Annotated in this window: 65 protein-coding genes and 1 pseudogene (1 of these 66 running past the window's edge); 17 read left to right on the top strand and 49 right to left on the bottom strand. The window is 59.1% G+C overall.

The window, feature by feature from the left end; all coding sequences use genetic code 11:
- The 8 genes from D8V06_RS28355 to nrdR form a co-directional block, all read right to left on the bottom strand.
- Window positions 1-400: the 5' portion of a phosphatidylglycerophosphatase A gene (locus D8V06_RS28355; protein WP_130906177.1), read on the bottom strand. It extends 104 nt beyond the left edge of the window; only the first 400 of its 504 coding nucleotides appear in the window; its start codon is at window positions 398-400; the stop codon falls past the left edge of the window.
- Window positions 397-1,362, bottom strand: a complete 966-nt coding sequence (gene thiL, locus D8V06_RS28350; RefSeq protein WP_130932268.1) for a thiamine-phosphate kinase — start codon at window positions 1,360-1,362, stop codon at window positions 397-399. The genes D8V06_RS28355 and thiL overlap by 4 nt, the downstream gene beginning before the upstream one ends.
- A 27-nt stretch (window positions 1,363-1,389) precedes the next feature.
- The gene (nusB, locus tag D8V06_RS28345; RefSeq protein ID WP_008053839.1) at window positions 1,390-1,890 is read right to left on the bottom strand and encodes a transcription antitermination factor NusB; all 501 of its coding nucleotides are present in this window, start codon (window positions 1,888-1,890) and stop codon (window positions 1,390-1,392) included.
- On the bottom strand, window positions 1,887-2,363 hold the full coding sequence (ribE, locus tag D8V06_RS28340; RefSeq protein ID WP_003228649.1) for a 6,7-dimethyl-8-ribityllumazine synthase: 477 nt from the start codon (window positions 2,361-2,363) through the stop codon (window positions 1,887-1,889). The genes nusB and ribE overlap by 4 nt, the downstream gene beginning before the upstream one ends.
- A 248-nt stretch (window positions 2,364-2,611) precedes the next feature.
- On the bottom strand, window positions 2,612-3,703 hold the full coding sequence (gene ribBA / locus D8V06_RS28335) for a bifunctional 3,4-dihydroxy-2-butanone-4-phosphate synthase/GTP cyclohydrolase II (protein ID WP_056855846.1): 1,092 nt from the start codon (window positions 3,701-3,703) through the stop codon (window positions 2,612-2,614).
- A 30-nt stretch (window positions 3,704-3,733) separates the two neighbouring features.
- On the bottom strand, window positions 3,734-4,396 hold the full coding sequence (locus D8V06_RS28330; RefSeq protein ID WP_056855847.1) for a riboflavin synthase: 663 nt from the start codon (window positions 4,394-4,396) through the stop codon (window positions 3,734-3,736).
- Between the two features lie 47 nt (window positions 4,397-4,443).
- Complete coding sequence (gene ribD / locus D8V06_RS28325; protein ID WP_130932267.1) at window positions 4,444-5,577, bottom strand: bifunctional diaminohydroxyphosphoribosylaminopyrimidine deaminase/5-amino-6-(5-phosphoribosylamino)uracil reductase RibD; 1,134 nt, start codon at window positions 5,575-5,577, stop codon at window positions 4,444-4,446.
- A complete protein-coding gene (gene nrdR, locus D8V06_RS28320; protein ID WP_003228656.1) occupies window positions 5,574-6,038 on the bottom strand; it encodes a transcriptional regulator NrdR in 465 nt (154 codons plus the stop codon). Before nrdR ends, ribD begins: the two co-directional genes overlap by 4 nt.
- A gap of 127 nt (window positions 6,039-6,165) precedes the next feature.
- Between nrdR and D8V06_RS28315 the strand changes: the two genes are divergently transcribed.
- The 3 genes from D8V06_RS28315 to trxA all read left to right on the top strand — a co-directional run bounded on the left by D8V06_RS28315 (window position 6,166) and on the right by trxA (window position 8,332).
- Window positions 6,166-6,630, top strand: coding sequence for a YbaY family lipoprotein (locus D8V06_RS28315; protein ID WP_056855905.1), 465 nt, complete (start codon window positions 6,166-6,168; stop codon window positions 6,628-6,630).
- Window positions 6,627-7,283 carry a 50S ribosomal protein L11 methyltransferase gene (locus tag D8V06_RS28310; protein WP_130932266.1) on the top strand — a complete coding sequence of 219 codons (657 nt, stop codon included), beginning with the start codon at window positions 6,627-6,629 and terminating at the stop codon, window positions 7,281-7,283. Before D8V06_RS28315 ends, D8V06_RS28310 begins: the two co-directional genes overlap by 4 nt.
- A 176-nt stretch (window positions 7,284-7,459) precedes the next feature.
- Window positions 7,460-8,332: a thioredoxin gene (gene trxA / locus D8V06_RS28305; RefSeq protein ID WP_056855850.1), complete on the top strand. Its 873-nt coding sequence runs from the start codon at window positions 7,460-7,462 to the stop codon at window positions 8,330-8,332.
- Between the two features lie 91 nt (window positions 8,333-8,423).
- Here trxA and D8V06_RS28300 read toward each other — a convergent pair whose 3' ends face one another.
- Complete coding sequence (locus tag D8V06_RS28300; protein WP_130932265.1) at window positions 8,424-8,762, bottom strand: hypothetical protein; 339 nt, start codon at window positions 8,760-8,762, stop codon at window positions 8,424-8,426.
- Between the two features lie 135 nt (window positions 8,763-8,897).
- Between D8V06_RS28300 and D8V06_RS28295 the strand changes: the two genes are divergently transcribed.
- From D8V06_RS28295 to D8V06_RS28275, 5 genes are all read left to right on the top strand, one after another.
- Window positions 8,898-9,488: a DUF2796 domain-containing protein gene (locus D8V06_RS28295; protein ID WP_130932264.1), complete on the top strand. Its 591-nt coding sequence runs from the start codon at window positions 8,898-8,900 to the stop codon at window positions 9,486-9,488.
- A gap of 132 nt (window positions 9,489-9,620) precedes the next feature.
- Window positions 9,621-10,331 (top strand): ABC transporter ATP-binding protein, encoded by a 711-nt coding sequence (locus tag D8V06_RS28290; protein WP_130932263.1) that lies wholly within the window; start codon window positions 9,621-9,623, stop codon window positions 10,329-10,331.
- 1 nt (window position 10,332) lies between these two features.
- Window positions 10,333-11,598, top strand: coding sequence for an ABC transporter permease (locus D8V06_RS28285; protein ID WP_056855854.1), 1,266 nt, complete (start codon window positions 10,333-10,335; stop codon window positions 11,596-11,598).
- A gap of 11 nt (window positions 11,599-11,609) precedes the next feature.
- Window positions 11,610-12,128, top strand: coding sequence for a DUF3299 domain-containing protein (locus D8V06_RS28280; protein ID WP_056855855.1), 519 nt, complete (start codon window positions 11,610-11,612; stop codon window positions 12,126-12,128).
- A gap of 283 nt (window positions 12,129-12,411) precedes the next feature.
- A complete protein-coding gene (locus D8V06_RS28275; RefSeq protein WP_056855856.1) occupies window positions 12,412-13,110 on the top strand; it encodes an OmpW family outer membrane protein in 699 nt (232 codons plus the stop codon).
- 156 nt (window positions 13,111-13,266) lie between these two features.
- On the opposite strand, the gene D8V06_RS28265 is transcribed toward D8V06_RS28275, so the two are convergent.
- Window positions 13,267-14,196: an NAD-dependent epimerase/dehydratase family protein gene (locus D8V06_RS28265; protein WP_130932262.1), complete on the bottom strand. Its 930-nt coding sequence runs from the start codon at window positions 14,194-14,196 to the stop codon at window positions 13,267-13,269.
- Window positions 14,189-15,073 (bottom strand): sugar nucleotide-binding protein, encoded by an 885-nt coding sequence (locus D8V06_RS28260; RefSeq protein ID WP_130932261.1) that lies wholly within the window; start codon window positions 15,071-15,073, stop codon window positions 14,189-14,191. Before D8V06_RS28260 ends, D8V06_RS28265 begins: the two co-directional genes overlap by 8 nt.
- A 317-nt stretch (window positions 15,074-15,390) precedes the next feature.
- Between D8V06_RS28260 and D8V06_RS28255 the strand changes: the two genes are divergently transcribed.
- Window positions 15,391-19,695, top strand: a complete 4,305-nt coding sequence (locus tag D8V06_RS28255) for a DEAD/DEAH box helicase (protein ID WP_130932260.1) — start codon at window positions 15,391-15,393, stop codon at window positions 19,693-19,695.
- A 169-nt stretch (window positions 19,696-19,864) separates the two neighbouring features.
- On the opposite strand, the gene D8V06_RS28250 is transcribed toward D8V06_RS28255, so the two are convergent.
- Window positions 19,865-21,958, bottom strand: coding sequence for a mechanosensitive ion channel domain-containing protein (locus D8V06_RS28250; RefSeq protein ID WP_130904013.1), 2,094 nt, complete (start codon window positions 21,956-21,958; stop codon window positions 19,865-19,867).
- A gap of 189 nt (window positions 21,959-22,147) precedes the next feature.
- Between D8V06_RS28250 and D8V06_RS28245 the strand changes: the two genes are divergently transcribed.
- From D8V06_RS28245 to D8V06_RS28225, 5 genes are all read left to right on the top strand, one after another.
- Window positions 22,148-23,350, top strand: a complete 1,203-nt coding sequence (locus D8V06_RS28245; protein WP_130906951.1) for an MFS transporter — start codon at window positions 22,148-22,150, stop codon at window positions 23,348-23,350.
- Window positions 23,351-23,548: 198 nt separating this feature from the next.
- Complete coding sequence (locus D8V06_RS28240; RefSeq protein WP_130906950.1) at window positions 23,549-24,475, top strand: DUF72 domain-containing protein; 927 nt, start codon at window positions 23,549-23,551, stop codon at window positions 24,473-24,475.
- Window positions 24,472-25,269 (top strand): endonuclease/exonuclease/phosphatase family protein, encoded by a 798-nt coding sequence (locus D8V06_RS28235; RefSeq protein WP_130906949.1) that lies wholly within the window; start codon window positions 24,472-24,474, stop codon window positions 25,267-25,269. The genes D8V06_RS28240 and D8V06_RS28235 overlap by 4 nt, the downstream gene beginning before the upstream one ends.
- Window positions 25,266-26,558 (top strand): cardiolipin synthase ClsB, encoded by a 1,293-nt coding sequence (clsB, locus tag D8V06_RS28230; RefSeq protein WP_130932259.1) that lies wholly within the window; start codon window positions 25,266-25,268, stop codon window positions 26,556-26,558. The genes D8V06_RS28235 and clsB overlap by 4 nt, the downstream gene beginning before the upstream one ends.
- Window positions 26,545-27,531 carry a lysylphosphatidylglycerol synthase domain-containing protein gene (locus D8V06_RS28225; RefSeq protein ID WP_130932258.1) on the top strand — a complete coding sequence of 329 codons (987 nt, stop codon included), beginning with the start codon at window positions 26,545-26,547 and terminating at the stop codon, window positions 27,529-27,531. The genes clsB and D8V06_RS28225 overlap by 14 nt, the downstream gene beginning before the upstream one ends.
- Before the next feature lie 78 nt (window positions 27,532-27,609).
- Here D8V06_RS28225 and D8V06_RS28220 read toward each other — a convergent pair whose 3' ends face one another.
- From D8V06_RS28220 to D8V06_RS28210, 3 genes are all read right to left on the bottom strand, one after another.
- Window positions 27,610-28,368, bottom strand: coding sequence for an alpha/beta fold hydrolase (locus tag D8V06_RS28220; RefSeq protein WP_130904017.1), 759 nt, complete (start codon window positions 28,366-28,368; stop codon window positions 27,610-27,612).
- Window positions 28,358-29,467, bottom strand: coding sequence for a DUF3182 family protein (locus D8V06_RS28215; protein WP_130932257.1), 1,110 nt, complete (start codon window positions 29,465-29,467; stop codon window positions 28,358-28,360). The genes D8V06_RS28220 and D8V06_RS28215 overlap by 11 nt, the downstream gene beginning before the upstream one ends.
- A gap of 203 nt (window positions 29,468-29,670) precedes the next feature.
- Window positions 29,671-30,663 (bottom strand): GlxA family transcriptional regulator, encoded by a 993-nt coding sequence (locus D8V06_RS28210; RefSeq protein WP_130932256.1) that lies wholly within the window; start codon window positions 30,661-30,663, stop codon window positions 29,671-29,673.
- Between the two features lie 101 nt (window positions 30,664-30,764).
- On the opposite strand from D8V06_RS28210, the gene D8V06_RS28205 reads away from it, so the two are divergent.
- Together D8V06_RS28205 and D8V06_RS28200 are read left to right on the top strand one after the other, a co-directional pair.
- Window positions 30,765-31,313, top strand: coding sequence for a cysteine hydrolase family protein (locus D8V06_RS28205; protein ID WP_130932255.1), 549 nt, complete (start codon window positions 30,765-30,767; stop codon window positions 31,311-31,313).
- 243 nt (window positions 31,314-31,556) lie between these two features.
- Window positions 31,557-32,057: a DUF417 family protein gene (locus D8V06_RS28200; protein WP_056855870.1), complete on the top strand. Its 501-nt coding sequence runs from the start codon at window positions 31,557-31,559 to the stop codon at window positions 32,055-32,057.
- Window positions 32,058-32,092: 35 nt separating this feature from the next.
- On the opposite strand, the gene D8V06_RS28195 is transcribed toward D8V06_RS28200, so the two are convergent.
- The 3 genes from D8V06_RS28195 to D8V06_RS28185 all read right to left on the bottom strand — a co-directional run bounded on the left by D8V06_RS28195 (window position 32,093) and on the right by D8V06_RS28185 (window position 35,031).
- Window positions 32,093-32,959 (bottom strand): AraC family transcriptional regulator, encoded by an 867-nt coding sequence (locus D8V06_RS28195; protein WP_130932254.1) that lies wholly within the window; start codon window positions 32,957-32,959, stop codon window positions 32,093-32,095.
- Between the two features lie 152 nt (window positions 32,960-33,111).
- Complete coding sequence (locus tag D8V06_RS28190) at window positions 33,112-33,624, bottom strand: single-stranded DNA-binding protein (protein ID WP_056855879.1); 513 nt, start codon at window positions 33,622-33,624, stop codon at window positions 33,112-33,114.
- A 9-nt stretch (window positions 33,625-33,633) separates the two neighbouring features.
- Window positions 33,634-35,031, bottom strand: a complete 1,398-nt coding sequence (locus D8V06_RS28185; RefSeq protein WP_056855880.1) for an MFS transporter — start codon at window positions 35,029-35,031, stop codon at window positions 33,634-33,636.
- Window positions 35,032-35,222: 191 nt separating this feature from the next.
- On the opposite strand from D8V06_RS28185, the gene uvrA reads away from it, so the two are divergent.
- Entirely contained in the window at window positions 35,223-38,057 is a 2,835-nt protein-coding gene (gene uvrA, locus D8V06_RS28180) for an excinuclease ABC subunit UvrA (protein WP_130932253.1), read from the top strand.
- A gap of 65 nt (window positions 38,058-38,122) precedes the next feature.
- On the opposite strand, the gene bfr is transcribed toward uvrA, so the two are convergent.
- From bfr to D8V06_RS28025, 31 genes and pseudogenes are all read right to left on the bottom strand, one after another.
- Complete coding sequence (gene bfr, locus D8V06_RS28175) at window positions 38,123-38,587, bottom strand: bacterioferritin (RefSeq protein ID WP_056855882.1); 465 nt, start codon at window positions 38,585-38,587, stop codon at window positions 38,123-38,125.
- A gap of 149 nt (window positions 38,588-38,736) precedes the next feature.
- Window positions 38,737-40,191, bottom strand: a complete 1,455-nt coding sequence (locus tag D8V06_RS28170; protein WP_130932273.1) for a catalase — start codon at window positions 40,189-40,191, stop codon at window positions 38,737-38,739.
- Window positions 40,192-40,399: 208 nt separating this feature from the next.
- Window positions 40,400-40,786, bottom strand: a complete 387-nt coding sequence (rplQ, locus tag D8V06_RS28165; protein ID WP_007970429.1) for a 50S ribosomal protein L17 — start codon at window positions 40,784-40,786, stop codon at window positions 40,400-40,402.
- A 42-nt stretch (window positions 40,787-40,828) separates the two neighbouring features.
- On the bottom strand, window positions 40,829-41,830 hold the full coding sequence (gene rpoA, locus D8V06_RS28160) for a DNA-directed RNA polymerase subunit alpha (protein WP_003186012.1): 1,002 nt from the start codon (window positions 41,828-41,830) through the stop codon (window positions 40,829-40,831).
- A gap of 22 nt (window positions 41,831-41,852) precedes the next feature.
- Window positions 41,853-42,473 (bottom strand): 30S ribosomal protein S4, encoded by a 621-nt coding sequence (gene rpsD / locus D8V06_RS28155; protein ID WP_003176404.1) that lies wholly within the window; start codon window positions 42,471-42,473, stop codon window positions 41,853-41,855.
- A gap of 18 nt (window positions 42,474-42,491) precedes the next feature.
- Window positions 42,492-42,881 carry a 30S ribosomal protein S11 gene (gene rpsK, locus D8V06_RS28150; protein WP_002555466.1) on the bottom strand — a complete coding sequence of 130 codons (390 nt, stop codon included), beginning with the start codon at window positions 42,879-42,881 and terminating at the stop codon, window positions 42,492-42,494.
- Between the two features lie 30 nt (window positions 42,882-42,911).
- Window positions 42,912-43,268 (bottom strand): 30S ribosomal protein S13, encoded by a 357-nt coding sequence (gene rpsM, locus D8V06_RS28145; RefSeq protein WP_009045849.1) that lies wholly within the window; start codon window positions 43,266-43,268, stop codon window positions 42,912-42,914.
- Window positions 43,269-43,398: 130 nt separating this feature from the next.
- The gene (rpmJ, locus tag D8V06_RS28140) at window positions 43,399-43,515 is read right to left on the bottom strand and encodes a 50S ribosomal protein L36 (protein WP_002555468.1); all 117 of its coding nucleotides are present in this window, start codon (window positions 43,513-43,515) and stop codon (window positions 43,399-43,401) included.
- Between the two features lie 24 nt (window positions 43,516-43,539).
- A complete protein-coding gene (secY, locus tag D8V06_RS28135; protein ID WP_130932252.1) occupies window positions 43,540-44,868 on the bottom strand; it encodes a preprotein translocase subunit SecY in 1,329 nt (442 codons plus the stop codon).
- The gene (gene rplO, locus D8V06_RS28130) at window positions 44,869-45,306 is read right to left on the bottom strand and encodes a 50S ribosomal protein L15 (protein ID WP_003228720.1); all 438 of its coding nucleotides are present in this window, start codon (window positions 45,304-45,306) and stop codon (window positions 44,869-44,871) included.
- 3 nt (window positions 45,307-45,309) lie between these two features.
- Complete coding sequence (rpmD, locus tag D8V06_RS28125) at window positions 45,310-45,486, bottom strand: 50S ribosomal protein L30 (RefSeq protein WP_003176408.1); 177 nt, start codon at window positions 45,484-45,486, stop codon at window positions 45,310-45,312.
- A gap of 2 nt (window positions 45,487-45,488) precedes the next feature.
- A complete protein-coding gene (gene rpsE / locus D8V06_RS28120) occupies window positions 45,489-45,989 on the bottom strand; it encodes a 30S ribosomal protein S5 (RefSeq protein WP_003186035.1) in 501 nt (166 codons plus the stop codon).
- A 3-nt stretch (window positions 45,990-45,992) separates the two neighbouring features.
- Complete coding sequence (gene rplR / locus D8V06_RS28115) at window positions 45,993-46,343, bottom strand: 50S ribosomal protein L18 (protein ID WP_003186037.1); 351 nt, start codon at window positions 46,341-46,343, stop codon at window positions 45,993-45,995.
- 10 nt (window positions 46,344-46,353) lie between these two features.
- A complete protein-coding gene (gene rplF / locus D8V06_RS28110) occupies window positions 46,354-46,887 on the bottom strand; it encodes a 50S ribosomal protein L6 (RefSeq protein WP_003176412.1) in 534 nt (177 codons plus the stop codon).
- Window positions 46,888-46,899: 12 nt separating this feature from the next.
- Window positions 46,900-47,292: a 30S ribosomal protein S8 gene (gene rpsH / locus D8V06_RS28105; protein WP_003228724.1), complete on the bottom strand. Its 393-nt coding sequence runs from the start codon at window positions 47,290-47,292 to the stop codon at window positions 46,900-46,902.
- Between the two features lie 209 nt (window positions 47,293-47,501).
- Window positions 47,502-47,807: a 30S ribosomal protein S14 gene (gene rpsN, locus D8V06_RS28100; protein ID WP_003176414.1), complete on the bottom strand. Its 306-nt coding sequence runs from the start codon at window positions 47,805-47,807 to the stop codon at window positions 47,502-47,504.
- Window positions 47,808-47,820: 13 nt separating this feature from the next.
- The gene (gene rplE, locus D8V06_RS28095) at window positions 47,821-48,360 is read right to left on the bottom strand and encodes a 50S ribosomal protein L5 (protein WP_003210069.1); all 540 of its coding nucleotides are present in this window, start codon (window positions 48,358-48,360) and stop codon (window positions 47,821-47,823) included.
- Window positions 48,361-48,380: 20 nt separating this feature from the next.
- Window positions 48,381-48,695 (bottom strand): 50S ribosomal protein L24, encoded by a 315-nt coding sequence (rplX, locus tag D8V06_RS28090; RefSeq protein WP_003186046.1) that lies wholly within the window; start codon window positions 48,693-48,695, stop codon window positions 48,381-48,383.
- Window positions 48,696-48,706: 11 nt separating this feature from the next.
- A complete protein-coding gene (gene rplN / locus D8V06_RS28085) occupies window positions 48,707-49,075 on the bottom strand; it encodes a 50S ribosomal protein L14 (protein ID WP_002555479.1) in 369 nt (122 codons plus the stop codon).
- A 23-nt stretch (window positions 49,076-49,098) separates the two neighbouring features.
- A complete protein-coding gene (gene rpsQ, locus D8V06_RS28080) occupies window positions 49,099-49,365 on the bottom strand; it encodes a 30S ribosomal protein S17 (RefSeq protein ID WP_003176419.1) in 267 nt (88 codons plus the stop codon).
- A 2-nt stretch (window positions 49,366-49,367) separates the two neighbouring features.
- Window positions 49,368-49,559 carry a 50S ribosomal protein L29 gene (gene rpmC / locus D8V06_RS28075; RefSeq protein ID WP_002555481.1) on the bottom strand — a complete coding sequence of 64 codons (192 nt, stop codon included), beginning with the start codon at window positions 49,557-49,559 and terminating at the stop codon, window positions 49,368-49,370.
- Window positions 49,559-49,972 carry a 50S ribosomal protein L16 gene (rplP, locus tag D8V06_RS28070; protein ID WP_003228729.1) on the bottom strand — a complete coding sequence of 138 codons (414 nt, stop codon included), beginning with the start codon at window positions 49,970-49,972 and terminating at the stop codon, window positions 49,559-49,561. The genes rpmC and rplP overlap by 1 nt, the downstream gene beginning before the upstream one ends.
- Before the next feature lie 12 nt (window positions 49,973-49,984).
- Window positions 49,985-50,671: a 30S ribosomal protein S3 gene (rpsC, locus tag D8V06_RS28065; RefSeq protein ID WP_003176422.1), complete on the bottom strand. Its 687-nt coding sequence runs from the start codon at window positions 50,669-50,671 to the stop codon at window positions 49,985-49,987.
- Between the two features lie 13 nt (window positions 50,672-50,684).
- Window positions 50,685-51,017, bottom strand: coding sequence for a 50S ribosomal protein L22 (gene rplV / locus D8V06_RS28060; protein WP_003103908.1), 333 nt, complete (start codon window positions 51,015-51,017; stop codon window positions 50,685-50,687).
- Between the two features lie 11 nt (window positions 51,018-51,028).
- Window positions 51,029-51,304, bottom strand: coding sequence for a 30S ribosomal protein S19 (rpsS, locus tag D8V06_RS28055; protein WP_002555486.1), 276 nt, complete (start codon window positions 51,302-51,304; stop codon window positions 51,029-51,031).
- 16 nt (window positions 51,305-51,320) lie between these two features.
- The gene (rplB, locus tag D8V06_RS28050) at window positions 51,321-52,145 is read right to left on the bottom strand and encodes a 50S ribosomal protein L2 (protein ID WP_003186055.1); all 825 of its coding nucleotides are present in this window, start codon (window positions 52,143-52,145) and stop codon (window positions 51,321-51,323) included.
- 14 nt (window positions 52,146-52,159) lie between these two features.
- A complete protein-coding gene (gene rplW, locus D8V06_RS28045; protein WP_002555488.1) occupies window positions 52,160-52,459 on the bottom strand; it encodes a 50S ribosomal protein L23 in 300 nt (99 codons plus the stop codon).
- The gene (rplD, locus tag D8V06_RS28040; RefSeq protein ID WP_003228735.1) at window positions 52,456-53,058 is read right to left on the bottom strand and encodes a 50S ribosomal protein L4; all 603 of its coding nucleotides are present in this window, start codon (window positions 53,056-53,058) and stop codon (window positions 52,456-52,458) included. The genes rplW and rplD overlap by 4 nt, the downstream gene beginning before the upstream one ends.
- A gap of 12 nt (window positions 53,059-53,070) precedes the next feature.
- Window positions 53,071-53,706: a 50S ribosomal protein L3 gene (gene rplC / locus D8V06_RS28035; protein ID WP_003186059.1), complete on the bottom strand. Its 636-nt coding sequence runs from the start codon at window positions 53,704-53,706 to the stop codon at window positions 53,071-53,073.
- 80 nt (window positions 53,707-53,786) lie between these two features.
- Window positions 53,787-54,098, bottom strand: a complete 312-nt coding sequence (gene rpsJ / locus D8V06_RS28030) for a 30S ribosomal protein S10 (protein ID WP_003186070.1) — start codon at window positions 54,096-54,098, stop codon at window positions 53,787-53,789.
- A 157-nt stretch (window positions 54,099-54,255) separates the two neighbouring features.
- Window positions 54,256-54,392: pseudogene (locus D8V06_RS28025) on the bottom strand (elongation factor Tu); the annotation flags it as partial.

Below are 54,392 nucleotides of genomic sequence, written 5' to 3'. Positions count from 1 at the left end.
TCCAGTGAATCGGCCAAGGTTTGAGAATATCGAAGAGGCGGAACATCAAGAACCCTGCCAACAGCCACTGCCATCCTTCGGGCACCAGCCACAAGGTAATCCACATTCCGACCATTTCGTCCCAGACGATGCCTTCATGGTCGTGTACGCGCAAATCATCGGCCACTTTGCCGCACAGCCAGAACCCGAACAGCATGGTGATGCCGAGCATCAACCAGTAGCCCCAGTCGGGCAGCATCTGCCACAGCGGAACAAAGGGTAGCGCAACTAACGACCCCCAAGTCCCCGGAGCCTTTGGCAAGGTGCCCGAGCCGAAGCCGAACGCCAAAAAATGCCACGGATTACGCCAGACCGACGACGGCACGAATTCCGCCGGGACCTGCTTGGGGTGATCTGTCACGGTGACTCCCGAAAATGTTGGTAACCCCGGGTTTGCGGGGTGATGTCCTGTCCGTCGGCATCCAGCAGCGTCACGCCCTGCCCTCTCACCACGCGGCCGATCACATGAATCGGCCAACCGTTGGCCAGCAACGTCGGCAACTCGACGGACGGTAAAGTGAACGCCAGTACGTAGTCATCGCCACCGCTCAGGGCTGCGCTTTGCGCATCGGGCTGGCCCAGGAAGGCCACCAGCGCCTGCGACAGTGGCAAACGGTCACGCTCGACTTGCAGGCCGACCTTCGACGCGAGAGCGATATGCCCGCAATCCGCGAGCAGGCCATCGGAAATGTCCAGCGCCGAAGTAGCCTTGCCGCGCAAAGCCTGGCCCAGCCCGAGTTGTGGTCGCGGTGACCAGTAGTGCGCCAGCAACGGCTCGGCGATGGCAGCATCTGCCGTGCGCTGACCGAGCACCAGCGGCAACGCGCCGGCGGCATTGCCCAACTCACCGCCGACACACAACAGATCGCCCGCTTGTGCGCCGCTGCGGGTCAACGCCTTGCCGGACGGCACGCGGCCAAACACGGTCATGGTCAGGCTCAACGGCCCCCGAGTCGTATCGCCACCGACCAACGCCACGCCGCAACTTTGCGCCATCTGGTTCAAACCACGGGCATAGGCTTGCAACCAATCGGTGGTTACCGTCGGCAAGGTCAGGGCAAGGGTAAAGGCGACCGGAGTGGCGCCCATGGCGGCGAGGTCGCTGACGGCCACGGCCAGCGAGCGCTGGCCGAGCAGAAAAGGATCGCAGGGGTCGGCGAAATGCACACCAGCCACCAGCGTATCGGTAGATATGGCCAACTGTTCCCCGGGAGGAACAGCCAGCAAGGCGCAGTCGTCGCCGATCCCGAGGGCAACGCCTTCGCCGCCCTGCGCACAAGGCGCGGCGGCAAAGTAATTGCGGATCAGCTCAAACTCGCCCATGGCGCAGTCAAGAGGTTCAAGCGCGGATCAGCGCTTGAACGCCTTCACTTCAGCTTCACGCAGACGCGGAGCCAGCTTGTCGAGCACACCATTGACGAACTTGTGGCCGTCGGTGGAACCGAAAACCTTGGCCAGTTCGATACCTTCGTTGATCACAACGCGGTACGGCACGTCGACGCGCTTGAGCAGTTCCCAGGTGGACAGACGCAAAACCGCCAGCTCAACCGGGTCCAGTTCTTCGATGGTCAGGTCGAGGCACGGCGTGAGTGCAGTGTCGATTTCGGTCTTGAACTGCGGAACCCCGTGCAGGATTTCGCGGAAATAGGCGCCATCGACATCGGTGAAATCGTTATCGACCCGGAACTGCGCTTCGATCTCGTTCAGCGACTGCTTGGCCATGTGCCATTGGTACAGCGCCTGGGTCGCGAGCTGACGGGCTTCGCGGCGCTTGACGCTTTTCGATGGCTTGCCGGCATCCGCAGGCTTTGGATCGCGCGGGTTGAAACGATCGCTTTCGTCGCTAATCACTTGGCCTCCAACTGCGCCAGCAGGCTGACCATTTCCAGAGCGGACAGGGCAGCTTCAGCACCTTTGTTGCCGGCCTTGGTGCCGGAACGTTCGATGGCTTGCTCGATGGAATCAACGGTCAGGACGCCGAAAGCGACCGGTACGCCGAATTCCATGGACACCTGGGCCAGGCCCTTGGTGCACTCGCCAGCCACGTATTCGAAGTGCGGAGTACCGCCACGAATGACCGCGCCCAGGGCGATGATTGCTGCGAACTCGCCTTTCTGAGCGACTTTCTGCGCAACCAGCGGAATTTCGAAGGCGCCAGGCGCGCGGATGATGGTGATGTCGCTTTCGCTCACGCCGTGGCGAACCAGGGCATCAACTGCACCGCTGACCAGGCTTTCAACGACGAAGCTGTTGAAACGGCCCACTACCAAAGCGTAGCGGCCTTTAGGGGCGATGAAGGTACCTTCGATGGTCTTCAGGGTCATTCGTTAGATCTCTTAAAGAGCCGGGACACGTCTCGTACGCATCCCTCAGTGATATTTGAACCGCGAATACAGCGCCGGAAATCGCACATCGGTGTTCACTTGCATATCTATGTGGCGAGGGAGCTTGCTCCCGCTGGGCTGCGAAGCGGCCCCTATTGTGGGTGCTGCGCACCCAGGCGGGAGCAAGCTCCCTCGCCACAATAAATCAAATATGCCTTGAGCGAACAACGAGGCCAAAACCCGGCGTCTTATTCGGAGGGCACGTATTCTACAACTTCCAGATCGAAACCGGATATCGCATTAAATTTCATCGGTGCGCTCATCAAGCGCATTTTGCGCACGCCCAGGTCTCGCAGAATCTGCGAACCGGCACCGACAATGCTGTAGGTGGTCGGTTTTTTCGGGGTGGCGTGGTCGGCGGTTTCGCGGATATGCGCCAGCAACACGTCGCCATCGAGCGGGTGACCGAGCAACAACACCACGCCACTGCCGGCCTCGGCAACCGCAGCCATGGCGGCGCGCAGGCTCCAGCGCCCTGGTTGCTTGACCATCAACAGGTCGCGCAGCGGGTCCATGTTGTGCACCCGAACCAGGGTCGGCTCTTCTGCGCAAACGTTGCCCAGAGTGAGCGCCATGTGCACGTCGCCTTCCACCGAATCACGATAGGTCACCAGGTTGAATTGGCCCAGTTCGCTGTCCAGCGGCTGCTCGGCAATCCGCTGAACGGTACGTTCGTGGATCATCCGATAGTGAATCAGGTCGGCAATGGTGCCGATCTTGATGTCGTGTTCGGCGGCAAACGCTTCCAGTTCGGCGCGACGGGACATGGTGCCATCGTCGTTCATCACTTCGCAGATCACGCCGCTTGGCTCGAAACCGGCCATGCGCGCCAGGTCGCACGCCGCTTCGGTGTGGCCGGCACGAGCCAGCGTACCGCCGGCCTGGGCCATCAGCGGGAAAATATGGCCCGGGCTGACGATGTCTTCGGCCTTGGCATCACGGGCCGCAGCCGCTTGCACGGTGCGCGCACGGTCGGCGGCGGAGATGCCGGTGGTGACACCGGTGGCCGCTTCGATCGATACAGTGAACTTGGTGCCGAAACCGGAACCGTTGCGCGGCGCCATCAATGGCAGCTTGAGCAATTCACAGCGCTCGCGGCTCATCGGCATGCAGATCAGTCCACGGGCGTGCTTGGCCATGAAGTTGATGTGTTCGGGCTTGCAGCACTCGGCGGCCATGATCAGGTCGCCTTCGTTCTCACGGTCTTCGTCATCCATGAGGATGACCATCTTGCCTTGGCGGATATCTTCAACCAGCTCTTCGATGCTATTGAGCGCCACAAGGCACCCCCTTCTTTTGAAATTTGAGCTTCAGGATTTGAGGTAGCCGTTGGCGGCCAGAAAGCTTTCGGTGATGTTGCCGGAGGCTGGTTCTGCAGCCTTGTCGCCCAACAGCAGACGTTCCAGATAACGGGCCAGCAAGTCCACTTCCAGGTTCACCCGGCGACCTGGCTGGTAGGACGCCATGATGGTTTCACTCAGGGTGTGCGGAATGATGGTCAGCAGGAATTCCGCGCCATCGACCGCGTTCACGGTCAGGCTGGTGCCGTCGACAGTAATCGAGCCTTTATGCGCGATGTACTTGGCCAGGTCTTTTGGCGCGCGGATACGGAATTCCACGGCGCGGGCGTTCTCGGTGCGGGCAACCACTTCGCCCACACCATCGACGTGACCGCTGACCAGATGCCCGCCGAGGCGCGTGGTCGGGGTCAGGGCTTTTTCCAGATTGACCGGGCTGCCGCTTTTCAGGTCGTTCATGGCGGTGCAGTCGAGGGTTTCACGGCTGACATCCGCCGCAAAGCCATTGCCCGGCAATTCAACGGCAGTCAGGCACACGCCATTGACCGCGATGCTGTCGCCCAGTTTGACGTCGCTCAGGTCGAGCTTGCCGGTTTCGACGTGAACCCGCACATCACCGCCCTTTGGGGTCAATGCACGAATACTGCCGATGGATTCGATGATGCCGGTAAACATGAGGTTCTCCTCGAGAACAAAGCCAGCGCCTACGCGATGGCCGGGAATTATACGCTGGCGGCTGGCGAAGGAATGGCAGTGACCCGCCAGTCATCGCCAACCGCGCGAATTTCGGTGATTTTCAGCTCGGGCGCATCCTTCATGTGCGCGAGCGGCCAATCCAGCAACGGCCGCGCCGAAGAGCCCATGAACTTGCCGGCGATGAAAATCTGGAACTCGTCCACCAGACCGAGTTGGGCGAAGGCACCCGCCAGCCGTGGGCCGGCCTCGACCAATACTTCATTGACGTCACGCCTGGCGAGCTCGACCAGCAACTGACGAAGATCGACCTGCCCATCGTAGCCCGGCACGATCAGGCATTCCGGGCCATTGGCATATTGTTCTTCCACCGCCACGCACGTCGCCACCAACGCTGGGCCAGCCTTGAAGAACGGCGCATCCAGCGGCACCCGCAGACGCCCGTCGACCAGCACCCGCAAGGGTGGCCGGCTCATGGCCAGTGCGGTTTGCTCCCCGTCCAGGCCCAGCTCATCGGCGCGTACGGTCAAACGAGCATTGTCCGCCAGCACCGTGTCCGCGCCAGTCAATACCACGCTGGCCTGGGCTCGCAGGCGTTGCACCGCCGAACGCGCCGCCGGGCCGGTGATCCATTGGCTCTCGCCGTTTTCCATCGCCGTGCGACCGTCAAGGCTCATGGCCAGTTTGACCCGCACGAACGGCAGGCCGTGTTCCATGCGTTTCAGGAAACCTTGATTGAGCTTGCGCGCTTCGCTTTCCAGCACACCGCTTTCGGTGGCGATGCCCGCCTGCTCCAGACGTTGCAGGCCACGGCCGGCAACATCCGGGTTCGGGTCCTGCATGGCCGCGACGACCCGCGCCACACCGGCATTCACCAGCGCATCGGCGCAGGGCGGTGTGCGGCCGTGGTGGCTGCAAGGCTCGAGGGTGACGTAAGCGGTCGCGCCCCGGGCCAGTTCACCGGCAGCGCGCAAGGCATGGACTTCGGCGTGGGGTTCACCGGCGCGCTCATGCCAGCCTTCGCCGACAATTTGCCCGGCCTGGACGATCACGCAGCCAACCCGTGGATTGGGATGCGTCGTGTAGTGCCCCTTGCGCGCCAGCTCGAGGGCGCGCGCCATGTAATGCGCGTCGAGGATGGCCTGTTCGGCGGACGTGGTCATTCTTTCACCGGCTCACGGGCCAGGCGATCGATCTCTTCGCGGAACTCGTTGAGGTCCTGGAAGCGGCGATACACCGAAGCGAAACGGATATAGGCGACTTCGTCGAGCTTTTGCAGCTCGGCCATCACCAGTTCACCGACCACCAGGGACTTGACCTCGCGTTCGCCGGTGGCGCGCAGTTTGTGTTTGATGTGCACCAGCGACGATTCGAGGCGTTCGACACTCACCGGGCGCTTTTCCAGCGCCCGCTGCATGCCGGCACGGAGTTTTTCTTCGTCGAACGGCTGGCGACTGCCGTCGGTTTTGATCAGGCGCGGCAACACCAGTTCGGCGGTCTCGAACGTCGTGAAACGTTCGCCGCAGGCCAGGCATTCACGCCGGCGGCGCACCTGTTCGCCCTCGGCGACCAGACGCGAGTCGATGACCTTGGTGTCGTTGGCACCGCAGAAGGGACAGTGCATGGTGGCAGGCAACAAAAAAAGGGAGGGCCATGGTAGCGCATCCCGGTGGCAAGACAAGCCATAGGGTTTGCGGTATACAGACGGGATGATCAATTGATCCATGGATTTCATCTTTCCGGAGCTGCCAATGTCGTTACGTCCGCTCGTTTTGCTCAGCCTTTTCAGCCTGTTGGTGGCCTGCAGCAGCGATGCACCCCAGCCCCAGCCGCCTACGCCAGGCCCCGCGCCGCAACAAGCGCAGAAAAAAGCCAAAGAGGCCGCCAAACTCGGCCCATTGCCCGCCCATCAACGGGAATTGAGCGGCACTCTGCAAGGCGTGCCGACCGGTGCCGAAGTCGAACTGGCCTTGCTGGTGATCGATGACAAGGACCGCCCGCAACAATTGCTCGCCAGTTCCAGCCTGATCGGCAACAACCAGATTTTGCCGTTCCACCTGCGTTTCAATCCAGAATCCTTCCCCGCCGGTGCCCGTGTCGAACTGCGAGGCCGCGCCAGCCAGTCCGGCCAGTTGATCCTGCATCTGCCGTCGCAAGTGATTACCCAGCCGACGACCCAGGCGCTGGGCCAGCTGCAATTCGTCAAAGCCCCATGAGTGCACCGCTCGACCTGCAACAGGCGTTGGGTGAACTGCTCGGTGATGCGCGCTTGGTCGCCTGTGAGCTACCGCTGACCGATCTGAAGTTGTGGCTGATCGACGGCGACAACATGGACCGTGCCTTCAGCCCAGAAGAAACCCGGCGCATCCTGCACGAGCCGCCTTACTGGAGTTTCTGCTGGGCCAGCGGGTTGGCCGTGGCCCGTTATCTGGCCAACAACCGGCATTGGGTCGAAGGCAAACGTGTGCTGGATTTTGGCGCAGGGTCCGGTGTGGCGGGCATTGCCGCGGTGAAGGCCGGCGCACTGGAAGTAGTGGCCTGTGACCTTGATCCGCTGGCGATTGCCGCCTGTCGGGCGAATGCCGAACTCAATGGCGTACAACTCGACTACTCGACGGATTTTTTTGCCGAGGCCGATCGCTTCGATCTGATTCTGGTGGCGGACGTGCTGTACGACCGGGCCAACCTGCCATTGCTCGATGAGTTCTTGAGTCGTGGCCGGGAGGCGCTGGTGGCGGATTCGCGGGTACGGGATTTTCGCCATCCGCTGTACCGGCGTATCGAAATGCTCGAAGCCATGACCTTGCCGGATCTGGCCGAGCCGGAAGAGTTTCGGCATGTGAGCCTGTATCACGCCGCCCGGACATGATCGTTCCCACGCTCCGCGTGGGAATGCAGCCCAAGACGCTCCGCGTCTCAAAAGCAGACGCAGAGCGTCCCTTGAGGCGTTCCAACGCAGAGCGTGGGAACGATCAATGTTCCGACTTCCGGCCGCCCCCCACCAGGCCGTATAGTGGCCCCATTCACGCTTTTACGAGATTGCCCATGAGTCAGCAAACGCCGTACATCTTCGACGCCACGACTGCCGATTTTGACCAGTCGGTGATCGAGAACTCTTTCCACAAACCGGTGCTGGTGGATTTCTGGGCCGAATGGTGTGCGCCGTGCAAAGTGTTGATGCCGATGCTGCAGACCATCGCCGAGAGCTATCAGGGCGAATTGCTGCTGGCCAAGGTCAACTGCGACATCGAACAAGACATCGTCGCCCGCTTCGGTATTCGCAGCCTGCCGACCGTGGTGCTGTTCAAGGACGGTCAACCGGTGGACGGGTTTGCCGGTGCGCAGCCGGAATCCGCTGTGCGCGCCTTGCTTGAACCTCATGTGCAGATGCCGCCACCTGCCGCGGCCGATCCGTTCGAACAGGCCCAAGCCTTGTTCGACGACAGCCGATTCGCCGATGCCGAAGCGCTGCTCAAAGTCATCCTGGGCGAAGACAACACCAACGCCAAGGCCCTGATTCTCTACGCACGCTGCCTCACTGAGCGCGGTGAGCTGGGCGAGGCGCAAGTTGTGCTCGATGCGGTCAAGAGCGACGAACACAAGGCTGCCCTCGCCGGTGCCAAGGCGCAGATCAAGTTTCTCGGCCTGGCCCGGGATCTGCCGGATGCCGCTGACCTGAAGGCGCGACTGGCGAAAGACCCCCAGGACGACGAAGCGGTCTATCAACTGGCGATTCAGCAATTGGCCCGCCAGCAATACGACGCCGCGCTGGATGCCCTGCTCAAGTTGTTCATCCGCAATCGCAGCTACAACGAAGGCCTGCCGCACAAGACCTTGCTGCAAGTGTTCGAGCTGCTGGGCAATGACCACCCGCTGGTGAGCACCTACCGTCGCAAGTTGTTTGCCGCACTGTACTGATCACGCCCCGTAGGAGCCGGCTTGCTGGCAATGCACGATGACGCGGTTCACCTGCTGAAACGCAGCGTCCGCATCGCCAGCAAGCCGGCTCCTACAGCCAGCGATAAATCGGCGTATCGCCGCCGCTTTCCACCTTCACATCCGGGCTGTGGCGCAGGCGCACCAACAAGCGCTTGCCCGCTGCGGCGCTGCCGGTCAGAGCTTCAAGTTGATCGAGCAGGTCCGGCCCGCTCAACTGTCCGGCCTTGCGCAGCAAATCCCTGGCGACCTGCCACAGCGAATCATCCTGGCTCATCGGTTTCGCCGCTGGCGCGCTGACGTCGACTTTATCGACCTGCAACTGCGCGCCCAGCCTGGCCCAGTCGGCGTCATCCATTTCCAGCGTCAAATCCACCGGCCATTCGCCGATGCTTCCGCGAATTCGCAACATAAGTCTGCTCCTGCACATTTCTGACTTGCATGCTCCCATGGGACTTGTGCAACGCCAAGCAGCCAGTCAAACTCTCCGCACTTACGTTATAAGATTACATAACAGATTGTTCACTTTACTTTCCGGAGACTCGCCATGCGTCGTCTGTTGCTCGCTTTGCCGTTTGCCTTGTTGCCCCTGGCTGTCGCCCACGCGGCTGACGAGCATGACCATGATCACGATCATGAACACGGCAGCCTGGGTGCCCATGAGCACGGTGTCGGCCGGCTCAACGCGGCGCTGGACGGCCAGACCCTCGAGCTGGAGCTGGAAAGCCCGGCGATGAACCTGGTGGGCTTCGAACATGCCGCGACCACCGACGCCGACAAAGCCAAAGTCGCAGCGGTTCGTACTCAGCTGCAGAAACCACTGACGCTGTTCAACCTGGCGAAAGCTGCAGGCTGCGTGGTGCAAAACCAGACCCTGGAAAGCCCGCTGTTTGGCGATAAACCAGACGTAGATGATGACCACGATGGCGACGCCAAGGACGAGCATCATCACGACCACAGCGAAATCCACGCCCACTACCAGTTCACCTGCGCCACACCGGCGGCGCTGAAGACCCTGGATCTGGCGAACATTTTCAACACTTTCCCGGCGACCCGGACCATTCAGGTACAACTGATCGGCCCGAGCGGCCAGCAAGGGGTTGAAGTGACGGCCCAGGCCGCGGCCCTGAAATTCTGAATCTATCCGGATCCTGTAGGAGCAAGGCTTGCCCGCGATGAACGATAGCGCGGAGCTCCTGTTAAACCGCGGTGTAGCCATCGCGAGCAAGCTTTGCTCCTACGGATCATCAACATTCTTGAAATCGGCGCCATGACCCAAGCACTCATCGAACTGTCCGACCTGGGCTTCAGCTGGCCCGGTCATCCGCCGCTGCTGGACATCCCGGCGTTTCGCCTTTCACCTGGTGAAACCCTGTTCCTCAAAGGCCCCAGCGGCAGCGGCAAGACCACCCTGCTCGGCTTGCTGGGCGGCGTGCAGAAGCCTGATCGCGGCAGCATTCGCCTGCTCGGCCAGGAGCTCACCGAACTGTCGGCCGGTGCCCGCGATCACTTTCGCGTCGATCACACCGGCTACATCTTCCAGCAGTTCAACCTGCTGCCGTTTCTGTCGGTGCGAGAAAACGTCGAACTGCCCTGCCACTTCTCCAAACTGCGCGCCGAACGGGCCAGGCAGCGTCACGGCAGCGTCGATAAAGCCGCCGCCACCCTGCTCGCCCACCTGGGTTTAAAGGATGAAAACATCCTCGGTCGGCGTGCCGATTCGCTGTCCATCGGCCAACAGCAACGAGTGGCCGCCGCACGCGCGTTGATCGGTCAGCCGGAGTTGGTGATCGCCGACGAACCGACTTCGGCGCTCGATTACGACGCCCGGGAAAACTTCATTCGCCTGCTGTTCGCCGAATGCCGCGAAGCCGGGTCGAGTCTGTTGTTCGTCAGCCATGACCAGAGCCTGGCGCCGCTGTTCGATCGCAACCTGTCGCTGGCCGAGCTCAATCGCGCCGCCAGCCCGTCCGAGGTCTGAGATGTATTTGTTTCGTCTAGCCATGGCCAGCCTGGCTAACCGTCGCTTCACCGCGATCCTCACCGCGTTCGCCATCGCCCTGTCGGTCTGCCTGCTGCTGGCGGTGGAGCGGGTGCGCACCGAGGCCAAGGCCAGTTTCGCCAGCACCATCAGCGGCACCGACCTGATCGTCGGCGCGCGCTCCGGCTCGGTGAATCTGTTGCTGTACTCGGTGTTCCGCATCGGCAACGCCACCAACAACATCCGCTGGGACAGCTTCGAACACTTCGCCAACAACCCGAAAGTGAAATGGGCGATCCCGATGTCCCTCGGCGATTCCCATCGCGGCTATCGGGTAATGGGCACCACCGAGGCCTACTTCGAGCATTACCAGTACGGCCGTCAACAACACCTGGAACTGGCCGCTGGCCGCGCCTTCGCCACTGATCCGTTTGAAGTGGTGCTCGGCGCCGAAGTGGCCGATGCGCTGCAATACAAGCTCGGCGAAAAACTGGTGCTGGCCCACGGCGTGGCGGCGATCAGTCTGGTCAAGCACGATGACAAACCGTTCACTGTGGTCGGCATTCTCAAGCGCACCGGCACACCGGTGGACCGAACGCTGCACATCAGCCTCGGCGGTATGGAAGCGATTCACATCGACTGGCACAACGGTGTGCCGGCCCGGGGCAACGGGCGAATCAGCGCCGATCAGGCACGCAACATGGACCTGAAGCCGCAAGCGATCACCGCGTTCATGCTCGGCCTCAACAGCAAGATTTCGACCTTCGCCGTGCAACGCGAGATCAACGAATTCCGTGGTGAACCGATGCTGGCGATCCTCCCGGGGGTGGCGCTGCAGGAGCTGTGGAGCTTGATGAGCACCGCCGAAAAAGCCTTGTTCGTGGTGTCCTTGTTCGTGGTGCTGACCGGGTTGATCGGCATGCTCACAGCGATTCTCACCAGCCTCAACGAACGCCGCCGCGAGATGGCGATTCTGCGTTCGGTGGGCGCACGGCCGTGGCATGTTGCGACCTTGCTGGTGCTTGAGGCTTTTGCCCTGGCGCTGTCCGGCGTAGTGGCGGGCGTGGCACTGCTGTACGTGTGCATCGCCGCGGCCCAAGGTTACGTGCAAGCCAATTACGGGCTGTTTTTGCCATTGGCCTGGCCCAGCGAATATGAATGGACGCTGCTCGGTGGCATCCTGATCGCCGCGCTGCTGATGGGCAGCGTGCCGGCCTGGCGTGCTTATCGCCAATCCCTGGCTGATGGCCTGTCGATCCGTTTATGAGGACTTTGAAAATGCCCCGCGCTGTCTTTGCGCTGTTGATGCTGGTCGCCCTGCCGCTATGGGCGGCCGAGCCGAAAGAGCTGACCTGGTCGGAAATGATCCCGCCGGATGCCGCACCGGAAGTGCCGAACATGACGCCGCTGCACGACCTGTCGAAGATGAGCGATGCATTGTCTGCCGAGTCAGCGCCAGCAGCGAAGCAGGACATGCCCAATGCGCCGGTGGTCAAAGCGCTCGACGGGCAGAACATTCGCCTGCCGGGCTACATCGTGCCGCTGGAAGTGAGTGAAGACGGACGCACCACGGACTTTCTGCTGGTGCCGTATTTCGGCGCCTGCATTCACGTGCCGCCACCGCCGTCGAATCAGATCGTGCATGTCAAAAGCGAAGTCGGGGTGAAGCTCGATGAGCTGTATCAGCCGTACTGGATCGAAGGGCCGATGCAGGTCAAGCCCTCCACCAGCGAATTGGCGGATGCCGGGTATCAGATGGAAGCGCAGAAAATTTATCTGTATGAATTGCCCGAATGAGTCCGGAGTTGTTTTGTTGATTCAGAAGATGCTTTCGCGGGCAAGCCTCGCTCCTGCAGCACGCGGGGTGCGGCGACCGCGTTCTGTGGTTCATGAGCACTGCATTACAAGCGCTTCGGGCGCAACGCTGAACCTGTAGGAGCGAGGCTTGCCCGCGAAGAGGTCCTCAGACATTCCACAAAAGCCAGACCTTCCACTGTTTCATTGAGCTGCATCAAAAGACCGAATCGTTAGGCAACTTACCATTGGACATCGAACATTTTTAACGTCCTTTGGAGCCCCCATGAACAAGTCTTTGCTCGGCGCATCGCTGGTCGCCCTCGCGCTCGCAGCCCCGCTCGCCCACGCCCATCAGGCGGGTGACATCATCCTTCGCGCCGGCGCGATCACCGTCAACCCGGAAGCCGACAGCTCCACCGTGAAGGTCGATCAAGGCCCGCTTAGCGGCGCCGACCTGGGCGGCAAGGCGACCATGAGCAGCGACACGCAATTGGGCCTCAACGTTGCCTACATGCTGACCAGCAACTGGGGTATCGAACTGCTCGCGGCCACACCGTTCGAGCATGACGTGAAACTCAAGAACACCGCGCTGAGCGCCGCCAACGGCAAACTCGGTACGCTCAAACACCTGCCGCCGACGCTGAGCGTGGTGTATTACCCACTGGACGGGAAGTCCGCTTTCCAGCCGTATGTGGGCGCCGGCATCAACTACACCTGGATCTACGACGAGCACGTTGGCAGCCAGGCCAGTGCCGCCGGTTTCAGCAACTTCAAGGCGAGCAATTCCTGGGGCATGGCCTGGCAGGTTGGTGCCGACTACATGCTGACCGACAACGTGATGATCAACGCCCAGGTGCGCTACATCGACATCGACACCCGCGCGACCGTGGAGAACAACGCCGTTGCACCGGGCACCCGGGCACGGGTGAACGTGGATGTCGATCCGTTCATCTACATGGTCGGTCTGGGTTATAAATTCTAAGGATTCACGTGGTGGTGAAGATCGTTCCCACGCTCCGCTTGGGAATGCGGCCAGGGATGCTCCGCGTCCCAAGAGCAGACGCAGAGCGTCCATTGAGGCATTCCCACGCAGAGCGTGGGAACGATACGCAAAAGGCGCTTTGACAGGCGCCTTTTTCTATTGCCCCAGCAGCCGCGCCAGGCCAACGCTCAACGGCGTTTGCGCGGGGGCTTTGAAACGTTCCAGCAATTGCCGATTGTTCGCCCGTGAATGGCGGATGTCACCGGAACGTGCCGGGGCGTAACTCACGGCAGGCAACTCGCCGACCACGCTTTCAAGTGCGGTCAGCAATTGCTTGAGACTGGTCGCCTGATTCCAGCCAACGTTGACCGCGCCGAGCTCAACCTGAGGCTTTTCGATGGCTTGCACCAGCAACTTCACCAGGTCCTCGACGTAGAGAAAATCCCGGGTCTGCTCGCCGTCGCCAAACACGGTGATCGGCAGGCCTTTCTGCGCGCGCTCGCTGAAAATGCTGATCACACCGGAGTACGGCGAGGACGGATCCTGACGCGGACCGAAGATGTTGAAGAAGCGAAAGATCACAGGTTCAAGACCATGCTCGCGCCGGTAGAAATCGAAGTAGTGCTCGCTCGCCAGTTTGTCTGACGCGTAGGGCGTCAACGGTGATTTTGCTGTGTCTTCATCGATCGACTCACCTTCGCCGTTGTTGCCGTACACCGCCGCACTGGAGGCAAACACAATCCGTTTGACCGCGGACTGGCGCATGGCTTCGCAGACATTCAGCGAACCGATGAAATTGCTTTGGTGGGTCTTCACCGGATCGTCCACCGAAGCCTGCACCGATGCCACTGCCGCCAGGTGCGCCACGGCGCTGCAACCGGCCATGGTCCGTGCCACCAGCGCGGCATCGGCGACGTCGCCGACAATCAGTTCGACCTTCGGATTATCCAATGGCAGATTGCTGCGCTTGCCCGTCGACAAGTCATCGAGGATGCGCACCGAATAGCCCTTGGCGAGCAAGGCATCGGTCAGGTGCGAGCCAATGAAACCGGCGCCGCCGGTGATTAAAACGGGGCCGTCAGCCATGGCGATAGAACCTGTCCAGTAGTCCGGGAAGTGCCGCACGCCAGGCGCGTGGCTTGATGCCGAAGGTGTGCAGAATTTTCTTGCAGGCCAGCACCGCATGTTGCGGTTCTTCGGCGGCATCCGGCCGCGCGGCATGGGCCTGGGCGGTCGGTGCTTCGAGCGCCAGCGGATGCAACGCCCGCGCTTCGGTGAGGATCGCCTGCCCCAGCGCCAGCGGCGTGGTCGCCTCATGCCCGGCGTAGTGGTAAGTCCCCCACAACGGCGCTGCGCAGTCGAGTTGCTTGAGCACCGAAATGATCACCCGGGCGGCGTCGTCCACCGGCGTCGGATTACCCCGACGGTCGTCGGCCAGCAGCAATTCATCCGGCTGCTCGGCCCGCTCGAGGAAACGGCCGAGGCTGCCGTCAGGGCTGTCATCGAGCAGCCAGCCGAAGCGCAGCAGCACGTGCTGCGGGCAGGTAGCGCGAACGCTCTGCTCGATTCGCCACAACGCCTGACCACGCAGGCCCAGCGGCACCGGTTCGTCTTTTTCGCTGTAGGCGGTGGCGCGGGAGCCATCGAACACGCGATAGCTTGAAGGCTGCAGCAGCACGATGTTGTGGTGCTGGCACAGTTCGGCCAGGCGTTCGACTGCGCGCTCTTGCCCGGCCAGACGTTGTTCGCTGACCGCCTCCGCCTGGAACCAGTCGAAGTAATAGGCGAGGTTGATCAACGCGTCCGGACGGGTGTCGTCGAGCAGTTGCGTCAGGCTCGCGGCATCCCAGCCGTTTTCGGGCGGGCGGGGGGCGAGGAAACCGATGTCTTCTTCCGCACCGAGGCGAATCAGCGCCTGCCCAAGGGCATTTCCGCCGCCCAGTAACATAAGGCGCATTCGCATAAAGTCAGCAGGCCCAGTCTGGTAAAAACAATGGCTGAATGGACAACGCCCGCGGGCGATGCCATTGATGGTTGCCGGAATCGTTGCATTTTGCGGGTTTAGTGCGCAACCGTCATCCGTAAAGTGTAGATGTCCGGGACTTCAACTCGCCCCCCCCCTGTGGCGAGGGAGCTTGCTCCCGCTGGGCTGCGAAGCGGCCCCAGATTGCTGGCGACTGCTTCGCGGTCGAACGGGAGCAAGCTCCCTCGCCACAGGGGAGGAATTGATAAACCGAGCGGTACTTGCATCTTCCCTGCCCCGCCCGCATAAATCAGCACATGAACCTGCCCATCCCCGCAGACAGTGCCCTGGACGGCTTCCACCCCGCCGTCAGCGCCTGGTTCAGTCACACCTTTGCTGCGGTCACCGCCGCTCAGGCCCGGGCGTGGCCGTTGATTCGCCAGCGCCGCTCGACGTTGATCGCGGCGCCCACGGGCTCGGGCAAAACCCTCACCGCATTCCTCGCGGTCATCGACGACCTGGTGCACCGGGGCCTGGACAATCCTGAAGGCCTGCCGGATCAAACCCTGGTGGTCTACGTCTCACCGCTCAAGGCGCTGTCGAACGACATTCGCATCAACCTGCAAAACCCGCTCGCCGGCATCACCGAACAGTTGCGCCTGATGGGCCTGCCGGAACTTTCGATCAGCACCGCCGTACGCACCGGCGATACTCCGCAAAAAGACCGCTCGGCGATGCGCAAAACCGCGCCGCATATCCTGGTGACCACGCCGGAATCGCTCTATGTGTTGCTCGGCTCCGATTCCGGCCGGCAAATGCTCGGCACCACGCGCACGGTGATCGTCGACGAAATCCACGCCATCGCCGCCAGCAAACGCGGCAGTCACCTGGCCTTGAGCCTCGAACGCTTGCAGGCGCTGTGCGTCGAACCGCTGGTGCGCATCGGCCTGTCAGCCACGCAGAAACCCATCGACGCGGTTTCGCGCTTTCTGGTGGGCCGCGACCGCCCTTGCGAAATCATCGACATCGGCCACGCCCGCCCACGGGACCTGGATATCGAAGTGCCGCCCGTGCCGTTGTCGGCGGTGATGGCCAATGATGTCTGGGAGCTGGTCTACGACCGTCTCGCCGCCCTCGCCCGGGATCACCGCACCACGCTGATTTTCGTCAATACCCGGCGCCTGGCCGAACGCCTGAGCCGGCACTTGAGCGAACGTTTGGGCAAAGAAGCCGTGGCCGCCCACCACGGCAGTCTGGCCAAGGAATTCCGTCTCGACGCCGAGCAGCGGCTCAAGCGCGGCGACCTGCAAGTGCTGATCGCCACGGCATCGCTGGAACTGGGCATCGACATCGGCGATGTCGACCTGGTGTGCCAGATCGCCTCGCCACGGTCGATCTCCGGCTTTCTGCAAAGGGTTGGCCGTTCCGGACACCAGGTTGGCGGCACGCCCAAGGGCCGTTTGTTCGCCACCACCCGCGACGACTTGATCGAGTGCGCCGCGCTGCTCGACTGCGTTCGCCGGGGCGAGCTCGATACCTTGCTGATCCCCGTGGCACCGCTGGACGTTCTGGCGCAGCAGATCATTGCCGAAGTCAGTTGCCAGGAATGGCAGGAACAAGCGTTGCTGGACCTGCTGCGGCGCGCCTCACCCTATGCCGATCTCGACGAAAAACACTATCAGGCGCTGCTGCGGATGCTTGCCGAAGGCTACAACGGACGCCAGGGCATTCGCAGCGCTTACCTGCACCGCGACGCTGTGTCCCACAGCCTGCGCGGGCGCCGGGGGGCGAAACTGACGGCGGTGACCAGCGGCGGGACCATTCCGGACAATGCCGACTACAGCGTGTTGCTCGAACCTCAAGGGCTGAACATCGGCAGCGTCAACGAAGACTTTGCAGTGGAAAGCATCGCCGGGGATGTCTTCCAGTTGGGCAATACGTCTTATCGAATCCTGCGCGTGGAAACCGGCAAGGTGCGGGTCGAAGATGCCCAGGGCCAGCCGCCGACCATTCCGTTCTGGCTCGGCGAAGCGCCAGCACGCAGCACCGAATTATCGATGGCGGTGGCTCGTTTGCAGGCGCACCTCGATGGGTTGCTGGGCGCTACGCCGGGCCAGTTGCAACCCGCGATCGAGTGGCTGACGAACACCCTCGGTCTGAACCTGGCCAGCGCCGAACAACTGGTGGAATACCTGGCCCGGGCGCGCCAGACCCTCGGCGCCTTGCCGTCGCAGGACACGCTGTTGATGGAGCGTTTTTTCGACGAGTCCGGCGGCACGCAACTGATCATCCACAGCCCATTCGGCAGTCGCATCAACCGCGCCTGGGGCCTGGCCCTGCGCAAGCGTTTCTGTCGCACCTTCAACTTCGAATTGCAGGCCGCCGCCAGCGAAGACGCCATCGTATTGTCGCTGTCCACCAGCCACAGCTTTGAACTGGACGACGTCTGGCGTTACCTGCACAGCAACAGCGCCGAGCACATCCTGATTCAAGCGGTGCTCGACGCGCCGCTGTTCGGCGTGCGCTGGCGCTGGAATGCCGGGGTTGCCCTGGGCCTGCCGCGCTTCAGCGGCGGGCGTAAAGTCGCGCCACAGATTCAGCGGATGAAAAGCGAAGACTTGATCGCCAGCGTGTTTCCCGACCAGATCGCCTGCGTGGAAAACCTCGCTGGCGAGCGGGACATTCCCGACCATCCGCTGGTGGAACAAACCCTCGACGACTGCCTGCACGAAGCCATGGACAGTGAAGGCTGGCTGGCCTTGCTGCGGCGCATGGAGCACGGCGACGTTCGCCTGATCAGCCGCGACTTGCCGGCACCCTCGCCGCTGGCCGCAGAAATCCTCAGCGCCCGCCCCTACACCTTTCTCGACGATGCACCGCTGGAGGAACGACGCACGCAAGCGGTGCTCAACCGCCGCTGGAGCGATCCGCAATCCACCGACGACCTCGGCGCACTGGACGTCGAGGCGATTGCCGCTGTGGGCGATGAAGCCTGGCCAGCCCCCGGGAACGTCGATGAAATGCACGAGGCATTGATGAGCCTGGCGTGCATCACCGACGCCGAGGCCCGGGCCAATCCGAATTGGCTCGACTGGCTGAGAACCCTGGCCGACAGCGGCCGCGCCTGCCGAATCAATCAGGTCCTGTGGCTGGCGCGGGAACGCCTGACCTGCCTGCGGGCCATTTATCCACAGGCCCAATGGTCGCCGGAAGTCGAAGCGCTGCCAGGTTTTGATGAGCCCTGGAAAGCGGATGCCGCCCTGCTGGAAGTGCTTCGTGCGCGGCTCAGCGCTTTTGGCCCGGTGCCGCTGGAGGCGATTGCCGAACCGCTCGGTTTACCGCCTGATCGAGTCACGCAGGCCTTGGCGCAACTGGAGCGCGAAGGCTACGTACTGCGTGGTCGTTTTACCCCGGGCGGCGCCGAAGACGAATGGTGCGAACGGCATCTGCTCGCGAGGATTCACCGCTACACGGTCAAGCGTCTGCGCCGGGAAATCGAACCGGTGGCGTTGCAGGACTTCATGCGGTTTCTGTTCGACTGGCAGCATCTGTCCAGCGCTACCCAAGGTCAGGGCAATGCGGTATTGCCGGCAATCGCCGCGCAATTCGAAGGCTACCCCGCCGCCGCTTCAGCCTGGGACAGCGACCTCCTCCCGGCGCGCATCAAGGACTATTCGCCGACCTGGCTCGATGAACTGTGCCGCAGCGGCAAACTGGTGTGGACTCGTCTCACCACGCACAACAAAAACGCCAGCGCCGCCCTGCGTAGCACACCGATTGTGTTATTGCCACGCAACCGGGTCGGGCTCTGGAGCGAATTGGCCGAACAAACACCGATTGACGAACTGTCGCCGAAAACGCAAAAGGTTCACGCCGCCCTCAGCCAGCACGGCGCACTGTTTTTTGATGAGCTGACTCATGAAGCGCACTTGCTGCGCGCGGAACTGGAAATTGCCTTGCAGGAATTGGTCGGCGCCGGACTGGTAAACGCCGACAGCTTTGCCGGTCTGCGCGCATTGATCACCCCGGCCAGCAAGCGGCAGAGCCGCAGCAGCCGACGCGGCCGCGGGGCCTTCGTCGGGGGCATGGACGACGCCGGGCGCTGGGCGCTGCTCAGGCGTGGTGCCGGCGCCGCGGTTGTGGATAACCTGCGCCCGGCGCCAACACCCGCCGACACGCTGGAACACATCGCCATGACCTTGTTGCGCCGCTACGGCGTAGTGTTCTGGCGGTTGCTCGAACGGGAAGCGGATTGGTTGCCGAGCTGGCGGGAATTGTTACGCACTTTCCATCGCCTGGAAGCACGCGGTGAGATTCGCGGCGGACGCTTTGTCAGTGGCCTGGCGGGCGAGCAATTTGCGCTGCCCGAGGCGATCCCGCTGTTGCGCGAAGTCCGCCGCCGGCCGCATGACGGCAGCTTGATCGCGGTGTGCGGGGTCGATCCGCTGAACCTCGCCGGCACGCTGTTGCCAGGGGCGAAAGTGCCGGCGCTGGCAAGTAATCGGCTGGTGTATCGGGATGGATTGCCGGTGGCTGCGGAGATTGCCGGCAAGCAGGTTTTTTGGCGGGAGCTGGATCAGCAGGCGGGTGCAGAGGTTCGCAATAAACTGATAAGACGCTGATCGTTCCCATGCTCCGCGTGGGAACCCAGCCAAGGACGCTCTGCGTCCCGGAAGCGGACGCGGAGCGTCCGGTGAGGCATTCCCACGCGGAGCGTGGGAACGATCATTGACTGCTGCGCAGCCCAGCGGGAGCAAGCTCCCTCGCCACAAAAGATTTGTTGGGGCGCAGTTATGGAATCCGAACCTGATCCGATATCTCCTCATCCTCCTGCCGGCGCTTGGGCAACAAAACCTGCTGTGGATAAGTCTGCGCGAAGTGCACCCACGGGCTGTTATCCACAAGCTTTTTCAAACGCTGGTTGAACGCGCGGCTCACCGCGTACTGACCGCCCGACACGGTACGGAACTGCGCCGTCAGCACCACGCCGTTGAGGTCCATTTTGTCGACGCCGAATACGTCCAGTGGACCTTGCAAGTTGTACCGGAGGAACGGGTCATCGCTGATGGAATGCCCGGCCTCGCGAATCAGCTCAATGGCCTTGTCGACATCGGTGTCGTAGGTGAACTGCACCGAGAAGAACGCGTAGGCAAATTGCCGCGATTGGTTGGTCACTGCCTTGATCTGGCCGAACGGCACTGAGTGCACGAACCCCTTGCCATCGCGCAAGCGCAAGGTGCGGATGGTCAAACCTTCCACCGTGCCGGCGTGGCCGGAATCGAGTACCACCCAGTCGCCGATGGACAGTGTGTCTTCAATGATGATGAACAATCCGGTGATCACATCCTGCACCAGTTGCTGGGAACCGAAACCGATGGCCAGGCCGATCACCCCGGCACCGGCCAGGAATGGCGCGACGTTGATCCCCAGGTTGGCCATGGTGGTGATCGCGCAGATCACCACCAGAATGATTTTGATCGCATTGCGCAGCAGCGGCAGGATGGTTTTCACCCGTGTACTGGGCTGGCGTGCCGAGCGTTTATTGGCCGGTGGTTTCAGCGCTTCCTGGATCGCCGTGTCGAGCACCACCCACACCATCCAGGTGATCAGGAAGATCAGGCCGATATGGCTCAGCGAATCACTGATCGCCCGACCGACCGCATTGCTCACCGCAAAATCAAACAGCGATACGCCCCAGATGCGCCCGAGAATATCGATGAAGACAATGGCCATGGCGATGCGCAGCAAGGCGTGGGAAAGGCTCAGAAAACGCTGTTTGTAGGCACTGCTGCGGCGCACGTCCGTTTCACTGCGCGACTTGAAAAGGTGATGCAGCGTGGTACTCAGGAACACCGTGGCAATCAGCAGTATCGTAGTGAACAGCGCACTGCGCAGGACCTGCTGATTGTCTGCACTGACGCTGATCAGGTTGATGATCGAAACCAGCACCATCAACAGAATCGGCCAATACCAGAGCCCGGAAAAAATCCGCAGGGTTTCACGTAACGCCGGCTGTTTGCGGCGTTGGGCCAGCGGCAGGATGCGAATCAGCTGAGCGACCGGTCGACGCATGCGGACCACTAGCAGACCAAAGGAAATCGAAGCCGCCAGACCGGTAAACACTGCGATGCTGCTGGTGAGATTATTGCCCAACTGATGAGCGATCTGCGGACTGGTCAGCGCGTCACTCAGTGCGACGAGAAAACCGATCCCGAACAGCGGACGCGGACTGTGCTGGCGAATGATCTGTACTGCGCGACGTTTGTGACCGGTGTTGAACAGCACCACCAGTGACATCACCAACGACGCGGCGAACACGCCGCTACTGGTGGCATAGGCAAAGCACAACGCCAGCGCCCGCCCCGCCGACACCGGTAGAAACTGACTGGCATAAATGGTCAGCGGCAGGCTCACCAGGGCGGCGATGCCGTAGGGCAGCACGTAGCCCAGCAACGCTTGTCCACGTTCACGACTGAGCAGTAACCGATGTTCACACAGGCGTTGCGCCGACCATTTGCCGAGCAACCAGAATGAGCCAAAAACTGCGGCCCAGACCAAGGTCAGCAACAGGAAATCCCCAGTCACGCTCCAGCTCGAACGAGCGGATGGATGATTGACCAGCTGATCGACCTCGTCCGCGGCGCGATCGGCGCGCAGACGCCAGGCGTCGACCAGGTTTTCATTGAGGTCGAGCCTGGTCTGCACCTCGTCGATGCTGGAACTGATGGCGCCCAGCAAGCCGCCCTGAACCAGCGGTTGAGGGTGGGCCGGCGGTGTCGCTGCAGTGGCACTTGCGGGCAGACCCGCAACGGCCGCCGCCTCCAGTTCCTCGCTGCCCACAAACAGCAACGCCCCCAGTAACATCGCGGTCTTGAGCTTGATCAAGGCATCCGCTCCTTTGGATAAGACTGTAAGGAACTGATCGACAAATGACGGACTAGTTCGGCGCTGGCCCCCATCGGCTCGGCGATCTTTGCGTTGAAGACAAATATCAAATGCTCATCCCTGTATTTTTCCGCACAACCCAAACCCCGACACTGCGCTCCATCAAATCAACCCACCGGAGTTGCAGTCATGCCTATTGCCTTGCTCGCGCTGACCCTCAGCGCCTTCGCCATCGGGACGACCGAGTTCGTCATCGTTGGCCTGCTACCTACCATCGGCGCCGACCTCGGCGTCAGCCTGCCGTCGGCCGGCCTGCTGGTCAGCCTGTATGCGCTGGGTGTCGCCGTGGGCGCCCCGGTGCTGACTGCCCTGACCGGCAAAGTCCCGCGCAAATTGTTGCTGTTGTCGCTGATGGTGCTGTTTACCCTTGGCAATTTGCTGGCTTGGAAAGCGCCGGGTTACGAGTCGCTGATACTGGCACGGATCGTAACCGGTCTGGCGCACGGGGTGTTTTTCTCGATCGGTTCGACCATCGCGACCAGTCTAGTGCCCAAGGAAAAAGCCGCCAGCGCCATTGCCATCATGTTCACCGGCCTGACCGTGGCCCTGGTCACCGGCGTGCCGCTGGGTACGTTCATCGGCCAACATTTCGGCTGGCGTGAAACCTTTCTCGCCGTCTCGGCCCTGGGCGTGATCGCGTTCATTGGCAGCCTGCTCTATGTGCCGAAAAACATTGCCCACAGCAAACCGGCTTCATTGTTGCAGCAATTGCAGGTGCTCAAGCAACCGCGCCTGTTGTTGGTGTACGCGATGACGGCGGTCGGTTACGGCGGTTCGTTCATTGCCTTCACGTTCCTGGCACCGATTCTTCAGGACATCGCAGGTTTCAGTGCCAGCACCGTCAGCCTGGTATTGCTGGTGTATGGCATATCGGTGGCGGTCGGCAACATCTGGGGCGGTAAACTGGCGGACAAACGCGGCCCGATCAGCGCCTTGAAAATCATCTTCGCCTTGCTCGCCGCAGTACTGTTCATCCTGACATTTACCGCTGGCAATCCCTGGTTGGCGCTGGCGACCGTGCTGGTCTGGGGCGCCGTGGCTTTCGGGAATGTGCCGGGTTTGCAGGTGTACGTGGTGCGACAGGCCGAACATCACACCCCCCATGCGGTGGACGTCGCATCGGGCTTGAACATCGCCGCGTTCAACCTCGGTATCGCCGGCGGCGCCTGGGGTGGCGGTTTGATCGTTGCACACATGGGCTTGATCCATACCGCATGGATCGGTGGGCTGGTGGTGCTGGTGGCCCTGGCATTGACGGCGTGGAGCGGCCGCCTGGATCGCCTCGGCCCGGTGTATGCCGAAAGCTCGACCCGGGTCGTCCCCAGTCACTGATATCCCCTTGCAGGAGTGAGGCTTGCCCGCGAAGGCGCCGGATCTGGCGACATTGATGTTTAATGTTATGACGCCTTAGCGGGCAAGCCTCGCTCCTACCGGTCAATTTAAAGAAATGCACCGTCGGTAGTTCCGTCGAAACTTTCGCCGCTTGCCCGCAGTCATCAAAAGATCGGGGGCATTCAGACGGGAGGCGACATGGCGGCGATTCACATCGGAATTTCAGGTTGGCGCTACACGCCCTGGAGGGGCGATTTCTACCCAAAGGGTTTGCCCCAGAAACGTGAACTGCAGTTCGCGTCGCGGGCGGTCAACAGCATCGAAATCAATGGATCGTTCTACGCCCTGCAACGGCCTGACCGGTACGCCCAGTGGTACGCCGAAACCCCACTGAACTTCATCTTCAGCGTTAAAGCCCCGCGTTTCATTACCCACATCAAGCGTTTGCGGGACATCCACAAGCCCTTGGCCAATTTCTTCGCCTCCGGAGTTCTGGAGCTCAGAGAAAAACTGGGGCCGATCCTCTGGCAATTTCCGCCCAACTTCAAATTCGATGCCGAACTGTTCGAAACCTTTCTCGATCAGCTTCCCCACGATACCCAGCAAGCAGCCGCCCTCGCCCACGAGCACGACTCGCACCTGAACGGCCCGGCCAGTTTGAAGGCCCATGGAAAAAAGCCGCTGCGCCACGCGGTGGAAATTCGTCACGAAAGCTTCATCGACCCGGCCTTCGTTCGCCTGCTCAAGCGCTATAACGCCGCGTTGGTGATCGCCGACACCGCCGGTAAGTGGCCTTACCGCGAAGACATCACCAGCGACTTCGTCTACCTGCGCCTGCACGGTGCCGAAGAACTCTACGCCAGCGGCTATACCGCGCAGGCGCTCAAGCGTTGGGGGGACCGGATCGATGCTTGGCATCTCGGTCGGCAACCGGAGGATCCGCATCTGATCGCACCCAGACAGAAGCCCAAGGCACGCAAGTCCCGCGAAGTGTTTTGCTACTTCGACAATGACATCAAGGTTCACGCGCCCTACGACGCGCGCCGCCTGCTGGAACGTTTCGATCTCGACAAACACCTGCTCACCGCTCCCGGAGAACCTGCCGCCGAAGGGGTGCTGCCATGAGCATTTCCGAGCCAATCGGCGTGACGGACGAACAAGAAAGCGTCAACACCAGCGTGCACCGGTTTACGGTGCTGACGGTCAATACGCACAAGGGTTTCACCGCACTCAATCGCAGGTTCATTCTGCCGGAATTGCGCGAAGCGGTGCGCAGTGTAGCCGCCGATGTGGTGTTTTTGCAGGAGGTTCACGGCACTCACGAACAGCATCCCAAACGCTACAGCAATTGGCCGGCGATGCCGCAATATGAGTTCCTTGCCGACACGCTGTGGCCGCAGTTTGCCTACGGACGCAATGCGGTTTATCCGGCGGGCGATCACGGCAACGCGCTGTTGTCGAAATTCCAGATCGTTCGCCATGACAACCTCGACGTGTCCATCAGCGGCCACGAGAATCGCGGCATCCTGCATTGCACCCTGCGCCTGCCCGGTGAAGGTCCGGAGGTACACGCGATTTGCGTGCACCTGGGCCTGCGTGAATCCCACCGCAATGAACAACTCAAATTGCTCGCCCAGCGTTTGGCGCAACTGCCAGGTGATGCACCCGTGATTGTCGCCGGCGATTTCAACGATTGGCGCCAGCGCGCCGATGCCCTGCTCAAACCCTGTGGTCTGCGCGAAGTGTTCGCCCAGCATCACGGCAAACCGGCGCGCAGTTTTCCGGCACGCCTGCCGGCCCTGCGCCTGGATCGCATCTACGTGCGCAACCTCAAGGCCAGCCACCCGAAGGTGCTCACCACTCGCCCCTGGTCACACCTTTCCGACCACGCCCCCTTGTCGGTGGAGATAGAGCTATGAGTATTTCACCGATGGAAAAAACCACTGTGCAGCCGATTGCCGCGCCCCCCATTAGCCAGCCCGCAATGGTCGATGTCGAATACCGCTGGCAAGGCAATAACCGCGTCGAGTTGCTGGAAAACGGCGAAGCCTATTTCCCCCGGGTGTTCGAGGCCATGCGCCAGGCGAAAACCGAAATCCTTCTGGAAACCTTCATTGTCTTTGAAGACAAGGTCGGCGATGAACTGAAGGAGGTGCTCATCGAAGCAGCACAACGGGGCGTGCGCGTCACCGCCAGCCTGGACGGATTTGGTTGTGGCGAACTGAGCACTGGGTATCTCACAGCCCTGAGCAGCGCTGGCGTGCACCTGCAAATGTTCGACCCGGCCCCCAAGCGTCTGGGCATCCGCACCAATTGGTTCCGCCGCCTGCACCGCAAGATCGTGGTGGTGGACGGGACCATTGCCTTCATCGGAGGGATCAATTTTTCCGCTGACCATCTGGCCGATTTCGGTCCTGAAGCCAAGCAGGATTATTCGGTGGAAGTTCAAGGCCCGGCGGTGGCGGACATTCACCATTTTGCCCTGCTGCAATGCGGCCGACCGGTGCACGCCAAGTACTGGTGGCAACGCCGCAGGCAGCGCCGCTCGGAACTGGCGGTCAGCGATCACGATGGTCAGGTGCGCCTGGTACACCGCGACAACGGTGATCACCGCAACGACATCGAAGAGGTTTACCGCGAGGTGTTGCGCACGGCAAAACGTCGCGTGGTAATTGCCAACGCCTACTTTTTCCCTGGCTATCGTTTGCTGCGCGACATCCGCAACGCGGCTCGCCGTGGCGTTGACGTGCGCCTGATCCTGCAAGGGCAGCCGGACGTCCTGATGGCCAAGCTCGCTGCGCGCATGACCTACGATTACCTGCTCAAGTCCGGGGTGAAAATCTACGAATACTGCGACCGTCCGCTGCACGGCAAAGTCGCGCTGGTGGACGAAGACTGGAGCACCGTCGGCTCCAGCAACCTCGACCCGTTGAGCCTGTCGATGAACCTGGAGGCCAACGTGTTGATCCGCGATCGAACGTTCAACCGCGTACTTTACGAACGCCTGGAAGATCTCAGTGACAACCACTGCAAATTCATGTCCGTGGACAAGGCCCCGCGCGGCCGAATCTGGCACATGACCGTGGGCTTTCTGGTGTTCCACTTCCTGCGCCATTTCCCCGCCTGGGCCGGGTGGCTGCCCGCGCACAAACCTCGTCTGAAAGCGTTCACCCCACCGACCGGGAGCGATCGACATGAGCCGCACTGAAGCACCCGCGGCGCCCCACGCCGAGCATCCGGCCAAATCGCGTCTGGGCCGTTGGAAAAGACCGCTGACCCTGCTGTTTTTTCTGGCGCTGATCGTCCTGTTGACGATGTTCGCCCAGCGTATCGAATGGGCCGAAGTGCTCGAAACCCTGGCTGATTTCAAGGTGCGTACTCTGATTATCGCGACCAGCCTGACCGTGGTGAGTTTTCTGGTGTACGCCTGTTTCGACCTGATCGGCCGCACTTACATCCGCCAGGACCTGACGTGGAAACAGATTCTCCCGGTAGGGATCATCAGCTATGCCTTCAACCTCAACCTGAGCGCCTGGGTGGGCGGCATCGCCATGCGTTATCGCCTGTATTCGCGACTGGGGGTGAGCAAGAGCAATATCGCCAAGATTCTCGGCCTGAGCCTGGCGACCAACTGGTTCGGCTACATGCTGATCGCCGGCGTAGTGTTCAGCAGTGGGTTGGTGCGGATGCCGCCAGGCTGGAAATTGAGCAGCGGTGCATTGCAGGCGGTGGGCGTGTTGTTGCTCTTGGCGAGTGCCGGATACCTCGCGGCCTGCCGTTTTTCCAGCCGCCGCGAGTGGTCGATTCGCGGTGTGGAAATCAACTTGCCATCGCTGCGCATGGCAATCCTGCAACTGTGCCTGGGTGCCTTGAACTGGTCACTGATGGCCGCGGTGATCTTTACCTTGCTGCCGAGCAAACTGGATTATCCGCTGGTGCTTGGAGTGTTGCTGATCAGTGCCATCGCCGGGGTCATCACGCACATCCCGGCCGGGCTTGGTGTGCTGGAAGCGGTGTTCGTCGCGCTGCTGCAACATGAGGCGTCACGGGGCAGCCTGGTGGCGGGGTTGCTGGCCTATCGGGCGATCTATTTTCTGCTGCCGCTGTTGATCACGTTGGTGATGTATTTGTTGGTGGAAGCCAAGGCGAAGTCGCTGCGGATTGCCAAGAAACCCAAGTGATCTGCTGTGATTGGACTGACGCCATCGCGGGCTTGCCCGCGATGGCGCCTTCGATGGCGCCTTAAAGAACACCACCAATCACTTGGACTGAATAATGCTCAAACGCTCACCCACCACCATTTCCGTGATCCAGTCCACGAGGATCGAGGTGTAAGCCTGTTGTGAAACCGGATCGCTCAATGCGTGATCGGCACCGTCGATAATCCGGTGCGTCAACGAGTGCGTCTGCTGGCACGCCGCGCGGTAGCTCATGATGGTTGCGTGAGGTACATAGGCATCGGTCTCCGATTCCACCAGCAGAACATCCCCGGTGAATTCCGAGCAGGCGTGCAAGGCGCGATTGCTGTCGGCACGCACGAGCGTGCTGCGGTAATCGCGCAGGTCGAGCTTGTCCAAATCCCGCTTTGGCGTGTGCCATTTATCGTCGCGATACAGCGCCGGCACCCGCAACGCCAGCCAACGCACAGGGCGCAACGACGTCAGGATCGAGGCCAGGTAACCGCCGTAACTGGTGCCCACCACGGCAATGGCCGAGGTATCGAGTGCCGGGTGCGCCAGCAAGCGATCGTAAGCTGCCAACAGGTCGCGCAGATTATCTTCGCGAGTCACCCGTGACAGTGGAATCCCCGTGCCTCCGGTGTGTCCGCGAAGATCGAATGTCAGGCAGACACACCCCAGGCCGGCAATACCTTTGGCCCGTTCCAGGTCTCGCTCCTGACTGCCGCCCCAGCCGTGCACAAATAACACGCCAGGGACCTTGGATTTGGGACTGAGGAACGTCCCGCTCATCTGTTCGTCGTCAATGTCGATTTGAATGCTTTCGCTTCTAGCCGTCATAGGATTTGACCGTTACATACTTGAGAAGAAAATCACTGTTTTGCGCCGGCCCCCGGTACACCTCGATGGCGTCCGCGGGCAGCGCCTGATCGATGTAGGTTTCCACCGAAGACACCCGGATCGCACGCATTGCAGGATCATTGAGAAATGCCTGCAACGCTGCCACTTCGGCGCTACTGGCACCGCCCATGCGCCAGGATTGTTCGAGCACCCCGCTACGCCGCTTGCCGTCGCTGGCCAGCCCTTGGGCGATGTCGTAGTTACGCCGCGAGGCATAAAAAGCGGGATAGGCTTCATCAGCGGCCCTGTCGAACACCTGCGCCTGGTGGATCGCCAGTTGCACATCCTCCGGCAAGTCCAGCTTCAACAGATCATCGTAGCTACCCTGCACTACCAGCAGGTTGGAACCACCATAGACCTCTTCGCCGTGAGCGTCTTCGGTCAAGTATTGATCACCGCAGTAACTCAGCACGGTGTCGCCGATGAAACTCTGACCGACGCTGTGGGTGATCACCTGGTCCAGGTCCTGTTCCAGCACTACGCCCTCATTGAACAACGCTTTGGCTTCAGGGCGAGCGAGTATCTCGTCGAATTGATCGAGGCTGCTGATCACTTCCTGACCGCGTCCGGCGCAAGCATGAATGGGCTTGAGACGTATTGGCCCGGTGTAGAGCAGATGCTCCGCCGCCGGCCGTGCATCAGCGAACGAGAACACGCTGAGACCGTCGAGCACGACACTGCGCACTCGCTCGGAAAACAGCGGCGCCCAGCCTTTCGGCGCATGCGCCTGGTAGTTCAACAAGCCGTGGCTGATCGCCTTGGTGCAGATGAAGTCATGCTCGACATACCCGCCCCACAAATCTTCCGGCCCCTTGATGCCCAGTTGACAAGCGGCCGCGGCACCCACCAGCGTCTGGGTTGGCAGCAAGTAAAGGTCTCGACCGGCATGCTGTTGCGGGTCGAAGCTGCCACCGAACTTGAGCCCGAGAATTTGCGCCAGCCAGCGGGCCAACGCGCGGTTGGTTTCGACTTCATGCTGCGGCGCATCAGGGTGCACCGAATGGGCGACCACCAGTTTCTTGCGGTTTGCCGGGGTCATGCATCCCCCTTGAATCGTCGCTTGAGAATGTAGCCTTTGCAGGTGCAGAGATCAGGCCAATCGGGGTAGCGGGAAAATGCTTTTTCAATCAAACATTTACGCGAGCGGTGATGGCATGGCGCCTGCTTTATTCTGCACGACAGCAAATCCACTCCATGCAATTTGCACGATCAATAAACGCTCCTGCAGGGAGGTTGTGGTGATTATCGGTTCGCAGCGGCTGGCGTCACCCCAAACCGCGTCCGGTAATCACTCGGCGCCAGCCCGGTAATTTTCTTGAACGTCGAACGGAAAGCCCCCGGGTCCTGATAGCCCACGGTCCAGGCAATGTGATCGATGGTGCCATTGGTGAACTCGAGCATTTCCCGTGCCTTGCCGACACGCAGGTGCTGGCAGTACTCGGTGGGCTTGAGCCCGGTGGCCGCGCGAAACCGGCGCAGAAACGTACGCTCCTCCAACCCTGCGCGCTCAGCCATCGTCGTGAGCGAAACGTCAGTGGCCCCGGTGCTTTGCAGCCAGTGCTGGACCTTGAGTATCGCCCCATCGCCATGGTTGAGGATCGGCGCAAAGTTGCTGCCGCACTCGCTGGCGCTGTCGCTGTGTTCGACCACCAGAAAACGCGCGGTGCCGGTGGCAATGCTTGGTCCCAGCAGACGATCCACCAGACGCAACCCCAGTTCCGACCAGGCCATCAATCCGGCAGTGGTGATCAAGTCGCCATCGTCGACAATCGGCGTGTCGGCCTTGAGTTTGATGGCCGGATAACGCTCGGCAAAGGTCTTGGACGAGGTCCAGTGTGTCGTGGCGCTACGACCGTCGAGCAAACCACTTTCGGCCAACAGGATCGAGCCGACACAGACACCACCCAGAGTTGCTCCGTTGGCGTGCTGCTGACGAATCCACTGAATCAGCCCTTGCGGCGCCTGGCCTTCGGAGAACCCGGCAATCGACGGCGGAATCAGCACCGCCACTAACGCGTGCTCGGGGCCGGGATGGCTGTCGTAAACCCGCACCGGTTCCCGGTCACCCTCGACCTGCCAATGGCTGACGCGCAACAACGGCAGATGTGCTGCCTGATGCTCCCCGGCAATCCGGTTGGCCACCCCGAACAGGTCCGTCAAGCCGTGCACCGCCGCCATTTGCGCGCCAGGATAGATCACCACCCCCAGCTCGGCGGTTGGCCTTTGTGCGTCCATTGTCAGTTTTCCCCTTTCAATTGTCGGTGCGGCCAATCCTCGGAAGGCCTGCACAAGCCAATACTTGATTCCACACCAAACCGCACTTCGAGGAAACAGTCATGGCCAAGCAAGCACTCATCGTAGTCGATATCCAAAACGACTACTTCCCCCAAGGCAAGTGGCCGCTGGTCGGCGCCGATGCCGCTGCCGACAACGCCGTTCGCCTGCTCAAGGCTTTTCGCGAGGCCGGTGATTCGGTGGTGCACATTCGCAACGAATTCACCTCAGAGGACGCGCCGTTTTTCACCCCGAACTCCGAGGGCGCCAAGCTTCACCCCAAAGTCCTCAACCTGGCCAATGAGCCGGTGGTGCTCAAGCACTTCGTCAACTCGTTCCGCGAAACCGAACTACAGTCGATCCTCGACGAGCAAGGCATCAAGGAGCTGGTGGTCGTCGGCAGCATGAGCCACATGTGCGTCGATGGCATCACCCGGGCGGCCAATGATCTGGGCTACAGCGTTACGGTGATCCATGACGCCTGCGCCTCCCGCGATCTGGAGTTCAATGGCCTCACCGTCCCGGCAGCCCATGTGCATGCCGCCTTCATGTCGGCACTGGGTTTTGCTTATGCCAGCGTGGTGTCGACCGACGAGTTCCTGGCCCGATAAGCACTTCGGTCATGCTGGCATTTGCCAGAACCTGACCGGCAACAAAAATGCAAAAGCCCATGGCCGCAAATGCCATGGGCTTTTTATTGCCTGTGAGTCTGGACGATCTGCACCGAACGCAAGACCGCCTGAACGCTGGAAAGTCATGCCAACGCTAACAATGGCCTCACTCCCAACGCATCCGCGGGGGATTGTTGCTTGCACCCATGCCACTTTCGAGAAATCTCACTGGAAGCCTGAACAATGAACAGCATGACTATCAGCACCGACAGCCTGAAGAAAAAAACATCCCTGGGTCTCACCACCATGGCGATCGGGACCTACGGTATCTATTTCGCCCTCGCCGTAATCTACTTCTGGTTCGGCGGAATGAAATTCACTCACTACGAAGCGCAGGGGCTGGTCCCCCTGGTGAGCAACAGTCCCTTGCTGGGTTGGGTCTATCAGCTTTTCAGCGTCGATCTGTTTTCCAGTTTGCTGGGTGTCCTGGAGGTTTCGATCGGTGTACTGATTGCGGGCCGCCTGTTCTCACCAAAGCTTTCATTGATTGGGGGCGCTTTGTCGGCCGGATTGTTTTTCACCACGTTGAGCTTTATGTTCTCGACGCCCGGTGTGGTCGAGCCCGGCCTTGGTTTCCCGGCCATTACCGTCGCGCCAGGCCAGTTCCTGCTCAAGGACATCGGCTTGCTTGCCGCGTCCCTGTTCGTGGCAGGCCATTCGCTGACCCGATTGGAAACCCCTTGAGCTGACAACCTCATCCACCGATGGCCTGAATCAGTTCATACATTCAGGTCATCGCCGTCTTGCGCTAGAAAGACGCCCTCACCGCTCAGTGATTTCATCCAGTCCCGTGGACTGCTGCCGGTCTTGCGGCGAAAGGCACGGGCGAGCGCCGAAGGACTTTCATAGCCCACTTCGTCGGCGATCAGCGTTATCGGCCGTCCCTCCCGCAAACGCTTCTGCGCCAGACTGATCCGCCAGCTCAAAAGATAATCCAGCGGGGTTTGTCCCAGGACCGCACGAAAATGCAGCGCATACGCGGCGCGCGACATGTTCGACTCGTTCGCCAGCTCCGCCACGGACCAGGGGCGTTGAGGATGGTTGTGCATCTGTATCAGCGAGCGAGCCAGGCGCACATCGGCCAATCCGGCCATCATGCCGGTGCTCAACTGCTGGTGATCGAGCAAATGCCGGAACAGCAGGATAATCAACAGTTCGAACAAGCGATCAAGCACCGCTTCCCTGCCACAATGCCCATCCGCAGCTTCACTGAACAACCATCTCAAGGTGTCCGCCAGCAGCGGCAACTCATCCAGGGGTAGCACCAGCAGGTCCGGAAGCGAAACACATAGAGGATTGCTGACACCGCCATCAAACACCATCGACGCGCATAACAGCTGAGCGCCCTCAGGCTCACTGGCGATGAGTTGGTGACGGCTGGGGCGTGGCAGGAAAATCAGGCTTGGGCGCGTTAACAGCATTTCGCGCCGCCCGGGGACTTTCAACGTGACAGAGCCGGCCTGCAACAGATGAATATGACCGCGTTGGTCGGCACCCTCATAGGTAGACACTCCGCACAGCTTGCCGCTGTAAAACAGATTTGCGCGTACGCCAAACTGTGACAACAACGTGGATAGGCGATCCATGGGCAATTCTTCACGGGCTCTACACCTGTAGCAGAATACCACCGCACCTGGGTCGGGCCTGTCCCCCGCAGGATTTTCCCAGGTGAAAATGCGAAAAGCCCGGCATCCATACGGAAGCCGGGCTTTTCAGGTTCTATTGCTGCTTGCAGGAATCAGAACGGGATATCGTCATCGAAGCTGTCGAAATCCGGAGCCGGTTGCGGTGCGGCCTGCTGTGGGGCCGGACGCTGTGGCTGTTGTTGCGGAGCAGGACGTGGAGCCTGCTGGCGCGGAGCGGATTGCTGGTAGTTACCGCCGCCCTGAGCCTGCTGGTCGCCCTGAGGACGGCCGCCCAGCAATTGCATGGTGCCTTGCATGTCGACCACGATTTCAGTGGTGTAACGCTTGATACCGTCTTTTTCCCACTCGCGGGTCTGCAGTTTGCCTTCGATGTAGACCTGTGAACCTTTACGCAGGTACTCGCCAGCGATTTCTGCGACTTTGCCGAACATCGACACACGGTGCCATTCGGTCTTTTCGACTTTCTGACCGGTTTGCTTGTCAGTCCATTGCTCGCTGGTCGCCAGACTCAGGTTGGTCACGGCGTTGCCATTGGGCAGGTAGCGAACTTCAGGATCCTGGCCGCAAGTGCCGACCAATATGACTTTGTTAACCCCACGGGCCATTGCGTTCTCCTAGGCTTCGCACGCTGTCGCGGCCGGGTTGTTCACCAGACGCTCGAGAGTGGTGCGATCCAATAATTCTGTGTCCAGTTTGATGTAAATGGCGGCTTCATCGGCAACGACAATTGCATCTGTTACCCCTACGACGGCCTTGAGGCGCTCGATCAGGCCAGCTTCACGAATCGCTTCGGGCGACAACGGCAAGCGCAGGCTCGTTACATAGGGAGGTTCGCGCATGGTAACAGCAAAGACCAACCAAAGTGCAGCCAGCCCGGCACATCCCAGGAAGACAACCGACAAACCGCCATGCTGGAACAACCAGCCGCCGAGTATCCCGCCCAATGCCGACCCGAGGAACTGACTGGTGGAATACACCCCCATCGCCGTGCCTTTGCCGCCGGCCGGTGAAACCTTGCTGATCAGCGATGGCAGTGAAGCTTCCAGCAGATTGAACGCGGTGAAGAACACCACCGTACCGATCACCAGAGTCCGCAAGCTATCGCCAAACTGCCAGAAGAATAGCTCAGTGAGCATCAGCGTCACGACGGCGCCGAGTAAAACTCGTTTCATTTTGCGTCGCTTCTCGCCGTAGATAATGAACGGAATCATGGCGAAGAAGGAAATCAGCAACGCAGTCAGGTACACCCACCAATGCTGCTCCTTGGGCAGCCCGGCTTTTTCCACCAGCGCCAGCGGCAAGGCAACGAAGCTCGACATCAGCATTGCATGCAGGACAAAAATCCCCAGATCCAGACGCAGCAGATCCGGGTGTTTAAGGGTAGGAATCAAAGCCTGGCGCGCCACGCCGGACTCGCGATGCTGCAACGGCCCGGTGGAGCGCGGCACCATGAACATCACGATCACAATGCCCAACAGCGCCATGCCGCCCGTGGCAAGAAACAGCCCGGACAGGCCGAAGGCACGGGTCAGCAATGGCCCCACGACCATGGCGACGGCGAACGACAGACCGATGGTCATACCGATCATGGCCATGGCCTTGGTCCGGTGCTGTTCGCGGGTCAGGTCCGACAGCAACGCCATGACCGCTGCGGAAATCGCCCCGGCGCCCTGCAGGATGCGACCGGCGATCACGCCCCAGATCGAATCGGCGTTGGCCGCCAATACGCTGCCCAGGGCGAAGATGATCAGCCCAAGGTAGATCACCGGGCGGCGACCGATACGGTCGGAAATGAAACCAAAGGGAATCTGGAAAATCGCCTGGGTCAGGCCATAAGCGCCAATCGCCAGCCCGATCAGGGCCGGGGTCGCGCCTGCCAGGTCCATGCCATAGGTCGCCAGCACCGGCAACACCATGAACATGCCAAGCATACGGAAGGCGAACACCAGGGCCAGACCGCTCGCTGCGCGGGTCTCGCTGCCACTCATGCGTTCGCTGTGGGGATCGTGCATGGAAAAACCTCATGTGAACCGGCGGCGATTCTACCAGTCCCATCGATTGGCAGGGTATATCGCGACGCTTTGCCGCGTGTAGATGACAGAGCTTTCATGTAAGCCTGCAATGACATCATTCGATAGTGTGCATCCATCCAGTATTTGGCCGTATACTCCTACGTTTTCGACGCCCGCCAAGCGAGGCCACCTTGGACAAGATCCTGATTCGTGGGGCTCGAACCCACAACCTTAAGAACATCGACCTGACCCTGCCACGGGACAAGCTGATCGTCATCACCGGCCTGTCCGGCTCCGGCAAGTCTTCCCTGGCGTTCGACACGTTGTACGCCGAAGGCCAGCGCCGCTACGTCGAATCGCTGTCGGCGTATGCCCGCCAGTTCCTGTCGATGATGGAAAAGCCCGACGTCGACACCATCGAAGGCTTGTCGCCGGCGATCTCCATCGAACAGAAATCGACCTCCCACAACCCGCGCTCGACCGTCGGCACCATCACCGAAATCTACGACTACCTGCGCTTGCTGTATGCACGCGTGGGTATTCCGCGTTGCCCGGACCATGACATTCCGCTGGAAGCGCAGACTGTCAGCCAGATGGTCGATCTGGTCCTCGCCGAACCGGAGGGCAGCAAACTGATGCTGTTGGCCCCGGTCATCCGCGAGCGTAAAGGCGAACACCTGTCAGTCTTTGAAGAGCTGCGCGCCCAAGGGTTTGTACGCGCCCGGATCAACGGCAAGCTGTATGAGCTGGACGAAGCGCCCAAGCTCGACAAACAGAAGAAGCACTCCATTGATGTCGTGGTCGACCGGTTCAAGGTCCGTCCCGACCTGCAGCAGCGTCTGGCCGAATCATTCGAGACCGCACTGAAACTGGCGGACGGCATCGCCCTGGTGGCGCCGATGGACGACGAGCCCGGCGAAGAGATGATCTTCTCCGCACGCTTCGCCTGCCCGATTTGCGGTCACGCCATCAGCGAACTCGAACCGAAGCTGTTTTCCTTCAATAACCCGGCCGGCGCCTGCCCGACTTGCGATGGCTTGGGTGTGAAGCAGTTCTTTGACATCAAGCGGCTGGTCAATGGCGAGCTGACGCTGGCCGAAGGCGCGATACGTGGCTGGGACCGGCGCAATGTCTATTACTTCCAGATGCTCGGGTCGCTGGCTTCCCACTTCAAGTTCAGCCTGGAAGTGCCGTTCAACGAACTGCCGGCCGATCAGCAAAAGCAGATCCTGCACGGCAGTGGCTCGCAAAACGTCGACTTCAAGTACCTGAACGACCGCGGTGACATTGTCAAACGCTCGCACCCGTTCGAAGGCATCGTGCCGAATCTGGAGCGGCGCTACCGCGAAACCGAATCGGCCTCGGTGCGTGAAGAACTGGCCAAGTTCCTCAGCACCCAGTCGTGTCCGGACTGCCGCGGTACACGCTTGCGCCGTGAGGCGCGGCATGTGTGGGTCGGTGAGAAAACCTTGCCGGCGGTCACCAATCTGCCGATCGGCGATGCCTGTGACTACTTCGGTGGCCTGAAACTGACCGGCCGTCGCGGGGAAATCGCCGACAAGATTCTCAAGGAAATCCGCGAACGCCTGCAGTTCCTGGTCAACGTCGGCCTCGACTATCTGTCGCTGGATCGCAGCGCGGACACGCTGTCCGGTGGTGAAGCGCAGCGTATTCGTCTGGCGAGCCAGATCGGCGCTGGGCTGGTGGGCGTTCTGTACATCCTCGACGAACCATCGATCGGCCTTCACCAGCGTGATAACGACCGGCTACTGGGTACCCTCAAGCACCTGCGCGACATCGGCAACACGGTGATCGTCGTCGAACACGACGAAGATGCGATCCGTCTGGCCGACTACGTGGTGGATATCGGCCCAGGCGCCGGGGTTCACGGCGGTCATATCGTCGCCGAAGGTACGCCGTCCGAAGTCATGGCCCACCCGGACTCCCTGACCGGCAAGTACCTGTCGGGCCGGGTGAAAATCCAGGTACCCGCCAAACGCACGCCCCGCAACAAGAAGTTGTCGTTGTCGCTCAAGGGCGCTCGCGGCAACAACTTGCGCAATGTCGACCTGGAAATCCCGATCGGCCTGCTGACATGCGTGACCGGAGTCTCCGGCTCGGGCAAATCGACGCTGATCAACAACACGCTCTTCCCACTGAGCGCCACGGCACTGAATGGCGCAACCACGCTGGAAGCCGCGGCCCACGACAGCATCAAGGGACTGGAGCATCTGGACAAAGTTGTCGACATCGATCAGAGCCCGATCGGTCGCACGCCGCGCTCCAACCCCGCGACTTACACCGGTTTGTTCACGCCGATTCGCGAGTTGTTCGCTGGCGTGCCTGAATCACGTTCCCGCGGTTATGGCCCCGGGCGTTTCTCCTTCAACGTGAAGGGCGGTCGCTGCGAAGCTTGCCAGGGCGATGGCTTGATCAAGGTTGAAATGCACTTTCTGCCCGACATCTATGTGCCATGCGATGTTTGCAAGAGCAAACGCTACAACCGTGAAACCCTTGAGATCAAATACAAGGGCAAGAGCATCCATGAAACGCTTGAGATGACCATCGAGGAAGCACGTGAGTTCTTCGACGCTGTACCGGCGCTGGCGCGCAAGCTGCAAACGTTGATGGACGTCGGCCTGTCGTACATCAAGCTGGGGCAATCGGCGACAACCTTGTCCGGTGGTGAGGCCCAGCGGGTCAAACTGTCCCGCGAGCTCTCCAAGCGCGATACCGGCAAGACGTTGTACATCCTTGACGAGCCGACGACAGGGCTGCATTTCGCGGACATCCAGCAACTGCTCGACGTACTGCATCGATTGCGCGACCACGGCAACACAGTCGTCGTCATCGAACACAACCTGGACGTGATCAAGACCGCCGACTGGCTGGTGGATCTGGGGCCGGAAGGCGGGTCAAAGGGTGGACAGATCATTGCGGTCGGCACACCCGAAGAGGTGGCCGAAATGAAGCAGTCTCACACGGGTTACTACCTCAAGCCGCTGCTGGAGCGTGATCGCGCCTGACCTGACGCAATGAAAAAGCCCCTGTCACTTTATCGGTGACAGGGGCTTTTTTGTATTCGCTGAGATCAGGTGTGGGATTGCAGGTAGTTCTCGAGACCGATCAACTTGATCAGACCCAGCTGCTTCTCCAGCCAGTAAGTGTGATCTTCTTCGGTGTCGTTGAGCTGGATGCGTAGCATTTCGCGGCTAACGTAATCCTGGTGCTGCTCGCAAAGCTCAATACCTTTGCACAGAGCGGCGCGAACTTTGTACTCGAGACGCAGATCCGCTTCGAGCATTTCCGGTACGGTGGTGCCGACATCGAGGTCGTCCGGACGCATGCGCGGTGTGCCTTCGAGCATCAGGATGCGACGCATCAGCGCATCAGCATGACCTGCTTCTTCTTCCATTTCATGGTTGATACGTTCGTAGAGCTTGGTGAAACCCCAGTCCTCATACATCCGCGAGTGGACGAAATATTGATCACGCGCGGCCAGCTCGCCGGTCAGCAACGTGTTGAGGTAATCGATAACGTCTGGGTGGCCTTGCATCGCCCTACATCTCCCTGCTTTAAAGTCTGTAGTTTGAACCAACCGGGCTGCAACGTCACTCGGCAGACGCAATAAAAGCGAAGATATTCTGAGAAAACCAGCTGAAATAACGCAAAAACCGCCCTAATAAGGGCGGTTCTGCTTCTCATTTAGACTTCGTTAAGCTGTACGTTGAGTAGCGTTGCGATTGCTTCTCCATACGCCGGGTCGGCCTTGAAGAAATGCTGCAACTGCCGGTCGACCACATCACTCGACACACCTGCCATTGCTCCAGCGATGTTGCTGACCAGCAAGTTTTTCTGCTCATCGCTCATCAATCGGAAAAGTGCACCGGCGTGGCTGTAGTAGTCGGTGTCCTCACGATGGTCATAGCGATCGGCAGCCCCGCTTACAGCCAACGCAGGCTCGGCATAACGAGGCGCCTGTTTAGGTGCCTCCACATAGCTGTTCGGCTCGTAGTTCGGTGCCGCACCGCCATTGCTTCCGAAAGCCATGGAGCCATCACGCTGATAGGTGTTTACAGGACTGCGAGGCGCGTTCACTGGCAGTTGCTGGTGGTTGGTACCAACACGGTAGCGATGTGCATCCGCATACGCGAATACTCGGCCTTGCAGCATGCGATCCGGCGACAGACCAACACCCGGCACCATATTGCTAGGACCGAATGCGGCTTGCTCAACCTCAGCGAAGTAATTGAGCGGGTTGCGATTGAGTTCCAGCTCACCGACCTCGATCAGCGGAAACTCTTTCTGCGACCAGGTTTTGGTGACATCAAACGGGTTTTCATAATGTGCGGCGGCCTGAGCTTGCGTCATGATCTGAATGCACACGCTCCATTTCGGAAAGTCACCGCGCTCGATGGCCTCAAACAGGTCGCGCTGAGCGTAATCAGGATCAGTCCCGGCCAGACGCGCTGCATCTGCCGGTGCCAGATTCTTGATGCCCTGCCGGGTCTTGTAGTGCCACTTGACCCAATGACGCTCGCCACTGGTGTTGATCAGGCTATACGTGTGGCTACCAAAGCCGTGCATGTGACGGTAACCATCAGGGATGCCGCGATCTGAAAACAGGATCGTGACCTGATGCAATGCCTCTGGAGAATGCGACCAGAAATCCCACATCGCCTGCGCACTCTTGAGGTTGCTCTGCGGCAGACGCTTTTGCGTGTGGATAAAGTCCGGGAACTTCAGCGGATCTCGAATGAAAAACACCGGTGTGTTGTTGCCGACAATGTCCCAGTTACCTTCTTCGGTATAAAACTTCAAGGCAAAGCCGCGGGGGTCACGTTCGGTGTCTGCCGAACCACGCTCACCACCAACGGTTGAGAACCGCAGAAACGTCGGAGTCTGCTTACCTACAGTCTCGAACAGCTTGGCGCTAGTGAACTGAGTGATGTCACGCGTCACGGTGAAGGTACCGTAAGCGCCCGAGCCTTTGGCGTGTACACGGCGTTCCGGGATGTTTTCACGATTGAAGTGGGCAAGCTTCTCGATCAGATGAAAATCGTCGAGCAGCAGCGGGCCACGAGGACCGGCGGATCGGGAATTCTGGTTATCGGCGACAGGAGCGCCACTGGCGGTGGTAAGCGTTTTGTTTTGGCTCATGCGATCTCTTCCTTTGTCGGTCTTGAACTGCCGGCTAAACGGCTGAAAGGAAGTATTGACGATCGAGATGACATCTTCTAATTCATTGACTGATATAAATCGATAGAGAAACCTGATCACTCTTCGTTTTATAGGCGGCTCGGCGGGCTTTTCAAGCGGACACAAAAAACCGGGCGCTAGGCCCGGTTCTTTGTTTCAGACTGACGTCTTACTCGGCGGATACAGCTTCGCCAGCAGTAGCACGATCAACCAACTCGACGTACGCCATAGGCGCGTTGTCGCCAGCGCGGAAACCGCACTTGAGGATGCGCAGGTAGCCACCCTCACGGGTAGCGTAACGCTTGCCCAGGTCGTTGAAGAGCTTACCAACGATAGCTTTCGAACGAGTACGGTCGAAAGCCAGGCGGCGGTTAGCAACGCTGTCTGTCTTGGCCAAAGTGATCAGCGGCTCGGCAACGCGACGCAGCTCTTTAGCTTTTGGCAGAGTAGTTTTGATCAGCTCGTGCTCGAACAGCGACACCGCCATGTTTTGGAACATGGCCTTGCGGTGCGAGCTGGTGCGGCTCAGGTGACGACCACTTTTACGATGACGCATGGTTCATTCCTTACCAAACACTACGTTCGGTGATTACGACGATCAGGCAGTCGCCTTGTCGTCCTTCTTAAGACTTGCAGGCGGCCAGTTGTCGAGGCGCATGCCGAGGGACAGACCGCGGGAGGCCAGAACGTCCTTGATTTCAGTCAAGGATTTCTTGCCCAGGTTCGGAGTCTTCAACAGCTCTACTTCGGTACGCTGAATCAGGTCGCCGATGTAGTAGATGTTTTCCGCCTTAAGGCAGTTAGCCGAACGTACAGTCAGTTCCAGATCGTCAACCGGGCGAAGCAGGATCGGATCGATCTCGTCTTCCTGCTCGACAACCACTGGCTCACTGTCACCTTTGAGGTCGACGAACGCAGCCAACTGCTGTTGCAGAATGGTTGCCGCGCGACGGATTGCCTCTTCAGGATCCAGAGTACCGTTGGTTTCCAGATCAATAACCAGCTTGTCCAGGTTGGTACGCTGCTCGACACGGGCGTTTTCCACCACGTATGCGATACGGCGAACCGGGCTGAACGAAGAGTCGAGCTGCAAGCGACCGATGCTGCGGCTTTCGTCTTCATCGCTCTGACGCGAGTCGGCTGGTTCATAACCACGACCACGAGCTACGGTGAGCTTCATGTTCAGGGCGCCGTTAGACGCCAGGTTAGCGATTACGTGATCGGGATTAACGATCTCGACATCATGATCCAGCTGAATATCGGCAGCGGTAACCACCCCCGAACCCTTCTTCGACAAGGTCAGCGTAACTTCGTCACGGCCGTGCAGCTTGATAGCCAGACCTTTAAGGTTCAACAGGATTTCAATTACGTCTTCCTGTACACCTTCGATGGCGCTGTACTCGTGGAGCACACCGTCAATCTCGGCCTCGACTACTGCACAGCCAGGCATTGAGGACAACAGGATGCGGCGCAGCGCGTTGCCCAGGGTGTGGCCAAAACCACGCTCGAGAGGCTCGAGAGTGATCTTGGCGCGGGTTGGACTGACAACCTGCACATCAATGTGGCGGGGTGTCAGGAACTCATTTACCGAAATCTGCATGGATGCACCTATTTTCTAGCCCTTACTTGGAGTAGAGCTCGACAATCAGGCTTTCGTTGATGTCGGCGGACAGATCACTGCGAGCTGGAACGTTCTTGAAAACGCCCGACTTCTTCTCAGTGTCTACTTCTACCCATTCTACGCGGCCACGTTGGGCACACAGATCGAGAGCTTGGACAATGCGAAGTTGGTTTTTTGCTTTCTCGCGAACAGCAACCACGTCACCAGCACGAACCTGATACGACGGAACGTTTACGGTCTGACCGTTTACGCTGATCGACTTGTGCGATACCAGCTGGCGGGATTCGGCACGAGTCGAACCAAAGCCCATACGGTATACAACGTTGTCCAGACGGCATTCGAGCAGTTGCAGCAGGTTTTCACCGGTTGCACCTTTCTTGCCAGCAGCTTCTTTGTAGTAGCCGCTGAACTGACGCTCGAGAACGCCGTAGATACGACGGACCTTCTGCTTTTCACGCAGTTGGGTGCCGTAGTCGGACTGGCGACCGCGGCGTTGGCCGTGGATACCAGGTGCTGCTTCAATGTTGCACTTCGATTCGATCGCGCGCACGCCGCTCTTCAGGAAGAGATCGGTGCCTTCGCGACGAGCGAGTTTGCATTTTGGACCAATGTAACGAGCCATTCTTTACAATCTCCTGGATTACACGCGGCGCTTCTTCGGCGGACGGCACCCGTTGTGCGGGATTGGCGTCACGTCGGTGATGCTGGCGATCTTGTAGCCACAGCCGTTCAAAGCGCGGACTGCGGATTCACGACCTGGACCTGGACCTTTGACGTTGACGTCGAGGTTTTTCAGGCCGTATTCCAGCGCAGCTTGACCAGCACGTTCAGCTGCTACTTGAGCAGCAAACGGGGTGGACTTGCGGGAACCGCGGAAACCCGAACCACCGGAGGTAGCCCAGGAAAGAGCGTTACCTTGACGGTCGGTGATGGTCACGATGGTGTTGTTAAAAGATGCATGGATGTGGGCGATGCCATCAACCACTGTCTTTTTAACTTTTTTACGAGGACGAGCAGCAGGTTTTGCCATGATTAAATTCCTGTCGATTCGCTGGGGCGATTACTTGCGGATCGGCTTACGCGGACCTTTACGGGTACGCGCGTTGGTCTTGGTACGCTGACCGCGTACTGGAAGACCACGACGATGACGCAGACCGCGATAGCAACCGAGGTCCATCAAGCGCTTGATTTTCATGTTGATTTCGCGACGCAGGTCACCTTCAGTGGTGAACTTCGCCACTTCGCCACGCAGCTGTTCAATTTGCTCGTCGCTCAGATCTTTGATCTTTGCTGCTGGGTTTACCCCAGTCTCTGCACAAATTTTCTGTGCAGTAGTGCGACCAACACCATAGATGTAGGTCAGCGAGATAACAGTATGCTTGTTATCTGGAATGTTAACGCCTGCAATACGGGCCATTCAGTGGGACTCCAATTGACAGCTACCTACGCCCCGGAAGCCAAGAAATAGGGCGCGAGATAATATCGCTGTAATAACAAATAATCAACCCGGTAGCGCACTAGCTACCGGGCTTGAAGCACAATCACACTCAGCCTTGGCGCTGTTTGTGACGCGGTTCCGCGCTGCAAATTACTCGAACAACACCTTCGCGGCGAATAATCTTGCAGTTACGGCACAGCTTTTTCACCGATGCACGAACTTTCATCACCAACTCCTCGAACCTTATGGGTCAGCGCAGCATGCCGCTGCCGTAACCCTTCAGGTTGGCTTTCTTCATCAGGGATTCGTACTGGTGCGAAACGAGGTGCGATTGTACTTGGGACATGAAGTCCATCACAACCACGACGACGATCAGCAACGAGGTCCCGCCAAGGTAGAACGGAACGTTGGCTGCAACCACCAGGAACTGGGGCAACAGGCACACGGCCGTCATGTATAGAGCACCGAACAGGGTCAAGCGAGTCAGAACGCCATCAATGTAGCGCGCAGACTGCTCACCTGGACGGATGCCCGGAATAAAGGCACCGGACTTCTTCAGGTTTTCCGCTACGTCTTTCGGATTGAACATCAACGCCGTATAGAAGAAGCAGAAGAAAATAATCCCTGCACTAAACAGCAGAATATTCAACGGCTGACCAGGAGCGATCGACTGCGAGATGTCCTGCAACCAGCCCATACCTTCAGACTGACCGAACCAGGCACCCAACGAAGCCGGGAACAGCAAAATGCTGCTCGCGAAAATAGCCGGAATAACACCGGCCATGTTCACCTTCAGCGGCAAGTGGCTAGTCTGCGCAGCAAACACCTTACGGCCTTGCTGACGCTTGGCGTAGTGAACAGCAATACGACGCTGACCACGCTCAATGAACACCACGAAACCGATAATCGCTACTGCCAGCAAACCGATGGCAACCAGGGCGAAGATATTGATATCACCCTGACGTGCAGACTCGAAAGACTGCCCGATCGCTCTCGGAAGACCGGCGACGATACCCGAAAAAATCAACATCGAGATACCGTTGCCAACACCACGCTCAGTAATCTGCTCACCCAGCCACATCATGAACATCGCACCAGCCACAAATGTGGTTACCGCAACGAAATGAAAGCTGAAATCAGCAGTAAACGAAACGCCCTGCCCCGCCAGGCCGATGGACATGCCAATGGCCTGGACAAGAGCAAGAGCGACGGTGAGGTAGCGGGTGTACTGGCTGATCTTGCGACGGCCAGCTTCACCTTCCTTCTTCAACTGCTCCAGCTGCGGGCTGACGGCTGTCATCAACTGCATGATGATCGATGCCGAAATGTACGGCATGATCCCCAGTGCAAAGATGCTCATCCGCTCCAGCGCGCCGCCGGAAAACATGTTGAACAAGCTAAGAATGGTCCCCTCATTCTGTCGAAACAGGTCCGCGAGTCGGTCCGGGTTGATACCTGGAACCGGGATGTGTGCGCCTATTCGGTAGACGATAATCGCCAGGAACAGAAAACGCAGACGAGCCCAGAGTTCAGACATACCGCCTTTGCCGAGCGCAGAGAGAGCACCTTGCTTAGCCATTTATTCCTCGAACTTGCCGCCAGCTGCTTCGATAGCCGCACGCGCACCTTTGGTGGCGCCGATTCCCTTGCCGATAGTGACAGCGCGAGTCACTTCACCGGACAGCATGATTTTCACACGCTGTACGTTGACGTTGATCACGTTGGCATCTTTCAGGGACTGCACGGTGACGATGTCGCCTTCCACTTTAGCCAGCTCGGACAGACGCACTTCTGCGCGATCCATGGCTTTCAGGGAAACGAAACCGAACTTCGGCAGGCGACGATGCAGCGGCTGTTGACCGCCTTCAAAGCCTGGAGCAATGGTGCCACCGGAGCGGGAGGTTTGACCTTTGTGACCACGGCCACCAGTCTTACCCAAACCACTACCGATACCACGGCCCGGACGATGCTTTTCGCGACGGGAACCCGGCGCTGGACTCAGATCATTGAGTTTCATCGATTAACCCTCGACACGCAGCATGTAGTAAGCCTTGTTGATCATCCCGCGATTCTCGGGAGTATCCTGGACTTCTACAGTGTGACCGATGCGACGCAGACCCAGACCCTTAACGCACAGTTTGTGGTTAGGGATGCGGCCGGTCATGCTTTTGATCAGCGTAACTTTAACGGTAGCCATGATCAGAAGATCTCCTTGACGCTTTTGCCACGCTTGGCGGCAATGGATTCAGGAGACTGCATTGCTTTCAAACCCTTGAAAGTGGCGTGAACCACGTTTACCGGGTTAGTCGAGCCGTAGCACTTGGCCAGAACGTTCTGAACGCCAGCAACTTCGAGAACGGCACGCATTGCGCCGCCAGCGATGATACCGGTACCTTCAGAAGCAGGCTGCATGTACACCTTCGAAGCGCCGTGAGCGGACTTCATTGCGTACTGCAGAGTGGTGCCGTTCAGATCAACCTGGATCATGTTGCGGCGAGCAGCTTCCATTGCCTTCTGGATCGCAGCAGGCACTTCACGCGACTTGCCACGGCCGAAGCCAACACGGCCTTTACCATCACCAACCACGGTCAACGCGGTGAAAGTGAAGATACGGCCGCCTTTAACGGTTTTGGCTACGCGGTTAACTTGAACCAGCTTCTCGATGTAGCCTTCGTCGCGCTTTTGGTCGTTATTTGACATAACTTAGAACTCCAGCCCAGCTTCACGAGCAGCATCAGCCAGCGCTTTAACGCGGCCGTGGTACTTGAAGCCAGAGCGGTCGAAAGCCACCTGCGAGACGCCAGCGGCCTTAGCACGCGTAGCGACCAGCTGGCCAACCTTAGTGGCCGCGTCGATGTTGCCAGTGGCGCCATCACGCAGTTCTTTATCCAAAGTCGAGGCACTTGCCAGGACTTTGTTGCCGTCGGCCGAGATGACCTGGGCGTAGATGTGCTGCGACGAGCGGAACACGCAGAGACGCACGACTTCGAGTTCGTGCATTTTCAGGCGTGCTTTGCGAGCGCGACGCAGTCGAGTAACTTTTTTGTCGGTCATTTGCTATGCCCTACTTCTTCTTGGCTTCTTTACGACGGACGACTTCGTCCGCGTAGCGCACACCTTTGCCTTTGTACGGCTCTGGTGGACGGAAGTCGCGGATCTCGGCGGCCACTTGACCTACCAGCTGCTTGTCGATGCCCTTGATCAGGATATCGGTCTGGCTAGGAGTCTCAGCGGTGATGCCTTCCGGCAGTTCGTAATCCACTGGGTGCGAGAAGCCAAGAGCCAGGTTCAGCACTGTGCCTTTAGCTTGCGCTTTGTAACCAACACCGACCAGCTGGAGCTTGCGCTCGAAGCCTTGGCTTACGCCTTGGACCATGTTGTTTACCAACGCACGAGTGGTACCAGCCATTGCGCGAGTCTGTTGATCGCCATTGCGAGCAGCAAAACGCAGCTCACCGGCTTCTTCAACGATCTCAACGGACGAATGGATGTTCAGTTCGAGAGTGCCCTTGGCACCCTTCACCGAAAGCTGTTGGCCTGCGAATTTTACTTCGACACCGGCTGGCAGCTTAACGGGGTTCTTAGCGACGCGAGACATGCTTATCCCCCCTTAGAACACAGTGCAAAGAACTTCGCCGCCGACACCGGCAGCGCGCGCAGCACGATCAGTCATCACACCCTTGTTGGTGGAGACGATAGACACACCGAGACCGCCACGAACTTTCGGCAGATCTTCGACGGACTTGTACTGACGCAGGCCTGGACGGCTAACGCGCTTCACTTCTTCGATAACCGGACGGCCTTCGAAGTATTTCAGCTCGATAGACAGCAGTGGTTTGGTTTCGCTGCTGATCTGATAACCCGCGATGTAACCTTCGTCCTTCAGGACTTTGGCAACAGCTACCTTCAAAGTAGAAGATGGCATGCTTACGACGGACTTTTCAGCCATCTGGGCATTACGGATTCGAGTTAGCATGTCCGCTAACGGGTCCTGCATACTCATGGGCTAGACGCTCCTAATACAGAAAAATTAGCCTCGCGGCTACTACGTGTCGCCGAGAATCTCCGAGCGTATAAAACACGGGCTCAGGCGAGCCGGGTATTCTAGACACACCCCAGAAATGAAGCAAGCCCCAAAAGGGGCTTGATTCAGATTCAAGGCCACCGGTGGTCAGGATCTTGCGACCCCGAACACCGAGACTTTGACAGTATTTACCAGCTGGCTTTAACCAGACCTGGTACGTCACCACGCATTGCCGCTTCACGCAGCTTGTTACGGCCGAGGCCGAACTTGCGGTAAACGCCGTGCGGACGACCAGTCAGGCGGCAGCGGTTACGCATGCGCGAGGCGCTTGCGTCACGTGGCTGCTTCTGCAGGGCTACTGTAGCTTCCCAACGCGCTTCTGGACTTGCGTTCAGATCAACGATGATTGCTTTCAGTGCTGCACGCTTCTTGGCGTACTTGGCAACCGTGAGCTGACGCTTCAGCTCGCGGTTTTTCATGCTCATCTTGGCCATTTTCCTACTCCAATCAGTTGCGGAACGGGAATTTGAAAGCACGCAGCAGAGCGCGGCCTTCATCATCGTTCTTGGCAGTGGTGGTCAGGGTAATGTCCAGACCGCGGAGAGCATCGATCTTGTCGTAGTCGATTTCCGGGAAGATGATCTGCTCTTTTACGCCCATGCTGTAGTTACCACGACCATCGAAGGACTTGGCATTCAGGCCGCGGAAGTCGCGAACCCGAGGCAGGGAGATCGAAAGCAGACGATCCAGGAACTCGTACATACGCTCACGGCGCAGGGTCACTTTGACGCCGATCGGCCAACCTTCACGGACTTTAAAGCCAGCGATGGATTTGCGAGCGTAGGTCACAACGACTTTCTGGCCGGTGATCTTTTCCAGGTCAGCAACAGCGTGCTCGATGACTTTTTTGTCGCCGATCGCTTCGCCCAGACCCATGTTCAGGGTGATTTTGGTAACGCGCGGAACTTCCATCACGTTCGAAAGCTTAAGTTCTTCCTTAAGTTTCGGAGCGATTTCCTTCCGGTAAATCTCTTTTAGTCGTGCCATGGTCTTCTACCTAGCAGTGTTCAAGCATCAACCGCTTTTTGGGTCGACTTGAAGACACGAATTTTCTTACCGTCTTCTACTTTGAAACCAACGCGGTCAGCCTTGTTGGTTTCGCCGTTGAAGATGGCGACGTTGGAAGCGTGCAGTGGCGCTTCTTTCTCGACGATACCGCCTTGTACGCCCGACATCGGGTTAGGCTTGGTATGGCGCTTGACCAGGTTCAGACCACCAACAACCAGACGGTTGTCAGCAAGAACCTTCAGCACCTTACCGCGCTTACCTTTGTCTTTGCCGGCGATCACGATGATCTCGTCGTCACGACGAATCTTTTGCATGTCGGATCTCCTTACAGCACTTCTGGGGCGAGCGAGACGATCTTCATGAACTTCTCAGTACGAAGTTCACGGGTCACTGGCCCAAAGATACGGGTGCCGATCGGCTCTTGCTTGTTGTTCAGAAGAACAGCAGCGTTGCCATCAAAGCGGATAATGGAGCCATCGGCACGGCGTACGCCGTGACGAGTGCGGACTACAACAGCAGTCATCACTTGGCCTTTTTTCACTTTACCGCGAGGAATTGCTTCCTTGACGGTAACCTTGATGATGTCACCGATACCAGCGTAACGACGATGGGAGCCACCCAGCACCTTGATGCACATAACACGGCGAGCGCCGCTGTTATCGGCCACATCGAGCATGGATTGAGTCTGAATCATATAATTTCTCCGACCCCTAGTCCTTAGACTTCCACAGCGCGTTCGAGAACATCAACCAGCGCCCAAGACTTGGTCTTGGCCAAAGGACGAGTTTCACGAATAGTGACTTTGTCGCCGATGTGGCACTGATTGGTTTCGTCGTGCGCGTGCAGCTTAGTCGAACGCTTAACGTATTTACCGTAGATCGGGTGCTTAACGCGACGCTCGATCAGAACGGTGATGGTTTTGTCCATCTTGTCGCTGACAACACGGCCAGTCAGCGTACGGACAGTTTTTTCGGCTTCAGCCATGATTACTTACCTGCCTGCTGGTTGAGCACAGTCTTCACGCGAGCGATGTCACGCTTAACTTGCGAGAGCAGATGAGACTGCCCCAACTGGCCAGTTGCTTTCTGCATACGCAGATTGAACTGGTCGCGCAGCAGGCCGAGCAGTTGCTCGTTCAGCTGCTGTGCGGATTTTTCACGAAGTTCATTCGCTTTCATCACATCACCGTCCGTTTAACAAAGGAGGTGGCGAGCGGCAGCTTTGCAGCAGCCAGGGCGAAAGCCTCACGCGCCAGCTCTTCAGAAACACCCTCGATTTCATACAGGACTTTGCCTGGCTGAATCTGGGCAACCCAGTATTCCACGTTACCCTTACCTTTACCCATCCGAACTTCGAGTGGCTTTTTGGAAATAGGCTTGTCCGGGAATACACGGATCCAGATCTTGCCGCCACGTTTTACGTGACGGGTCAGAGCACGACGCGCTGACTCGATCTGACGAGCGGTGAGACGACCACGAGCAACAGACTTCAGCGCGAACTCGCCGAAGCTGACTTTGCTACCGCGCAATGCCAGGCCACGGTTGTGACCAGTCATTTGCTTGCGGAACTTCGTACGCTTTGGTTGCAACATTTGGCGTACCCCTTACTTAGCAGCTTTTTTACGAGGCGCTGGTGCTTGTGGTTTCAGTTCTTCTTGGCGACCACCAATTACTTCGCCTTTGAAGATCCAAACCTTTACACCGATCACACCGTAAGTGGTGTGAGCTTCGTAGTTGGCATAGTCGATGTCGGCACGCAGGGTGTGCAGTGGCACACGACCTTCGCGATACCATTCAGTACGTGCGATTTCAGCACCGCCGAGACGACCGCTCACTTGGATTTTGATGCCTTTGGCACCAATGCGCATGGCGTTCTGTACAGCGCGCTTCATAGCGCGACGGAACATTACGCGACGCTCCAGCTGCTGAGCTACGCTCTGCGCAACCAGCATACCGTCGAGCTCCGGCTTGCGGATCTCTTCGATATTGATGTGCACAGGCACACCCATTTGCTTGGTCAGGTCCTGACGCAGTTTCTCAACATCTTCACCTTTCTTCCCGATAACGATACCTGGACGAGCGGTGTGGATGGTGATACGTGCAGTTTGGGCCGGACGATGGATATCGATACGGCTTACGGACGCGCTTTTTAGTTTGTCTTGGAGATACTCACGCACCTTCAGATCAGCGAACAAGTAGTCCGCATAAGTCCGACCGTCTGCGTACCAGACGGAGGTGTGCTCCTTGACGATTCCCAGGCGAATGCCAATGGGATGTACTTTCTGACCCATCTCTTCGACTCCGTTACTTGTCAGCAACCTTGACAGTGATATGGCAAGACCGCTTGACGATGCGATCAGCACGGCCTTTGGCACGTGGCATGATGCGCTTCAGCGAACGCCCTTCGTTGACGAAAACGGTGCTGACCTTCAGGTCATCAACGTCTGCGCCTTCGTTATGCTCGGCGTTGGCTACGGCCGACTCCAGCACTTTCTTCATGATCTCGGCGGCTTTCTTACTGCTGAAAGCCAACAGGTTGAGCGCTTCGCCCACCTTCTTCCCGCGGATCTGGTCGGCGACCAAGCGGGCTTTCTGGGCGGAGATTCGAGCGCCCGACAACTTAGCGGCTACTTCCATTTCCTAACCCCTTAACGCTTGGCTTTCTTGTCTGCCACGTGCCCGCGATAAGTGCGGGTACCGGCGAACTCGCCCAGTTTGTGGCCGACCATGTCTTCGTTAACGAGAACTGGGACGTGTTGACGACCGTTGTGTACTGCGATGGTCAGACCGACCATTTGTGGCAGGATCATCGAACGGCGCGACCAGGTTTTAACTGGTTTGCGATCGTTCTTTTCCGCCGCCACTTCGATCTTCTTCAGTAGGTGAAGATCGATAAAAGGACCTTTTTTCAGAGAACGTGGCACTGTCGTATCCCTCTATTTACTTGCGACGACGGACGATCATTTTGTCGGTACGCTTATTACCACGAGTCTTCGCGCCCTTAGTCGGGAAGCCCCATGGCGATACCGGATGACGACCACCAGAGGTACGACCTTCACCACCACCATGTGGGTGGTCAACCGGGTTCATGGCAACACCACGAACGGTTGGGCGAACGCCACGCCAGCGTTTGGCACCAGCTTTACCCAGCGAACGCAGGCTGTGCTCGGAGTTCGAGACTTCGCCCAGGGTCGCACGGCACTCAGCCAGCACTTTACGCATCTCACCAGAACGCAGACGCAGGGTCACGTAGACACCTTCACGAGCGATCAGCTGAGCCGAAGCACCAGCGGAACGAGCGATCTGCGCGCCTTTACCTGGCTTCAATTCGATGCCGTGTACGGTGCTACCAACTGGAATGTTACGCAGTTGCAGAGCGTTGCCCGGCTTGATCGGTGCCAGAGCACCTGCGATCAGCTGGTCGCCAGCGCTCACGCCTTTAGGGGCGATGATGTAGCGACGCTCGCCATCTGCGTACAGCAGCAGAGCGATGTGAGCAGTACGGTTTGGATCGTATTCGATACGCTCGACAGTGGCAGCGATGCCATCTTTGTCGTTGCGACGGAAGTCGACCAGACGATAATGCTGCTTATGACCACCACCGATGTGACGAGTGGTAATACGGCCATTGTTGTTACGACCACCAGACTTCGACTTCTTCTCGAGCAGCGGTGCGTGAGGAGCGCCTTTATGCAGCTCCTGGTTGACCACCTTGACCACAAAACGGCGGCCAGGGGAAGTCGGTTTGCATTTAACGATTGCCATGATGCACCCCTTCCTTACTCAGCACTGCTGCTGAAATCGAGATCTTGGCCTGGCTGAAGGGAGATAACTGCCTTCTTCCAGTCATTACGCTTGCCCAGACCGCGAGCAGTGCGCTTGCTCTTACCCAGAACATTCAGGGTAGTAACACGCTCTACTTTCACGCTGAACAGGCTTTCGACGGCCTTCTTGATTTCCAGCTTGGTTGCATCAGTAGCAACCTTGAAAACGAACTGGCCTTTCTTGTCTGCCAGAACCGTAGCCTTCTCGGAAACGTGCGGGCCAAGCAGAACTTTAAATACGCGTTCCTGGTTCATCCCAGCAGCTCCTCGAATTTCTTCACGGCCGACACGGTGATCAACACCTTGTCGTATGCGATCAGACTAACTGGATCGGAACCTTGCACGTCACGTACATCTACGTGTGGCAGGTTACGAGCAGCCAGGTACAGGTTCTGATCAACAGCGTCCGACACGATCAGAACGTCGGTCAGGCTCATGTTGTTCAGTTTGCCCAGCAGGTCTTTGGTTTTCGGCGTCTCAACGGCGAAATCCTGAACCACGACCAGACGATCAGTACGCACCAGCTCAGCAAGGATGGAACGCATTGCTGCGCGATACATCTTCTTGTTCAGCTTCTGGGAGTGATCCTGTGGACGAGCTGCGAAAGTGGTACCGCCGCCACGCCAGATTGGGCTACGGATAGTACCGGCACGAGCACGGCCAGTACCTTTCTGACGCCATGGGCGCTTACCGCCACCACGAACGTCGGAACGGGTCTTTTGCTGCTTGCTACCCTGACGGCCGCCGGCCATGTAGGCCACGACTGCTTGGTGAACCAGCGTCTCGTTGAACTCGCCGCCAAATGTCAGTTCGGAAACTTCGATCGCTTGAGCGTCATTTACATTTAATTGCATGTCAGCTTCCCCTTAACCGCGAGCCTTGGCTGCTGGACGTACAACCAAGTTGCCGCCAGTAGCGCCAGGAACAGCGCCCTTGACCAACAACAGATTGCGTTCAGCGTCCACGCGCACTACTTCGAGGGACTGCACGGTCACGCGCTCAGCGCCCATATGACCGGACATTTTTTTGCCCTTGAATACACGACCAGGAGTCTGGCACTGGCCGATAGAGCCTGGAACGCGGTGGGATACGGAGTTACCGTGGGTGTTATCTTGCCCGCGGAAATTCCAACGCTTGATCGTACCCTGGAAGCCTTTACCCTTGGACTGACCGGTTACATCAACCAGTTGACCAGCGGCGAAGATTTCAGCGTTGATCAGATCGCCGGCCTGGTACTCGCCTTCTTCAAGACGGAATTCCATTACGGTACGACCAGCGGCAACGTTCGCCTTGGCGAAGTGGCCAGCCTGAGCTGCTGTTACACGCGAAGCGCGACGCTCGCCGACAGTGACTTGCACTGCACGATAGCCATCGGTCTCTTCAGTTTTGAACTGGGTGACGCGATTCGGCTCGATCTCAATGACCGTGACCGGAATGGAGACACCTTCTTCGGTGAAAATACGGGTCATACCGCATTTACGACCGACTACACCAATAGTCATGTTGTAAACCTCATGAGTGTACGGGGCTTTCACCCGCTATGGCCGCCCATTTCAGAGCGTTACACGACTAAGACCGAGTCTTAGCCGAGGCTGATCTGCACTTCCACACCGGCCGCAAGATCAAGCTTCATAAGAGCATCAACGGTTTTATCCGTTGGCTGGACGATGTCCAGAACGCGCTTATGAGTACGGATCTCGTACTGGTCACGCGCGTCTTTGTTGACGTGCGGGGAGACCAGAACGGTGAACCGCTCTTTACGGGTAGGCAGTGGAATTGGACCACGCACTTGAGCACCAGTACGTTTCGCGGTTTCCACGATTTCCTGGGTTGATTGGTCGATCAGGCGATGGTCGAAAGCCTTCAACCTGATACGGATTTGCTGATTTTGCATTGGATTTCAGACTCCGGCTGCTATTCCCACCGGGCGCAATACGCCCGTTAAAAGGAGGCGCAATTCTATAGACGCCCCAGATAGGTGTCAACCCAATAAAAAAGCCCCCGCTGAGCGGGGGCTTTCTCAAAGCATCAAAGCCATCTCAAAAAAGAGATTACTCGATGATTTTGGCTACAACACCAGCACCAACAGTACGGCCGCCTTCACGGATAGCGAAGCGCAGACCGTCTTCCATTGCGATGGTTTTGATCAGGGTAACAGTCATCTGAATGTTGTCACCTGGCATTACCA

It is taken from the genome of Pseudomonas sp. Sample_24 (assembly GCF_004307605.1).
In the GTDB taxonomy this organism is placed as follows: domain Bacteria; phylum Pseudomonadota; class Gammaproteobacteria; order Pseudomonadales; family Pseudomonadaceae; genus Aquipseudomonas.
The sequence above is the reverse complement of the archived record's forward strand: the minus strand, read 5'-3'. Positions and strand labels throughout refer to the sequence as shown.

Bases quoted from the DNA above. Each gene is read 5' to 3' on its own strand.
- thiL (WP_130932268.1), bottom strand. From the start codon at position 1,362: ATGGGCGAGTTTGAGCTGATCCGCAATTACTTTGCCGCCGCGCCTTGT.
- ribE (WP_003228649.1), bottom strand. From the start codon at position 2,363: ATGACCCTGAAGACCATCGAAGGTACCTTCATCGCCCCTAAAGGCCGC.
- D8V06_RS28330 (WP_056855847.1), bottom strand. From the start codon at position 4,396: ATGTTTACCGGCATCATCGAATCCATCGGCAGTATTCGTGCATTGACC.
- ribD (WP_130932267.1), bottom strand. From the start codon at position 5,577: ATGACCACGTCCGCCGAACAGGCCATCCTCGACGCGCATTACATGGCG.
- nrdR (WP_003228656.1), bottom strand. From the start codon at position 6,038: ATGCACTGTCCCTTCTGCGGTGCCAACGACACCAAGGTCATCGACTCG.
- D8V06_RS28315 (WP_056855905.1), top strand. From the start codon at position 6,166: ATGTCGTTACGTCCGCTCGTTTTGCTCAGCCTTTTCAGCCTGTTGGTG.
- D8V06_RS28310 (WP_130932266.1), top strand. From the start codon at position 6,627: ATGAGTGCACCGCTCGACCTGCAACAGGCGTTGGGTGAACTGCTCGGT.
- trxA (WP_056855850.1), top strand. From the start codon at position 7,460: ATGAGTCAGCAAACGCCGTACATCTTCGACGCCACGACTGCCGATTTT.
- D8V06_RS28300 (WP_130932265.1), bottom strand. From the start codon at position 8,762: ATGTTGCGAATTCGCGGAAGCATCGGCGAATGGCCGGTGGATTTGACG.
- D8V06_RS28295 (WP_130932264.1), top strand. From the start codon at position 8,898: ATGCGTCGTCTGTTGCTCGCTTTGCCGTTTGCCTTGTTGCCCCTGGCT.
- D8V06_RS28290 (WP_130932263.1), top strand. From the start codon at position 9,621: ATGACCCAAGCACTCATCGAACTGTCCGACCTGGGCTTCAGCTGGCCC.
- D8V06_RS28285 (WP_056855854.1), top strand. From the start codon at position 10,333: ATGTATTTGTTTCGTCTAGCCATGGCCAGCCTGGCTAACCGTCGCTTC.
- D8V06_RS28280 (WP_056855855.1), top strand. From the start codon at position 11,610: ATGCCCCGCGCTGTCTTTGCGCTGTTGATGCTGGTCGCCCTGCCGCTA.
- D8V06_RS28275 (WP_056855856.1), top strand. From the start codon at position 12,412: ATGAACAAGTCTTTGCTCGGCGCATCGCTGGTCGCCCTCGCGCTCGCA.
- D8V06_RS28265 (WP_130932262.1), bottom strand. From the start codon at position 14,196: ATGGCTGACGGCCCCGTTTTAATCACCGGCGGCGCCGGTTTCATTGGC.
- D8V06_RS28260 (WP_130932261.1), bottom strand. From the start codon at position 15,073: ATGCGAATGCGCCTTATGTTACTGGGCGGCGGAAATGCCCTTGGGCAG.
- D8V06_RS28255 (WP_130932260.1), top strand. From the start codon at position 15,391: ATGAACCTGCCCATCCCCGCAGACAGTGCCCTGGACGGCTTCCACCCC.
- D8V06_RS28245 (WP_130906951.1), top strand. From the start codon at position 22,148: ATGCCTATTGCCTTGCTCGCGCTGACCCTCAGCGCCTTCGCCATCGGG.
- D8V06_RS28240 (WP_130906950.1), top strand. From the start codon at position 23,549: ATGGCGGCGATTCACATCGGAATTTCAGGTTGGCGCTACACGCCCTGG.
- D8V06_RS28235 (WP_130906949.1), top strand. From the start codon at position 24,472: ATGAGCATTTCCGAGCCAATCGGCGTGACGGACGAACAAGAAAGCGTC.
- clsB (WP_130932259.1), top strand. From the start codon at position 25,266: ATGAGTATTTCACCGATGGAAAAAACCACTGTGCAGCCGATTGCCGCG.
- D8V06_RS28225 (WP_130932258.1), top strand. From the start codon at position 26,545: ATGAGCCGCACTGAAGCACCCGCGGCGCCCCACGCCGAGCATCCGGCC.
- D8V06_RS28220 (WP_130904017.1), bottom strand. From the start codon at position 28,368: ATGACGGCTAGAAGCGAAAGCATTCAAATCGACATTGACGACGAACAG.
- D8V06_RS28215 (WP_130932257.1), bottom strand. From the start codon at position 29,467: ATGACCCCGGCAAACCGCAAGAAACTGGTGGTCGCCCATTCGGTGCAC.
- D8V06_RS28210 (WP_130932256.1), bottom strand. From the start codon at position 30,663: ATGGACGCACAAAGGCCAACCGCCGAGCTGGGGGTGGTGATCTATCCT.
- D8V06_RS28205 (WP_130932255.1), top strand. From the start codon at position 30,765: ATGGCCAAGCAAGCACTCATCGTAGTCGATATCCAAAACGACTACTTC.
- D8V06_RS28200 (WP_056855870.1), top strand. From the start codon at position 31,557: ATGAACAGCATGACTATCAGCACCGACAGCCTGAAGAAAAAAACATCC.
- D8V06_RS28195 (WP_130932254.1), bottom strand. From the start codon at position 32,959: ATGGATCGCCTATCCACGTTGTTGTCACAGTTTGGCGTACGCGCAAAT.
- D8V06_RS28190 (WP_056855879.1), bottom strand. From the start codon at position 33,624: ATGGCCCGTGGGGTTAACAAAGTCATATTGGTCGGCACTTGCGGCCAG.
- D8V06_RS28185 (WP_056855880.1), bottom strand. From the start codon at position 35,031: ATGCACGATCCCCACAGCGAACGCATGAGTGGCAGCGAGACCCGCGCA.
- bfr (WP_056855882.1), bottom strand. From the start codon at position 38,587: ATGCAAGGCCACCCAGACGTTATCGATTACCTCAACACGTTGCTGACC.
- D8V06_RS28170 (WP_130932273.1), bottom strand. From the start codon at position 40,191: ATGAGCCAAAACAAAACGCTTACCACCGCCAGTGGCGCTCCTGTCGCC.
- rplQ (WP_007970429.1), bottom strand. From the start codon at position 40,786: ATGCGTCATCGTAAAAGTGGTCGTCACCTGAGCCGCACCAGCTCGCAC.
- rpoA (WP_003186012.1), bottom strand. From the start codon at position 41,830: ATGCAGATTTCGGTAAATGAGTTCCTGACACCCCGCCACATTGATGTG.
- rpsD (WP_003176404.1), bottom strand. From the start codon at position 42,473: ATGGCTCGTTACATTGGTCCAAAATGCAAACTCGCTCGTCGCGAAGGC.
- rpsK (WP_002555466.1), bottom strand. From the start codon at position 42,881: ATGGCAAAACCTGCTGCTCGTCCTCGTAAAAAAGTTAAAAAGACAGTG.
- rpsM (WP_009045849.1), bottom strand. From the start codon at position 43,268: ATGGCCCGTATTGCAGGCGTTAACATTCCAGATAACAAGCATACTGTT.
- rpmJ (WP_002555468.1), bottom strand. From the start codon at position 43,515: ATGAAAGTTCGTGCATCGGTGAAAAAGCTGTGCCGTAACTGCAAGATT.
- secY (WP_130932252.1), bottom strand. From the start codon at position 44,868: ATGGCTAAGCAAGGTGCTCTCTCTGCGCTCGGCAAAGGCGGTATGTCT.
- rplO (WP_003228720.1), bottom strand. From the start codon at position 45,306: ATGAAACTCAATGATCTGAGTCCAGCGCCGGGTTCCCGTCGCGAAAAG.
- rpmD (WP_003176408.1), bottom strand. From the start codon at position 45,486: ATGGCTACCGTTAAAGTTACGCTGATCAAAAGCATGACCGGCCGCATC.
- rpsE (WP_003186035.1), bottom strand. From the start codon at position 45,989: ATGTCAAATAACGACCAAAAGCGCGACGAAGGCTACATCGAGAAGCTG.
- rplR (WP_003186037.1), bottom strand. From the start codon at position 46,343: ATGACCGACAAAAAAGTTACTCGACTGCGTCGCGCTCGCAAAGCACGC.
- rplF (WP_003176412.1), bottom strand. From the start codon at position 46,887: ATGTCTCGCGTCGCTAAGAACCCCGTTAAGCTGCCAGCCGGTGTCGAA.
- rpsH (WP_003228724.1), bottom strand. From the start codon at position 47,292: ATGAGTATGCAGGACCCGTTAGCGGACATGCTAACTCGAATCCGTAAT.
- rpsN (WP_003176414.1), bottom strand. From the start codon at position 47,807: ATGGCCAAGATGAGCATGAAAAACCGCGAGCTGAAGCGTCAGCTCACG.
- rplE (WP_003210069.1), bottom strand. From the start codon at position 48,360: ATGGCACGACTAAAAGAGATTTACCGGAAGGAAATCGCTCCGAAACTT.
- rplX (WP_003186046.1), bottom strand. From the start codon at position 48,695: ATGCAAAAGATTCGTCGTGACGACGAGATCATCGTGATCGCCGGCAAA.
- rplN (WP_002555479.1), bottom strand. From the start codon at position 49,075: ATGATTCAGACTCAATCCATGCTCGATGTGGCCGATAACAGCGGCGCT.
- rpsQ (WP_003176419.1), bottom strand. From the start codon at position 49,365: ATGGCTGAAGCCGAAAAAACTGTCCGTACGCTGACTGGCCGTGTTGTC.
- rpmC (WP_002555481.1), bottom strand. From the start codon at position 49,559: ATGAAAGCGAATGAACTTCGTGAAAAATCCGCACAGCAGCTGAACGAG.
- rplP (WP_003228729.1), bottom strand. From the start codon at position 49,972: ATGTTGCAACCAAAGCGTACGAAGTTCCGCAAGCAAATGACTGGTCAC.
- rpsC (WP_003176422.1), bottom strand. From the start codon at position 50,671: ATGGGTCAGAAAGTACATCCCATTGGCATTCGCCTGGGAATCGTCAAG.
- rplV (WP_003103908.1), bottom strand. From the start codon at position 51,017: ATGGAAGTAGCCGCTAAGTTGTCGGGCGCTCGAATCTCCGCCCAGAAA.
- rplB (WP_003186055.1), bottom strand. From the start codon at position 52,145: ATGGCAATCGTTAAATGCAAACCGACTTCCCCTGGCCGCCGTTTTGTG.
- rplW (WP_002555488.1), bottom strand. From the start codon at position 52,459: ATGAACCAGGAACGCGTATTTAAAGTTCTGCTTGGCCCGCACGTTTCC.
- rplD (WP_003228735.1), bottom strand. From the start codon at position 53,058: ATGCAATTAAATGTAAATGACGCTCAAGCGATCGAAGTTTCCGAACTG.
- rplC (WP_003186059.1), bottom strand. From the start codon at position 53,706: ATGACTATTGGTGTAGTCGGTCGTAAATGCGGTATGACCCGTATTTTC.
- rpsJ (WP_003186070.1), bottom strand. From the start codon at position 54,098: ATGCAAAATCAGCAAATCCGTATCAGGTTGAAGGCTTTCGACCATCGC.